Below are 57228 nucleotides of genomic sequence, written 5' to 3' on the forward strand. Positions count from 1 at the left end.
ATGCCAGATAAAAAAGACCGATTTTGGACCAGATTTTTAGAGCTGGCTCAAAAAGAAATTGCCCCAACAACCTACGAGTACTTTATTTTGGATGCAAAATTAGTAAAGGTTGAACAAAAAGTGGCCTACATCAGCCTGCTCAAAATGAAGATGAACTATTGGAAAGAACACCTCCACTTGGTCATCTTGCCTCTGATTTTGGCAGCTGGCTTTGAAGTTTATCAGGACGAACTTAGCATCGAATACCTGGTGGAAAGCAGTGTCTCTTACGAGGAATTTCAGGACAATAGCGTTGAACCCTTGATTGCCGAGCCCTATTTCCAAAACTCACTGACGTCAAATATCAGTCCCAAATATCAATTTGATAACTTTATCCGAGGAGAAGGGAATCGTTTTGCTTACGCTGCTTCATTAATCGTCTCGGAAACCCCCGGAACACCTTACAACCCGCTGTTTATCTGGGGAGGACCAGGGCTTGGAAAAACCCATCTGCTCAACGCTATCGGTAATGCTGCCATGGCAAGAGACCCAAAAGCAAGGGTCAAATACGTCACAACAGAAGAGTTTGTCAATGAGTTTATCGCCAATATTCGAACAGGTAAAATGGAGGAACTCAAGGAAAAATACCGCACACTAGACTATCTCCTCATTGATGATGTGCAATCCTTGGCTGGTAAGGAAGGAACCCAAGAAGAGTTCTTTAACACCTTTGATGCCCTCCTCAAACACGATAAACAAATTGTTTTGACCAGTGACCGTGCACCAGCTCAACTGGATGGTTTGGAGCAACGATTGGTTACCAGATTCGGTTGGGGAACACCGACTCATATTACACCTCCGGATTATGAGACCCGCTTTGCCATTATCCAAAAGAAAATCGAAAACTACCACCTCTACTTCTCAAAAGAAGCCATAGAGTATTTAGCCAACCAATTTAACTCCAATGTTAGGGAGATTGAAGGGGCCTTAAACAGTATCAACCTCATCGCAACCTCAAAAGGAACTGACCAAGTCACGATTGATTTAATTGCTGAGGCACTTCGGGCCATCAAACCTAATGACATTAAAATGACCGTTATTCCCATCGAAACCATCAAAGAAGAAACTGGTAAATTTTATGGGGTTACTGTCAAGGACATTAACAGCACCAAACGCCAACAGGCAATTGCACTAGCTAGACAGATTGCCATGTACCTAACCCGAGAATTGACCGATTACAGCCTACCAAAAATTGGCAAAGAATTTGGCGGTCGCGACCATTCCACGGTCTTGCATTCCTACCGAAAAATTGAAGAAATGATCAAAGCTGATCCCAACCTCAAATCAGAAATCAATACCATTATTTCTAAACTAACTTAACATTGTGGAAAACATTCTAAAAAAGTCGAAGTTATCCACAAGTTATCCACAAGGAACAAAACCAAGAAAACTCAGCGTTTAAGCTATTTTTCCACAATATACACAAGACCTACTACTACTACTAAACTTAATACTTATAAAATAAAGGAGTTATCATGATCCATTTTTCCATCAATAAAGCCTTCTTTCTTCATGCTTTGAATGCTACCAAACGGGCCATCTCTAGTAAAAATGCTATCCCTGTATTATCAACAATTAAAATCGACGTTACCAAAGAAAGCATTGCCTTAACGGGTTCAAATGGACAGATTTCCATCGAACACACCATTTCACAAACCAATGATAATGCAGGCCTCTTGATTAGTCAGACAGGATCTATTCTGTTAGAAGCTGGTTTCTTTATCAATATTGTCTCAAGTTTGCCAGATGTAACCCTTGATTTTGAAGAGATTGAACAAAAACAAGTGGTTCTCAAGAGCGGTAAATCTGAGATTACCCTCAAGGGTAAGGACGTGGAACTCTACCCTCGCTTGCAAGAAATTGCGACCAACAACCCATTGGTTCTGGAAACTAAACTCCTCAAGACCTTAATTGCTGAAACAGCCTTTGCAGCCAGTACCCAGGAAAGTCGTCCAATCTTGACAGGGGTTCACCTGGTCTTGACCGATAACAAGGACTTCAAGGCGGTAGCAACTGACTCCCACCGCATGAGCCAACGCAAGCTGATTCTTGAAAAAGCTGGTGACAATTTTGATGTGGTGCTTCCAAGCCGATCTCTCCGTGAATTTTCAGGAGTATTTGGTGATGATGTGGAAACTGTTGAGGTCTTTTTCTCCAGTAGCCAGGTTCTTTTCCGAAGCGAAACAACTTCTTTCTATACCCGTCTCTTGGAAGGGAATTACCCTGATACTGACCGCCTGCTCAGCAAGACCTTTGAGACCGAGACAAGGTTTAGCACGGCTAAACTCCGTCAGGCCATGGAACGAGCTCACCTGGTTTCTAATGCCAGCCAAAACGGTACAGTCAAACTGGAGATTACAGGTTCTCAAGTGACGGCCTTGGTTAACTCGCCAGAGGTTGGTAAGGTTAACGAGGAAATCGACACTGTGGCGGTTTCTGGCAGCGATTTGACCATCAGTTTCAACCCGACCTACCTGATTGAGGCCCTAAAGGCCATCAAGAGCGAAGAAGTGACCATCCGCTTTATCTCGCCAGTTCGTCCCTTCACCCTGACGCCTGCTGAGGACAGCGACAACTTTATCCAGCTGATTACCCCAGTTCGGACCAACTAAGCTTTAAGCCCCTCGTGGGCTTTTTTCTTTGGGAAATGGCTGAGCTGCTCTGCTATTTTCCAAAAAAACAAGCGTGCTCACCTTAGTTTTTGTGGTAAAATAGAGCAAGACTTAAAAAAGAAAGAGGACGACCATGTATCAACTAAACTCTCTGGTCGAGATGAAGAAGCCCCATGCCTGCACCATCAAGGCAACTGGTAAGAAAGCTAATTGCTGGCAGGTGGTGCGTGTCGGAGCTGACATCAAAATCAAGTGCACCAACTGCGACCACCTGGTCATGATGAGCCGACACGATTTTGAACGTAAGCTCAAGAAAGTTTTGGAGGGCTAAGATGATTGGAACCTTTTTGAATGCGGGCGGTGTGCTCCTAGGCGGCCTTATGGGCCTTGTCATCGGCTCACGCCTGTCTGAGAGCCTCCAGGACGCCCTCATGAAGGTGACAGGGGTCTCTGTGATTGTTCTGGGCCTATCTGGCAGCTTAGAAGGGCTCAATCAGGCCAGTCAAGCAGCAAGCCCCCCTACCAGCTCCTATGCTGATGATTGTGAGTCTGTCCTTGGGAACCCTGATTGGTGAGCTGGTGGGCATTGAAACTGGCTTCGAGAACCTGGGTCACTGGCTGAAAACCATTAGCAAGAGTGAGGGCGATAGCGGTTTTGTGGACGCCTTTTTGACCACCTCTCTGACCATTTGTATCGGGGCTATGGCCATTTTAGGGGCTATCACGGAAGGGCTGACGGGTGATTACAGTATTTTGGCGGCAAAAGCTGTGCTGGATTTGATTGTCGTCCTGATTGTGACAGCTTCCAAGGGCAAGGGAGCTATTTTTTCTGCCCTACCTGTATTTCTTTTGCAGGGCTCCATCACCCTTTTGGCACAGTTCCTAGCTCCCCTGGTGACTGACCAGGTTCTGGCAAACATTTCCCTGGTGGGTAATGTCTTGATTCTCTGTGTTGGTCTCAATCTGGTCTTTGGCAAGCTGATCAAGGTCGCTAATCTACTGCCAGCAGTTGTTGTAGCAGCGGTCTTTGCTTTGTTTTAAGAACAGTAGAAAATTTCTGGGTGGCTCACCCAGGGATTTTTTCTTTATCAGAACCGAAACTTAAAAAGTCAGTAACATTAAGGGTTTAGAGGGTCTTGTCAACTGCTGGTTGACAACTATAAGTGCTTGAAAGCAACCGATTTCTGGGCTATACTAGACCTATCAAACGATAAGGAGGGTCTACCATGACCATATTTGCAGAACAATTAAAACAAGCTCGCCAGGCCAAGAACCTGTCTCAAGAGGATCTGGCGACTAAGCTCTACCTCTCCCGCCAATCCATCTCCAAATGGGAAACTGGCGAATCTAGCCCCGACCTTGACAACCTTGTCAAGTTGGTTGACATCCTTGACATCAGCCTCGATGAGTTGGTTTTAGGCAAGAAACAGGAACCTGAGGTCATCATTGAGCGGGTGGTTGAGAAGGCTCAGACAGAATGGACCACACAAAAAATCATCAAAACCTACTGGATGGTTTTTGGTAACCTGTTGCTAAGCTTTGCTATCATTTTTATCATTTGGGCCTTATTACACACTGCTGGTGCAGTGCCTTGGCCGTTTTCATTTGAAAGGAGCTTTTGATGACAACCTTAATTGACGCTAGCTTGACACCCTTGTCAAGCTAGCGTCAATTTTTGAGGTGACGACCGATGAATTACTGACAGGTATCAAACCAGAACCAGTCATCATAGAAAAAGTGGTTGAGAATGTCGAAAAGCCCATGAACATGTGGCAATATTTCCATGAAGAATCCAAATGACCACTCGCTGTTGGAGATGTCGTGGCACTCATTTTTGCGACCATTATTCTTTTGGGTGTCTATTTTATTGTGTCCTACTTCAATTAATTTCAAATAAGGGGACCATTTTAGCACTTGCCACCTTTTGTTGCGGGATTCCCTGAGTGGTTTCTAGTCTGCTCAGTGAATTTTTGATAGAATAAGGGTAAAGAAAGCGAGGTAACTCTTATGAGCAAATTTGCAGAGCAGCTGAAACACTTCCGCAGTCAAAAAGGCCTGTCCCAGGAAGGCTTGGCAGAGCAACTCCATCTTTCCCGTCAAGCCATCTCCCGATGGGAGAATGGGGAAACCGCACCAGACCTTGACACCCTTGTCAAGCTAGCGTCAATCTTTGAGGTGACTCTTGATGAGTTGGTGACAGGAGTTAAACCAGTCAACCCTTATGAGGCCTCAGAGGAAGATGATGAGAATCTCCAACTCTTAAAAGGCAGGGAATTTGTTCTCAATCCAGAGACTGGCCAGTATGAAAAAAGGGATGGACTAGCCATTTTACTGGATTTACTCTCAGAATATTGGTGGGTTCTGTTAGTGATTATACCATTATTATTTAACTTTTTTTAACCATGGTAATAAAAGCTTGTCCATCGCAAGCTTTTTTGCTGATTTTCTGCTATAATAGTCATGATTGAAAAATTACAAATGGAGAAACACACATGGCTTTAACAGCAGGTATTGTCGGCCTTCCTAACGTCGGCAAATCAACCCTTTTCAACGCAATTACCAAGGCAGGTGCCGAGGCTGCTAACTACCCTTTCGCGACCATTGACCCTAACGTGGGCATGGTTGAGGTACCAGATGAGCGTCTGGACAAACTGACTGAGCTCATCACTCCGAAAAAGACTGTTCCAACGACCTTTGAGTTCACCGACATTGCCGGTATTGTTAAAGGGGCTTCAAAAGGTGAAGGCTTGGGTAACAAATTCCTGGCCAACATCCGTGAAGTGGATGCCATCGTGCACGTGGTTCGGGCCTTTGATGATGAAAATGTCATGCGCGAGCAAGGCCGTGAGGATGCCTTCGTGGATCCCCTTGCGGACATCGACACCATCAACCTGGAGCTGATCTTGGCTGACCTGGAATCGGTCAACAAGCGTTACGCCCGTGTGGAGAAGATGGCTCGTACTCAAAAGGACAAGGACTCGGTTGCGGAGTTTAACATTCTCCAAAAAATCAAGCCAGTCCTCGAGGACGGCAAGTCGGCTCGGACCGTGGACTTCACCGATGACGAGCTCAAAATCGTCAAGCAGCTCTTCCTCTTGACCACCAAGCCTGTGCTTTACGTGGCTAACGTGGACGAGGATAAGGTGGCTAACCCCGATGACATCAGCTACGTTCAGCAAATCCGCGAGTTTGCAGCGACTGAAAACGCTGAAGTGGTGGTTATCTCTGCCCGTGCCGAGGAGGAAATCTCTGAGTTGGATGACGAGGACAAGGCGGAGTTTCTGGAAGCTATCGGTTTGACCGAGTCTGGCGTTGACAAGCTGACCCGTGCCGCCTACCACCTTTTGGGCCTGGGCACCTACTTTACCGCCGGTGAAAAAGAGGTGCGTGCCTGGACCTTCAAGCGGGGCATCAAGGCCCCTCAAGCGGCGGGTATCATCCACTCGGACTTTGAGCGTGGCTTTATCCGTGCCGTGACCATGAGCTACGACGACCTCATGCACTACGGCAGCGAGAAGGCCGTCAAGGAGGCTGGCCGCCTGCGTGAGGAAGGCAAAGAGTATGTTGTCCAAGATGGGGACATTATGGAGTTTAGATTTAACGTCTAGGGCTCCCCACAAGCCTTTAGTTCGCTCGCTCTCTAGAGTTTCTTGTTTTTTGGGACATAGCAGAGCCAGAACTTAGTGACACACACAACAACCAAACCAAGGCTGGAACCTTTTTCCAGCCCTTTTGGTCTTTACAAAGGAGAAAACTATGGTAAAACTCATCGTTGGCTTGGGTAATGTTGGTAGTAAGTATGACCAGACCCGCCACAATGTCGGCTTTATGGCCGTTGACAGACTTGTCAAGGACCTTGACACCAGCTTTACAGAAGACAAAACATTTAAGGCCTACATCGCCTCTAGCTTTATCAACGGCGAGAAGGTTTACTTTGTCAAGCCGACCACCTACATGAACAACAGCGGTCTGGCTGTTCGAGCCATCTTGGCCTTTTATAACATTGAGCTCAAGGACTTGATTGTCATCTATGATGACCTTGATTTAGAGGTTGGTAAAATCCGCTTCCGGGCCAAGGGTTCAGCTGGTGGCCACAACGGCATCAAGTCCATCATCGCTCATACTGGCAGTCAGGAATTTGACCGCATCAAGATTGGTATCGGCCGTCCCAAGCCAAATGTGGCGGTGGTCAATCATGTTCTGACCCGTTTTGACGAGGATGAGCACATCACCATCCTTAACACCCTGGAAAAGGTTGACAGTGCTGTCAACTTCTATTTACAGAGCCGAGATTTTGAAAGGACCATGCAACAGTACAATGGTTAAACAGGACCTTATTTCCCTTTTTGGGTCAGGAAAATCCTTGGCCAAATGGTTTCCTGCTGTCAGAACCCAGACCCGTCAGCTGGTCATGGGTTTGTCAGGATCCAGCCGTAGCCTGGCCATTGCCAGCAGTTTCAAGCAGGCTGGTGGCAAGTTGCTGGTGGTCACAGCCACCCAGAACGAAGCTGAAAAACTGGCAGATGAACTGGCTGGTTTACTTGACCAAGACCAGGTTTTTCTCTTTTTCACAGATGATGCCCCAGCAGCGGAGTTTCTCTTTTCCTCCCTTGACCGAACCCAGGCCAGGTTGGCGAGTCTGGATTTTCTCCTAGATGAGAGCCGTGAGGGGATTTTGGTGACCAGCCTCATGGGCACTAAAATCCAGCTCCCCAGCCCAGAGACCTACCAAGCCAGTCAAGTGGATTTGGAAGTGGGTCAGGAAATTGACCTTGACAAGCTTGTCAATCACTTGTCAACCTTGGGCTATGAACGGGTGTCTCAGGTGACGGGGCCAGGCCAGTTTGCCCGTCGAGGGGATATTCTGGACACCTATCCCTTGACCGCTGACCAACCTTACCGTTTAGAATTTTTCGGTGATGAGTTAGACGGCATTCGTAACTTTGACATTGATAGTCAGAAATCCCTTGATGGTCTGGACCAGGTGACAATTGGGCCAGCAGACAGTATCCTCTTGACTACTGAGGACATGGAACGAGGGGCAGTCAAGCTAGAAAAAGCCCTTGAGACCGCTCCTGAAGAGGCCAAGGCCTACCTCTTTGATATCCTGTCAACGACCAAGGCAGGATATAAGCACCCGCAACTTGGGAAATTCTTATCCCTCTTCTATGCCAAGGCTCACAGCCTCTTAGACTATTTGCCTGATGGGACACCGATTTTCTTTGATGATTTCCAGAAGTTGGTGGACCGTCATGCTCGCTTTGAGCTGGACACGGCCAATCTCTTGACTGATGATTTGCAGGCAGGTAAGAGCCTGCCTAGCTTGTCCTACTTTGTGGACAGCTATGCCAACCTACGTCAACACAAGCCAGCCACCTTCTTTTCAACCTTCCATAAAGGTCTGGGGAACATCAGATTTGACCAGCTCCATAACCTGACCCAGTACCCCATGCAGGAATTTTTCAACCAGTTCCCTCTCTTGGTTGATGAAATCCATCGCTACCAGAAACAGGGGGCAACGGTTGTCCTGCAGGCTTCTAGTCAATCAGGTTTGGATAAGTTGACAAGTGCTTTACAAGACTATCAAGTCACTTGTCAAACCTGTCAACCTGACCAGCTCCTCAAGGGCCAGGTCCAGATGACCCTAGGCAGCCTGTCCAAAGGCTTCTATTTTGCTGATGAGAAGCTGGTTGTCATCACCGAGGCTGAGATTTTCCATAAGAAAATCAAGAGACGGGTGTCACGAAAAAATATCTCCAACGCTGAACGGCTAAAGGATTACAGCGAGTTGTCAACGGGTGACTACGTGGTTCACCATGTTCATGGTATCGGCCGTTTTCTGGGTATTGAAACCATTGAGGTTTCAGGTATTCATCGGGATTACCTGACCATTCAGTACCAAAATTCTGACCGGATTTCCATTCCCATTGACCAGATTGACAGCCTGTCCAAGTACGTTGCCAGCGACGGCAAGGAACCCAAAATCAGCAAGCTCAACGATGGCCGTTTCCAAAAGGCCAAGCAAAAGGTGGCCAAGCAGGTTGAGGACATCGCTGATGACCTTCTGAAACTTTATGCTGAACGGAGTCAGCTCAAGGGCTTTGCCTTTGCCCCAGATGATGACAACCAAAGGGAGTTTGACGCCGACTTCGCCCATGCGGAAACCGGCGACCAGCTCCGTTCCATTCAGGAAATCAAGGCGGACATGGAGCTTGATAAGCCCATGGACCGACTTTTGGTGGGGGATGTGGGCTTTGGTAAGACTGAAGTGGCCATGCGGGCAGCCTTCAAGGCAGTCAATAGTGGCAAGCAGGTGGCTGTCTTGGTGCCGACCACGGTTTTGGCCCAGCAGCACTATGCCAACTTCAAGGAACGCTTTGACAACTTCCCTGTCAACGTGGATGTTCTTAGTCGCTTTCGCAGTAAAAAAGAGCAGGCTGAGAGCTTAGAAAAACTCAAAAAGGGTCAGGTGGATATCCTGATTGGAACCCACCGTCTCCTGTCTCAAGATGTTGAGTTTCAAGACTTGGGACTTCTGATTATCGATGAAGAGCAACGGTTTGGGGTCAAGCACAAGGAGAAACTCAAGGAACTCAAGACCAAGGTGGATGTCCTGACTCTGACGGCGACTCCGATTCCTCGTACCCTCCACATGTCCATGTTGGGCATTCGGGACCTGTCGGTTATCGAGACCCCACCGACCAACCGTTACCCTGTCCAAACCTATGTCATGGAGACCAATCCTGGCATGGTTCGGGAGGCTATTTTGCGGGAGATGGACCGTGGTGGTCAGGTCTTCTACGTTTACAATCGTGTTGACACCATTGACAAGAAGGTGTCTGAACTCTCTGAACTGGTGCCTGAGGCCTCTATCGGTTTTGTCCATGGCCAGATGACAGAAATCCAGCTGGAAAACACTCTACTGGACTTCATCGCTGGCGTTTACGACGTCCTGGTCGCGACGACCATCATCGAGACTGGCGTTGACATTTCCAACGTCAACACCCTCTTTATCGAGAACGCCGACCACATGGGCCTGTCAACCCTCTATCAACTTCGGGGCCGTGTTGGCCGCAGCAATCGCATTGCCTACGCCTACCTCATGTACCGACCGGACAAGGTCCTGACCGAGGTTTCCGAGAAACGCCTGGAGGCCATCAAGGGCTTCACCGAGCTGGGCTCTGGCTTCAAGATTGCCATGCGGGACCTCTCCATCCGCGGGGCTGGTAACCTCCTCGGAGCCTCCCAGTCTGGCTTTATTGACTCGGTGGGCTTTGAGCTCTATTCCCAGCTTTTGGAGGAGGCTATCGCCAATAAGCAGGGCAGATCAACAGCCCGTCGTAAGGGTAACGCTGAACTCAACTTGCAGATTGATGCCTACCTGCCGACCGACTACATTTCCGATGAACGCCAGAAGATTGAGGTTTACAAACGGATTCGGGAGCTTGATAGCGAAGCTGACTACCAAGACCTCCAAGACGAACTCATGGACCGGTTTGGCGAATATCCAGACCAGGTGGCCTATCTGATTGAGATTGGGCTGATTAAATCCTACATGGACAAGGCCTTTGTCGAAGTCGTTGAGAAGAAAGGTAGAGACCTGATTGTTCGCTTTGAAAAGCTGACCCAGACCCTCTTTTTAACCCAGGACTACTTTGAGGCCCTGTCCAAGACCAGCCTCAAGGCCCGTATCGGTGAAAACCAAGGCAAGATTGAAGTTGTCTTTAATATCCACGGCCAAAAAGACCATCAAATCCTCCAAGAACTCAAACACTTCGGCCAAGCTTTTGAAACCATTAAGGCTAGGAAAAACAAGAACTAGTTAGAGCAGATAACTTAATTTTAGGGAGCTATTTTAGCTCTCTTTTTTGTTTGACGTTAACTCAATAAATATTTTTTTGTAAAAACTGAAAAAAATTCAATAAAAACTGTTGACGGAAAGGATTCAGTTTTATATAATTTACTCATAACTTAAAAAAATTTAGTTTTAACTCATTTCTAAATGAAAGAAATTTTTAAGTGATAACAATTTATGAAAGGAGAACAATTATGGCTAACCCACAAGGTTGGAAAATCAACATTATCATTGAGAAAGATTAATTTATCGGCTATTTAATTCAGATGTAAGAGAAGACATGTTAGTGAGCTGACTAAACATAAGATGTTTTAACTTTTTCCCTCTAATGATAGTTTATTATCGTTAGAGGGAGAGAGCTTGATAAGAAAAAGGAAGGTGTAGAAATGAAATTACTGGCCTATAGAAGTGTGAAACTAGCAGTAGTTGTTACTGTGTTTACAGCTATTTTGGAGGTTATGGTTGCCTATTCATTGGCGTTCTTGGTTGCTGATACGGCTCATGAACTTCTGAGAAATAGTTTATTGGTCGCAGGTATTTATGTGGTTTATGGCGTGTTCATGTACCTTAATGCCAAATTAAGGGCTTTATCACTCTACCATGTGTCACAGGACATGAAGCAAAAAACAGATAAATGGTTAGCGGCTCTAAGTTATCAAGACTTTCATCAGAAAGATCATGGTGAACGATTGTCTGTTTATGTGAATGATGTCAATAAGGTCCTTGATTTAACCTTAACGAAATACTTTTCAATGGTTGAAAAGGCAACTGTAACCCTATTTATTTTTGGGTCACTCTTTACCATTCATTATAGTATGGCCCTTATTTCCCTAGCTTCTTTTGCTATCATGGCCTATGTTCCTAGCCTCTTTCAAAAAGCCCTATCATCACATATATTAGGGGTTCAGGAGGCTAAGGAAACTTATTTGGGCAAGATGCGTGAACTCTTGCAAGGTTTTGATACTTTTATGGAAAATACAGCTTTTTCAGTTTTTCTCAGAAAATCACGACAAGCCGCCCATCAATATGCCACCACTAATTTGAATGCAGATGCCTTTACAGCCCTGATGAGTGCTTGTTTAACTCTGTTGAACTCCCTGTTGACGGTCATTGCTTTAGGAATCCTCTCCTATAATGTGATGAAAGGGCGTGTTCCAGCGGGTGCCTTTCTTTCTGTAACAGCACTACTTCCTAACTTTGGCTCTGCTGTCATGGAATTTTTATCAGAAAAAGAATTTTATCAGTCCGGTCAAACCCTTTATCAAAATAAATTTGGTATGATTGCTAATCCTGCCTTTTCAGAACCTATTTTTTATCAAGCTGTTAAGCCGACAAGTCGTATTTTAACGGTCAAGGAAGACCTACCTAATGATGTGCTTCAAACGGATGTAGAGAGCTTAGTGTTGAACGATGTTGCCGTTACCTTTGATAATAATCAGCTCGCCTTTCCGACAGAGCTGACCTTTGATAAAGGTCAAAAATATGCTATAATTGGGGCAAGTGGTTGCGGAAAATCAACCCTCTTGAAAATTTTAACTGGTCAGTTACGAGATTTTTCAGGACAGTATGAGATTAATGGAGAGCAACCATCAACAAATCTATTCCAGCAACTGTCCTATGTTAATCAAACTACCTTCCTGTTCAATGACAGCATTCGTCATAACATTGACTTAACCAATCAACATTGTCAAGAAGACTTAGCTGCTATGTTGACGATGTTGGGGCTGGAGCAGTTTCATTTGGAGGATGAGATTGTTGATAACGGTAAAAACTTGTCAGGTGGTCAACGCCAACGGCTAGCAATCGCAAGAGCTTTATTGAGAGATAAGTCAGTACTTATCTTAGATGAGGCGACAGCTAATCTTGATGAAGCCACCAGTCGCCAGATTGAAGATTATATCCTGTCAACAGGGAAAATGGTTATTATGGTTACTCACCGTTTAACAGAACAGCTGAAAAACAACCTAAATCAAATCATAACATTGGGGTAAACATTGTGAATAAGAAGAGTTATTTAGTCGATTTTCTGAAATCTTTTGAGCTTGTGACGGTTATCGACGACTTCCTTGATGACAAGGAACAGACGCTCTTGGACAGAATCATGCCTGCGGCTTATAAGCAGGCTGTTTTGTCTTATAGTGAATCCTTAAAGGCTCAAGAATCTATTTTTGGACGTTTTGTGACAAGGGATTATAATTTATTGTTGGCCCTATTATTTCAAATGGATAGCCTTGAGGACTTTGGAACTTATCGACAATTTTTGGTTCAGCAAACCTTGTCCAGCTTTGTGGAGTTACTTGAACAGACTTTTTCCTTGTCACATTTAGAGAAGGGCTACCATCAATTAGAGGAGTTGGATTTACTTCCCACCAATAAGTGGTATTTGTTTACCATCTTATCTGATTTTGAAGCCAAGAAAGAGGAACTTTTAGAAGCCCTGGATCGTCAATATGTGCTTTATTGCCAACAGGCTGACTACCTTTATCGGACTTATGAAGACAAAATCAATCGTTTACAAGAGAGCCTGAGTCAATCTGAGAACCTATATCCCCTTATTTTCAAAGAAGTACTCAGTGAGGATGAATACCACAGTCGGAAAGACTGTTTCATCTTGTTGTTATCAGGTCATTATTTACTCGTTCATTATAAAAAAAATCATCGCTTAATTGCATTAGGTTTGTATGTTTATGACTACTATCTTGAAGTGGAGCGCCAAAAAACAATTAATCAGGAGACCGCCCAGACAGTTCTCAAGGTTCTCGCTGATCCAACTCGGTATGGGATTATGAAATGTATTGAAAAAGGGATGACCTCTAATAAGGAAATTGCTCAACTCTTTTCAATCTCCCCATCTGGTGTGACCTATCAGACCAAGTTTCTTTTGGAAAATCAGATGATTAAGACGAATCCTGAGACCAAGAATTATCAATTGAACCGCGAATTGATTGCTCAGGCCTTGACCAATGTCTTGCTTGACTTGGGAATTGTTGCTGAAAGTGGTCAAGAGTAATTGGCTAACAGAACAAAAAAAGTTTACAAGGCTGTCAACCTTGTAAACTTTTTCTGTCTAAAGCGCCCCTGTCAAACCCTTTTGACAGCAAAAAGTATGATTTCCAAAGACCTTGTATGGTAAACTAGGAGGAGAAAGATTAAACTGAACATGACCAAGGAGGTATCAGATGGAGCTACAAAAGCGGTTGGTTGAACTGAGAACAGAAAGGGGGTTATCGCAGGAAGACCTGGCCGAGAAACTCTATGTCTCTCGCCAGACTATCTCAAACTGGGAACGGGGAAAGACCTACCCAGACATCAATAGCCTGCTCTTGATGGCGACCTATTTTGACGTGTCTTTGGATCATTTAATCAAAGGAGATGTTGATGAGATGAAACATCATGTAGAACAGAAACAATTTAAGAAACAGCTGATTTACTTGGGCTTGTCCTGGTTTGCTTTTGCCTTTATCTATCCGACCAGGTTCTTGTTGACAGCAAATCAATTCACGCTTTTAATTTCCTTGGCGGTTATTGCGTATATTCGTGCTCATGCTCGGGTTTATCATATTTGGAAGAGCCAAGATTTTAAAACCTATGCCGACATTCTAAACTTTTTGGATAACAAGAAAAAACATGAACCTAGTGTGCGTCAGGATATTTGGCTTGTTATTAAGATTATTTTGTTTATCTGCGGTATTTTCATTGCAGGGAGCCTTATTTCTGCCCTCATTTTCTGGTCTTAGTTGACACTAAATTGACAGCACCTTTACAGTGTTGACAACTCTGTAAAGGTGTTTTTCTTTCTTTTGGGGCAATGGCAGAGCAGGAGAAGGTGTTTTTTCTCCTAAAAACCTGATGTCAGCCCTGCCATTTCCCTAAAAACGTGCTATAATGGTAGGGTTAGGGAGGTGAACCCATGAGATTAGATAAATACTTAAAAGTGTCGCGGATCATCAAGCGACGGACGGTGGCCAAGGAAGTGGCCGACAAGGGCCGCATCAAGGTCAACGGTGTTTTGGCCAAGTCATCGACGTACTTGAAAACGGGCGACCAGATTGAAATCCGCTTTGGTAACAAGCTCTTGACGGTGGAAGTTTTGGCCATGCTGGACAGCACCAAGAAAGAAGATGCCAGCAAGATGTATAGCATCATCAGCGAGGTGAGGGTGGCAGACCATGAAGAAGCCTAAAATTGTCCAGATAAACAACCCCTTTATCCGAGGGGAAAACCTGAAAAAACGCTATGAGCAGGAAGCTGATCGTCGGAAAAACCGCTTTTTAGGAGTGACTATGGTTCTTATCGTTCTGCTTTTCATTCTGCCTACCTACAACATGGTGGCTACCTTTGTGCAAATCGAGGGTAAGAAGGCTGAGATTGAGCAGTTGAAGAAGGATTATCAGGCGGTTGAGGACGAGACCAAACGTCAGCAGGAATTGGCCAGACGGCTGCAAAATGATGAATACGTTGAGAAGTATGCCCGTGCCAAATACTACTACTCGCTAGAAGGGGAGGTTGTTTACCTCCTACCTGACTTATTACCAAAATAATGGAAGATTTAATTAAGATTGTTGAGACTTTCTTGACCTATTCTGATGACAAGCTGGCAGAGTTGGCTGAGAAGAACCAAAAATTAAAAGAACAGACTGATGAAAACTAGGAAGGAGGAGCCATGAAACGTTTGTTAGCAAGTTTACTCTTGCCCGTTTTTTTGACCCCTCTGACCATCATCAGCACCGAGCAAGAGCTGGTTCTGTCCAAGTCTGAACAGTTCGAGCTTTTGGCCAATACCAGCTATTTCACAGCCCTGCCTAAAAATCCTCGCCTTTACAGGGACACCCCAGTCTATCTGGATAAAACCCTGACTCGGGTCGGTCAGGTCTTGTCAGCAGATAAACCGCTGCAGATTGAGGGCTTGGTTATCACTGACCAGCTGATTCCTGTTTTTGAGCTCAAATCAGGCGGTTTTCTGCCAGCCAGTCAACTCCTGATTTTTGATGACCAGGAATTGAGCCGTGAGGCTTATGAAGCCAGGGTTTGGTTGCCAAAAGACCTGCTTATTTATGATCGTCCCTTGGTTTTCGGGGCGAAAGTCCTTAAACCAGCTGTGACGGCTTTTGAGGAAGCCAAGGTCAAGCAGGTGGCTAGAACTTACTCGGGCACTTATTATTATCTTGAGGGTAAGGGCTGGGTTGACCGTCAGGCAGTCTATGAAGACCCGATGGCAGCTGTTCAAGCTCTGCTATTGTCCAAATATAAAAAAGATAATATCGGTGTCTATGTCCAGCGTTTGAACGATGACCAGGTGGCGGGGGTCAATCAAGACACCATCATGTATGGGGCCAGCGTGTCCAAGTTGGCCACTATCTACAAGGTTCAGGACCAACTGGACCAGGGCAAGGTCAAGCTGACGGATAAGTTCAAATACACCAAGGACGTGATGGACTACAAGGGCTTCTATGACCCTGAGGGGGCTGGGATTATTAGTAAGGAGCCTGATGATAAGGACTACACCCTCGAAGACCTGCTCAAGGCCCTGACCAAGCATTCAGACAATGTGGCCAGCAACATGTTGGGTTACTATGTGGCAGACAAATTCCATCGGGATTTCCAGCTGGAATTGGCATATTTGCTGGGTCGGGATTGGGATTTGATTGAACGGGACCTGTCTGCGGAGACGGCTGGGCTGATGATGGCCGAGCTTTACCGTCAGGATGGTCTGGTTCTGGACTACCTGTCCGAGACAGCCTACGATGACCAACGGATTGCCAAGGATATTCCTGTTCGGGTGGCCCATAAGATTGGGGATGCTGACGAGTTTCGCCACGATGTGGCCATCGTTTATGCGGACCAGCCTTTCGTCCTATCCATCTTTACCGCAAACGCCAGTTACGAGGACATCACGGCCATCGCTAACGATGTCTATAAGATTCTAAAATGACCTACACGACCATTTGCAAAGAGATTCAGCAGGCTGGCTATTTTGACCAGCATCAGCGGGTTCTGGTGGCGGTGTCGGGCGGTTTTGATTCCATGAACCTGCTCCATTGCCTCTATGTTTCACGTGAAACCCTGGGGATTGAGCTGGCCATCGCCCACGTCAACCACCAGCAACGCCCCGAGGCCGACCAGGAGGAGGCCTACCTGCGGGACTGGGCGGACACTCATGACTTGCCTATTTATGTGGCCCATTTTGAAGGGACTTTCACAGAGGGGGCGGCCCGTGACTTTCGCTATGACTTTTTTTCTAGGGTCATGGCAGAGCAGGGCTACACGGCTTTGGTCACCGCACATCATCGGGAGGACCAGGTAGAAACTATCCTTTTCCGCATCCTGCGGGGCAGCCGACTTCGTCACCTGGCTGGCATCAAGCCTGTTCAGGCATTCGGTTCTGGTCAGCTGATTCGACCCTTCTTGCACCTGTCAAAAAAAGACCTGCCTGAGGTGGTGCATTTTGAGGACAACAGCAACCAGTCTTTAGCCTATGCCAGAAATCGTCTGAGGTTGACCCACCTGCCAGCCTTGAGAAACGAAAATCCCCAAGTTGATCAGCACCTGCTGGACTTGGGGGCGGAGGCAGACTTGCTAGTTCAGGCCTTGGCCGATTTGACTAAGGGCTTGTCGGTGACTGATGTGACTAGTTTTCTGAAACAGAGTCAGGCGGTTCAGGCAGTTCTCTTGCAGAATTACTTGGCGGAGTTTCCTGACTTGCACTTGTCCAAGGCCCAGTTTGAGGAGGTGCTGGCCATCATCCGCACTCGGGCTAACTACCGTGGTCACCTGAAAAACGGCTACTGGTTGGTCAAGTCCTATGATGACTTGCGGATTGAGAAAATCAATCCTCAGACCGATGGTGAATTGGGCCAGTCTGTGCTAAACTATGGCGATGATTTGGTTTTCGGCGGTTACAGCTGGCGATTTGATGACCAAGCTGAGCCAGATGGCTATGGTCTTTCTAGCTCAGCTGCTCTGCTATTGCGTCAGCCAAAACCTGGCGACCGAATCAGGCTAGGGAGCTTTCATAAGAAGGTCTCACGGCTCTTTATCGATGATAAGCTGCCGACCCAGGTGCGTGAGCAGGCCATCGTGGTCGAGCAGGACGGGGTCATCCAGCTGGTGGTGACGGCAGATAAAACTTATTTGAGAAAAGACGGCAAACGTGCTATAATGAAGTTTAGTCTATCAATAAAATGAGGAGAATAAGACATGTTGGAACAAGATATCAAGAAAATCCTTTACACTAATGAAGAGATTGTGGAGCAAGCCAAGCGTCTAGGGCAGCAGTTGACGACGGACTACGCTGATAAAAATCCGCTCTTGGTAGGGGTGCTTAAAGGGGCGGTGCCTTTCATGGCTGAGCTAATCAAGCACATCGATACCCATGTTGAGTTGGATTTCATGGTGGTGTCTAGCTACCACGGTGGTGTGACCAGTAGCGGTGAGGTGAAAATCATCAAGGATGTGGACACTAATGTTGAAGGCCGTCATGTGATTTTCGTTGAGGACATCATTGACACCGGCCGTACCCTCAAGTACCTGCGGGACTTGTTTGAATACCGTAAGGCTGAGTCTATCAAGATTGTGACTTTGGTGGACAAGCCAGAGGCCCGTGTGATTGATATTCAGGCAGATTATGTGGGTTGTGAAACGCCAAATGAATTCCTGGTTGGCTTTGGTTTGGACTATGATGAAAAATACCGTAACCTGCCTTACATCGGTGTTTTGAAAGAAGAAGTTTACACAAAATAGAAAGTTTGGACGTTTAATGAAACCTAACAAACCTAACGGCTTTGTGAAAAATCCCTTCCTATACATTCTGATTATTGTGACGGTGATTTTTGGCCTCCAGTACTTGTTTGCTGGTAGCAGTAGCCAGAGCCAAAAAATTGATTATTCCACCCTGGTCAAGGAGTTGAAAGAGGATAAGATTGCCTCTTTGACCTATCAGCCTGATGGCAGTGTTATCCGAGTGACTGGTAGCTACAAGGAGCCTAAGACGGTTGAGATTGACCAGGAACTGGCTTTCTTCGGTGGCTCGTCCACAACGGTTAACAAGTTTTCAGCCAATCTGTTGACCAGTGAAACTTCCCTGCAAACCTTGGAAGCTGCTGCGGCCGAAAAAGACTTGACTCTCAAAGTCATTCCAGAGAGCTCAACAGGGACTTGGATTTCAGTCTTGATGAGTTTTCTGCCCCTGGTCATCATGATGTTCTTCTTGACCTCAATGATGGGCGGTGGTCCGGGTAGCGGTGGTCGCAACCCGATGAGCTTTGGCCGCAACAAGGCCAAGGCTACCAACAAGGAAGATGTCAAGGTTCGCTTCTCTGATGTAGCTGGTGCCGAGGAAGAGAAACAAGAACTGGTTGAAGTCGTTGACTTCCTTAAAAATCCTAAGAAATACAAGGCTCTGGGTGCTCGCATTCCAGCTGGTGTCCTCCTTGAGGGCCCTCCAGGAACAGGTAAAACCCTCCTGGCCAAGGCCGTTGCTGGTGAGGCTGGTGTGCCTTTCTTCTCCATCTCAGGTTCTGATTTTGTGGAGATGTTTGTCGGTGTCGGTGCTAGTCGTGTGCGTTCTCTTTTTGAGGATGCTAAAAAAGCTGAGCGGGCCATCATTTTCATTGATGAGATCGATGCTGTCGGTCGCAGACGGGGTGCCGGTATGGGCGGTGGTAACGATGAGCGGGAACAAACCCTTAACCAGCTCCTGATTGAGATGGATGGTTTCGAGGGCAATGAAAGCATCATTGTCATCGCAGCCACTAACCGTTCAGATGTCCTTGACCCAGCCCTGCTTCGTCCAGGTCGTTTTGACCGTAAGGTCTTGGTTGGCCGTCCAGACGTCAAGGGCCGTGAGGCTATCCTGCGTGTTCACGCTAAAAATAAACCTCTGGCAGACGATGTGGACCTCAAAGTTGTTGCCCAACAGACCCCAGGTTTTGTGGGTGCGGATCTTGAAAATGTCCTCAACGAAGCTGCCCTGGTGGCTGCCCGTCGCAACAAGACCAAGATTGATGCCAGTGACATCGATGAAGCCGAAGACCGTGTCATTGCAGGCCCATCTAAGAAAGACAAGCAACGTTCTAAACGCCAGAACGAAGTGGTGGCCTACCACGAAGCTGGTCACGCTGTGGTTGGCATGGCCTTGTCCAACGCCCGCGATGTTCATAAGGTGACCATTGTTCCTCGTGGCCGCGCCGGTGGCTACATGTTGGCCCTGCCTAAGGAAGATGAAATGCTCCATTCTAAGGATGAAATGAAGGAGCAGTTGGCAGGTCTTATGGGTGGCCGTGTGGCAGAACAACTTATGTTCAACATCCAAACCGCAGGTGCTTCCAATGACCTGGAGCAGGCAACTGGTTTGGCCCGTGCCATGGTGACTGAATACGGCATGAGCGACAAACTTGGCCCAGTTCAGTATGAAGGCAGTCATGCCATCATGCCAGGCCAAGGCATTCCAGACAAGTCTTACTCAGAAGAAACAGCCCTCCTGATTGATGCCGAAATCCGTCAACTCCTGACCGAGGCTCAAGACCAGGCAACAGCTGTCATCACTGAACACAAGGATAAACTGGATGTCATCGCCCAAGCCTTGCTCAAACATGAAACCCTTGATGCAGCTCAAATCAAGTCTCTCTACACCACTGGTCAACTGCCAGAAGGTAGTGAGACCGATGAGGAAGTTCATGCCCTCTCCTACGAGGAAATCAAGGAAAAAATGGCTGAACAATAAGCTAGTAACCACAGCCCAATGGGCTGTGGTTTTTGCTAGTCTAGCTTAGGTCTTTGAAAATGACTTTACAAATCAAATGAGCTATGCTACAATACTGTCTTGCGTTATTTTATATTAAGGAGTTTTTCATGTCTATTTTCAGAAAACTACAACCTGAAACCAACAAGACAGAGATGGCCAGACACCTGACCACAACGGATTTGGTTCTTTTGGGGCTGGGATCCATGGTGGGAACGGGCATTTTCACCGTTACCGGTATCGGAGCAGCCAAATTTGCAGGGCCATCATTGGTCATTTCGATTGTTCTTGCAGCCATTACTGTTGGGATTTCAGCCCTTTTCTTTGCTGAATTTGCTTCTCGTATTCCAGCCAACGGTGGTGTTTACAGTTACCTCTACGCCACCCTGGGAGAATTTCCTGCTTGGATGGCCGGTTGGTACATCATCATGGAATTTTTAACAGCCGTTTCAGGTGTTGCCAGCGGTTGGGGCAGTTACCTCAAGGGTCTCTTGGCCAATTATGGTATTGTCTTGCCAACTGCTCTTAACGGAACCTTTGATCCTAGCAAGGGCAGTTACATTGACCTCATGCCTGTTTTGGTCTTGCTGGCCGTGACTGGCCTGGTCCTGCTTAATTCGAAGCTGGCTCTCCGTTTTAATGGTGTTTTGGTTCTTCTCAAGTTTTCAGCCCTAGCCCTTTTTATCGGCCTTGGCCTATTTCACCTAAATCCTAGCAACTGGGCGGATTTTGCTCCCTTTGGTTTCGGCCAACTCTACGGTGGTCAGAGCGGGATTATGGCAGGTGCCTCCCTTATGTTCTTTGCCTTCCTTGGCTTTGAGTCCATCTCCATGGCGGTTGATGAGGTCAAAGAGCCCCAGAAGAACGTCCCTCGTGGGATTGTCCTTTCGCTGACCATTGTGACCATCCTTTATGTTTTGGTGACCCTGGTTTTGACGGGGCTGGTGCACTACACTAAGCTGGATGTTTCCGATGCTGTGGCTTTCGCCCTTCGTAGTGTTGGCCTAAGTTGGGCCGCTAACTATGTGTCGGTGGTTGCTATCACGACCCTGATTACAGTCTGCATTTCCATGACTTACGCCCTGGCTCGCACCATTTATAGCATTAGCCGTGATGGCTTGCTGCCGCAATCGCTGAGCAGCCTAACAGCTACTAGCAAGGTACCAAAAAATGCCACCGTATTGGTGGGGCTGGCCTCTATGATTTGTGCGGGTGTCTTCCCTCTGGCTAGTTTGGCTGAGTTTGTTAACATTTCGACCCTAGCCTACCTTATGCTCCTGCCAATCGGCTTGATTAAATTGAGAATGGACCACGGTCAACCAAAACCAGGTCAATTCAAAACCCCTTTGGTGCCTTTCTTGCCCCTCCTGTCGATTGTCATCTGCATTTCCTTTGTCAGCCAGTACCAGCAGATTACTTGGATTGCCTTTGCCATCTCAAGCCTGATTGGGGTAGCCATTTACTTTGCTTATGGTAAAAACCATTCCAACTTGAACAAGTAATATTCAGAACAGCTAGGAATAATTCCTGGCTTTTTTTTGAGTTTAGGACAAAAACGTCCTGTTCCAATAAGTAACATCATTGTATAGTAAAGGTATCAAAACACCTAGGAGACCCCTCGTGATTGATTTTGAAACCACTTATACACACGTTCGCCCGACTGTCCGCTCCTCAGGCCCCTCTACCCTATCCAGCTATGGGACAAATCCGACTGGGACCAAGAAGGTATGTTGGTGCTCTATCAATTATTAGTGGAAGACCCAAGCCTTCGCTACCAGATTCCCCGCCTAGGTGTCTACTTCAAAACCAAGTTCACCAATCACGTCAAAGATGCCCTGAGAAAACAAGAGAGCCAAAAACGCCGCTTTAACAAACCTTGCAAGGTTGACATCAGTGAGCTGGCTCACCAGATACCTGCCCGAGGCCTGCTCCTAGATGACTACCTGGCCAAGCTAAATCCAGCTCAGCCCTCAAGAACAGGCCCGATTTGACCAGCTCATGACAGGTCGGAGTTTCCAGGGGCCTTGCTAGCTCTATCGAAAACGTCGTTCCTTTCTCAGTAATGATAAAAAAAATAAAACTTCCCCCTTGCCAAGCACACTCAGATGTGTTAAGATATAACAGTTGTCTCGCAAGAGACGTCTAGTGCAAAAAAAGATTTCAAAAAAAACTAAAAAAGTTGTTGACAAAGAAATCTGCTTGTGCTAGAATAAGATAGTTGTCTCGCAAGAGACTGATGACCCTTGAGAACTGAACAAGACGAACCAAGTTGGGATTGAATTTGATGTTTAATCCCGTCAATAAAAACAATAAACGGATAAGCCAGTCGGCTTAGCCGGACAAACAATTATATTTATATGAGAGTTTGATCCTGGCTCAGGACGAACGCTGGCGGCGTGCCTAATACATGCAAGTAGAACGCTGAAGAGGAGCTTGCTCCTTGGATGAGTTGCGAACGGGTGAGTAACGCGTAGGTAACCTACCTGATAGCGGGGGATAACTATTGGAAACGATAGCTAATACCGCATAATAGTTTTGGTCGCATGACTGAAACTTGAAAGGAACAATTGTTTCACTATTAGATGGACCTGCGTTGTATTAGCTAGTTGGTGAGGTAACGGCTCACCAAGGCTTCGATACATAGCCGACCTGAGAGGGTGATCGGCCACACTGGGACTGAGACACGGCCCAGACTCCTACGGGAGGCAGCAGTAGGGAATCTTCGGCAATGGACGAAAGTCTGACCGAGCAACGCCGCGTGAGTGAAGAAGGTTTTCGGATCGTAAAGCTCTGTTGTAAGAGAAGAACGTTGAGTAGAGTGGAAAGTTACTCAAGTGACGGTATCTTACCAGAAAGGGACGGCTAACTACGTGCCAGCAGCCGCGGTAATACGTAGGTCCCGAGCGTTGTCCGGATTTATTGGGCGTAAAGCGAGCGCAGGCGGTTTAATAAGTCTGAAGTAAAAGGCAGTGGCTCAACCATTGTATGCTTTGGAAACTGTTGAACTTGAGTGCAGAAGGGGAGAGTGGAATTCCATGTGTAGCGGTGAAATGCGTAGATATATGGAGGAACACCGGTGGCGAAAGCGGCTCTCTGGTCTGTAACTGACGCTGAGGCTCGAAAGCGTGGGTAGCGAACAGGATTAGATACCCTGGTAGTCCACGCCGTAAACGATGAGTGCTAGGTGTTAGGCCCTATCCGGGGCTTAGTGCCGGAGCTAACGCATTAAGCACTCCGCCTGGGGAGTACGGCCGCAAGGCTGAAACTCAAAGGAATTGACGGGGGCCCGCACAAGCGGTGGAGCATGTGGTTTAATTCGAAGCAACGCGAAGAACCTTACCAGGTCTTGACATCCCGGTGCCCGCCCTAGAGATAGGGTTTTGCTTCGGCACACCGGTGACAGGTGGTGCATGGTTGTCGTCAGCTCGTGTCGTGAGATGTTGGGTTAAGTCCCGCAACGAGCGCAACCCCTATTGTTAGTTGCCATCATTTAGTTGGGCACTCTAGCGAGACTGCCGGTAATAAACCGGAGGAAGGTGGGGATGACGTCAAATCATCATGCCCCTTATGACCTGGGCTACACACGTGCTACAATGGCTGGTACAACGAGTCGCAAGTCGGTGACGGCAAGCTAATCTCTTAAAGCCAGTCTCAGTTCGGATTGTAGGCTGCAACTCGCCTACATGAAGTCGGAATCGCTAGTAATCGCGGATCAGCACGCCGCGGTGAATACGTTCCCGGGCCTTGTACACACCGCCCGTCACACCACGAGAGTTTGTAACACCCGAAGTCGGTGAGGTAACCTTTATGGAGCCAGCCGCCTAAGGTGGGATAGATGATTGGGGTGAAGTCGTAACAAGGTAGCCGTATCGGAAGGTGCGGCTGGATCACCTCCTTTCTAAGGAACCCCTTATGGGGAAACGGATACTTGAGTTTGTCTTGTTTAGTTCTGAGGGGTCAGATTAAGTAACGGAGAGCGTTAAGAAATCCGTATAAAAATAGGAAACTGACGCTGTGTGCTTGCACACAAGGAAGTTTATCATTTTCACTAGGATTTTAGCTCGAGTACAATTTTATAACTCAGACTTAAACACGACAGTACCTCAAAGCTACTGTACGGGGCCTTAGCTCAGCTGGGAGAGCGCCTGCTTTGCACGCAGGAGGTCAGCGGTTCGATCCCGCTAGGCTCCATAGGATATAAGTTCCTACTAAACTGAATAAAGTGAAGTTGAACACGTGACTAATTTCTTAGTAAATTTCTCGACCTTCCCTAGACTGCGAGCAGTCGTCGTCAGGTTTCGAAATTTATACAGAAATTTCCGCAAGCGGACCGTCACTTTGTATCCTAACTTTGTCCATTGACAATTGAATATCTATATCAAATTCCATTTATTTAAGATAAATGAAATAGTAACAAGAAAATAAACCGAAACGCTGCGCATGAACATGCGATAAAATGATTAATTTAAAGGTTAAGTTAATAAGGGCGCACGGTGGATGCCTTGGCACTAGGAGCCGATGAAGGACGTGACGAACAACGAAATGCTTTGGGGAGCTGTAAGTAAGCATTGATCCAGAGATGTCCGAATGGGGGAACCCGGCAGGTTGATGCCTGTCATCCGCATCTGTTAAGGATGTCGGAGGGAAGACGCAGTGAACTGAAACATCTAAGTAGCTGCAGGAAGAGAAAGCAAAAGCGATTGCCTTAGTAGCGGCGAGCGAAACGGCAGAAGGGCAAACCGAAGAGTTTACTCTTCGGGGTTGTAGGACTGCAACGTGGACTTAATTTTGATAGACGAATGACATGGGAAGGTCAGCCAGAGAGAGTGAGAGCCTCGTAGTCGAAATCGAAGTTATACCTAGCAGTATCCTGAGTACGGCGAGACACGCGAAATCTCGTCGGAATCCGGGAGGACCATCTCCCAACCCTAAATACTCCCTAGTGACCGATAGTGAACCAGTACCGTGAGGGAAAGGTGAAAAGCACCCCGGGAGGGGAGTGAAATAGAACCTGAAACCGTGTGCCTACAACAAGTTCGAGCCCGTTAATGGGTGAGAGCGTGCCTTTTGTAGAATGAACCGGCGAGTTACGATATGTTGCGAGGTTAAGTTGAAGAGACGGAGCCGTAGGGAAACCGAGTCTTAATAGGGCGTCATAGTAACATGTCGTAGACCCGAAACCATGTGACCTACCCATGAGCAGGTTGAAGGTGCGGTAAAACGCACTGGAGGACCGAACCAGGGCACGTTGAAAAGTGCTTGGATGACTTGTGGGTAGCGGAGAAATTCCAAACGAACTTGGAGATAGCTGGTTCTCTCCGAAATAGCTTTAGGGCTAGCGTCGACATTGAGATTCTTGGAGGTAGAGCACTGTTTGGATGAGGGGGCCATCTCGGTTTACTGATTTCAGATAAACTCCGAATGCCAAAGAATTATGGTCGGCAGTCAGACTGCGAGTGCTAAGATCCGTAGTCGAAAGGGAAACAGCCCAGACCACCAGCTAAGGTCCCAAAATATATGTTAAGTGGAAAAGGATGTGGGGTTGCACAGACAACTAGGATGTTAGCTTAGAAGCAGCTATTCATTCAAAGAGTGCGTAATAGCTCACTAGTCGAGTGACCCTGCGCCGAAAATGTACCGGGGCTAAAACATATTACCGAAGCTGTGGATGACACTTATGTGTCATGGTAGGAGAGCGTTCTATATGCGGCGAAGGCATACCGTGAGGAGTGCTGGAGCGTATAGAAGTGAGAATGCCGGTATGAGTAGCGAAAGATGGGTGAGAATCCCATCCACCGTAAGACTAAGGTTTCCAGGGGAAGGCTCGTCCGCCCTGGGTTAGTCGGGACCTAAGGAGAGACCGAACGGTGTATCCGATGGCCAACAGGTTGATATTCCTGTACTAGAGTATGAAGTGATGGAGGGACGCAGTAGGCTAACTAGAGCCGGCGATTGGAAGTGCCGGTCTAAGCAGTGAGGCTTGGTATGAGTTAAATGCTTGTACCTATAAGGTTGAGCTGTGATGGGGAGCGAAGTTTAGTAGCGAAGCTAGTGACGTCACACTGCCAAGAAAAGCTTCTAGCGTTGTATTATACTCTACCCGTACCGCAAACCGACACAGGTAGTCGAGGCGAGTAGCCTCAGGTGAGCGAGAGAACTCTCGTTAAGGAACTCGGCAAAATGACCCCGTAACTTCGGGAGAAGGGGTGCTGGCTTTAAGTCAGCCGCAGTGAATAGGCCCAAGCAACTGTTTATCAAAAACACAGCTCTCTGCTAAATCGTAAGATGATGTATAGGGGGTGACGCCTGCCCGGTGCTGGAAGGTTAAGAGGAGGGTTTAGCGCAAGCGAAGATCTGAATTGAAGCCCCAGTAAACGGCGGCCGTAACTATAACGGTCCTAAGGTAGCGAAATTCCTTGTCGGGTAAGTTCCGACCCGCACGAAAGGCGTAATGATTTGGGCACTGTCTCAACGAGAGACTCGGTGAAATTTTAGTACCTGTGAAGATGCAGGTTACCCGCGACAGGACGGAAAGACCCCATGGAGCTTTACTGCAGTTTGATATTGAGTATCTGTACCACATGTACAGGATAGGTAGGAGCCTATGAGATCGGGACGCCAGTTTCGATGGAGGCGATGTTGGGATACTACCCTTGTGTTATGGCTACTCTAACCCAGATAGGTTATCCCTATCGGAGACAGTGTCTGACGGGCAGTTTGACTGGGGCGGTCGCCTCCTAAAAGGTAACGGAGGCGCCCAAAGGTTCCCTCAGATTGGTTGGAAATCAATCGTAGAGTGTAAAGGTATAAGGGAGCTTGACTGCGAGAGCTACAACTCGAGCAGGGACGAAAGTCGGGCTTAGTGATCCGGTGGTTCCGCATGGAAGGGCCATCGCTCAACGGATAAAAGCTACCCTGGGGATAACAGGCTTATCTCCCCCAAGAGTTCACATCGACGGGGAGGTTTGGCACCTCGATGTCGGCTCGTCGCATCCTGGGGCTGTAGTCGGTCCCAAGGGTTGGGCTGTTCGCCCATTAAAGCGGCACGCGAGCTGGGTTCAGAACGTCGTGAGACAGTTCGGTCCCTATCCGTCGCGGGCGTAGGAAATTTGAGAGGATCTGCTCCTAGTACGAGAGGACCAGAGTGGACTTACCGCTGGTGTACCAGTTGTCTTGCCAAAGGCATCGCTGGGTAGCTATGTAGGGACGGGATAAACGCTGAAAGCATCTAAGTGTGAAACCCACCTCAAGATGAGATTTCCCATGATTTTATATCAGTAAGGACCCTTAGAGAAGATGAGGTTGATAGGTTGGGAGTGGAAGTGTTGCGAGACATGGAGCGGACCAATACTAATCGTCCGAGGACTTATCCGAAGTCAAAATTAAGTCAGTAGAAGTATTGACAAGCGTAACGGTTTTGAGTTACAATATAGGTATTCAATTGTGATTGGACAAGAGACCAATCAGCCATTAGTTAAGTGATGATAGCCTAGGAGATACACCTGTTCCCATGCCGAACACAGCAGTTAAGCCCTAGCACGCCTGAAGTAGTTGGGGCTTGCCCCCTGTGAGATAAGGGAGTTGCTTAGCTAATATATAGGGAGTTTAGCTCACTGGGAGAGCTGAAACAGTCTAGTAGACTGTTTCAGGTTGTGGATGAAGAAAGCGTAGCTTTCCTCACTACAGATGCTTGACCGCTGAGTTGAACGACCGATTAGGGAGTTTAGCTCAGCTGGGAGAGCATCTGCCTTACAAGCAGAGGGTCAGCGGTTCGATCCCGTTAACTCCCATTACTAGAAATAGTATAGGTCCCGTAGTGTAGCGGTTATCACGTCGCCCTGTCACGGCGAAGATCGCGGGTTCGATTCCCGTCGGGACCGTTGAAACATCACAATGTGATGTTTCAAGTGACCAGATAAAGAAAGACGGAAGTCTTTCCACAAATGGTTAAGTGTTAATTGAATAGAAGACTCGTTAGCTCAGTTGGTAGAGCAATTGACTTTTAATCAATGGGTCGCTGGTTCGAGCCCAGCACGAGTCATATGCGGGTTTGGCGGAATTGGCAGACGCACCAGATTTAGGATCTGGCGCTTTCGGGCGTGGGGGTTCAAGTCCCTTAACCCGCATGAAGAGATAGGCCGGCTTAGCTCAGTTGGTAGAGCATCTGATTTGTAATCAGAGGGTCGCGTGTTCAAGTCATGTAGCCGGCATATGCGAACGTAGTTCAGTGGTAGAACACCACCTTGCCAAGGTGGGGGTCGCGGGTTCGAATCCCGTCGTTCGCTTTTGATGAGGAGCTGGGGTGGCGGAACTGGCAGACGCACAGGACTTAAAATCCTGCGAGGGTAACCTCGTACCGGTTCGATTCCGGTCCTCAGCATAAAAATTAAATAGAGCACCCTTAGCTCAATTGGATAGAGTACCTGACTACGAATCAGGCGGTTAGAGGTTCGACTCCTCTAGGGTGCATACGGGAAGTAGCTCAGCTTGGTAGAGTACTTGGTTTGGGACCAAGGTGTCGCAGGTTCGAATCCTGTCTTCCCGATATGTGGCGGTGTAGCTCAGCTGGCTAGAGCGTTCGGTTCATACCCGAAAGGTCGGGGGTTCGATCCCCTTCGCCGCTATTTTTATTATTATGGATGACTTGGGACCTTTAGCTCAACTGGTTAGAGCTCTCGGCTCATAACCGAGCGGTCGTAGGTTCGAGTCCTACAAGGTCCATAAGATTGACTTTGGAGGATTACCCAAGTCCGGCTGAAGGGAACGGTCTTGAAAACCGTCAGGCGTGTAAAAGCGTGCGTGGGTTCGAATCCCACATCCTCCTTAGGTGATAGCTCTGCTATTTACCAAATCATACTAACGCGGGATGGAGCAGCTCGGTAGCTCGTCGGGCTCATAACCCGAAGGTCGTAGGTTCAAATCCTGCTCCCGCAATATACGGCTCGGTAGCTCAGTTGGTAGAGCAATGGATTGAAGCTCCATGTGTCGGCGGTTCGATTCCGTCTCGCGCCATCGCTTAGATTAGTGATAGTTTAAGTTTCCCAAGGCAACTTGGGCGCGTAGCTCAGGTGGTTAGAGCGCACGCCTGATAAGCGTGAGGTCGGTGGTTCGAGTCCACTCGTGCCCATCTAAAATAGTGGAGAATTACTCAAGAGGCTGAAGAGGACGGTTTGCTAAATCGTTAGGTCGGGTAACTGGCGCAAGGGTTCGAATCCCTTATTCTCCGTGAGTGTGACAAGATACGTTTTGTATCTTGTTTTTTCTTTGTCAACTGTAGTGGGTTGACCAATTATCCTTTTGGCAGTTCGTCAAATATCAACGGAACTGTAACATTGGTGTAACATATTATCGCTTTTTTTTTGATAAAATGTTAGTTGTCTAATCTAGAAGGAGTGTATCATTCTATGAAAAATAAAATTATCTCAGTTGCCCTACTTAGTGGTCTTGTCTTGAATAATATTGCCCCAGTAGTTGCTAATGCAGATGATTTCGATACGAAAATTGAACAGGCAAATGCGACAATTGCGAATCTGTCTAATGAGCAAGCTCAAGCTCAAGCTCAAGTTACTAGTTTAGTTGATCGTGTTGCAGCTCTTGAAAGTGAACAAGCTGATTTGTCTAAGACAAATGATGCTTTACAGGCTGAATCAAGAGAATTGATTGCTGAAATTGATAACTTGTCACAAAAAATTGTTGCTCGTAGTAACCAATTGAAAAAACAAGCACGTAGTGCTCAGAAAAATCAACAGTCATCGACTTATATCAATGCAGTATTGGAAGCTGATAGTTTGACGGAAGCTGTTAGTCGTATCATGGCCATCCGTAAGGTCGTTTCTGCTAATGAGAAGCTGTTGAAGCAGCAAAAATCTGATAAAGAAGCGATTGAAGTTAAACAACAAGCTAACCAGGAAGCGATTAATACTGTTGAAGCTAACCGTGAAACTTTGGCTGAGAATGCCTTTGTATTGAATACTCAGAAAGCTGAGTTGGAAGTGGCTCAGTTGAATTTGGCGGCTTCTTTGGCGACTGCTGAGGAAGAGCGTTCGAATCTCTTAACGGCAAAAGCTGAAGCTGAGGAACGTGCTCGTGCAGCTGCTGAAGCTCAAGCTCGTGCTGAAGCAGAAGCTCGTGCCCAAGCAGAAGCACAGTTGGCGTCTATCGTTGCTGCTCGTGCAGCTGTTGCAGCAGCCCCAGCTCAAGAAGTTGTTGCTCCAGCAGAAACGCCTGCAGAAGCATCTGTAGAAGCACCTGCTGAGGTTGCTCCTGCCGCAGCTCCAGTTGTTACCATACCTGCCCCTGCGGCACCTGCTCCAGCAGTAGCTCCTGCGCAGACTTATACAACAGCTGCAACAACTAATGTTTCTTATGATTACAGCACCTATCCAGTTGGTGAATGTACTTGGGGTGTTAAGCAATTGGCACCGTGGGTCGGTAACTACTGGGGGAACGGCGGTGACTGGGCTGCTAGTGCCCGTGCAGCAGGTTTCCGTACAGGAACAACTCCTGTTGTTGGTGCGGTAGCGGTTTGGACTGGTGGTTACTTTGGTTACGGTCACGTTGCCCTGGTAACAGCAGTTGAAAGTGACACTCGTATCCAGGTTATGGAATCAAACGTGATGGGCCGCCGTTACATCGATAACCACCGTGGTTGGTTCAATCCAACAACGACTAATGAAGGTGTCGTGTCTTATATCTACCCATGATAATGAATGAACAGGCGAGCTATGCTCGCCTGTTTTTGTCTTAGCGGTTGAAAAAAAGTCTAAAAAGGGTTACAATAGGAAAGAAGAAAAATTTTGGAGGGTCTATGTCGTATTCAAATCTCAAGCTCTTTGCCTTGTCGTCTAATCAAGAGTTGGCTGAAAAAGTAGCTGATATTATCGGAATTCCTCTTGGGAAATCATCGGTCCGTAAGTTTTCGGACGGTGAAACTCAGGTAAATGTTGAAGAATCCATTCGGGGCCATCATGTTTTTATCCTGCAATCGACCAGCTCTCCAGTCAATGATAATTTGATGGAAATCTTGATTATGGTAGATGCTTTGAAACGTGCCAGTGCAGAAACGGTGAACGTGGTGATGCCTTACTATGGTTACGCTCGTCAGGACCGCAAGGCTCGTTCTCGTGAGCCGATTACTTCGAAATTGGTGGCCAACATGCTTGAGATTGCAGGTGTTGACCGCATCTTAACCGTGGATTTGCACGCTTCTCAGATTCAGGGGTTCTTTGATATTCCTGTTGACCACCTGATGGGAGCACCGCTGATTGCGGAGCACTTCATCCGTCGTGGCATGACAGGAGATGATTATGTGGTGGTAAGCCCTGACCACGGTGGTGTGCCTCGTGCCCGTAAATTGGCTCAATTCTTGCAAACGCCTCTGGCCATCATTGACAAACGCCGTAGTGTTGACAAGATGAACACCAGCGAGGTCATGAATATCATTGGTAATGTAGCTGGTAAGACCTGTATCTTGATTGATGACATGATTGATACGGCTGGAACCATCTGCCACGCAGCGGATGCTTTGAAAGAGGCTGGTGCAGTTTCTGTCTTTGCCAGCTGTACCCACCCTGTTCTGTCCGGTCCAGCTCTGGACAACATTGAGCGGTCGGCCATCGAAAAACTGGTGGTTCTGGACACTATCTTCCTGCCAGAAGGTCGTTTGATTGACAAGATTGAGCAGATTTCCATCGCGGATTTGATTGCGGAAGCCATCATCCGTATCCATGAGAAACGGCCATTGTCACCACTCTTTGCCCTCTCAACTCCTAAATAAGCAAAACTAGCTCGTGAAAACGGGCTAGTTTTTTGGTAGTTGGCGGTTGAAGGTCTCTGATTGGCAGGAGACGGTAATGGTCTCCCCAGTCAGGGGATGGGTCAGAGCCAGCTGCTCGGCATGGAGCATGAGGCGGCCCTTGGGTTTAGGGTGATAGAGGGGATCGCCAATCAGCGGGGCACCCTGATGGGCCAGGTGAACCCTGATTTGGTGGGTGCGGCCGGTTTCCAGCTGGCAGGAGACCAGGGTTTGCTTGCCATACTGGGCTTGGGGCGTGACCTTGGTGAGGGCGGTTTGGCCGTTTTTAGGGTCAACGACCCGCTTTCTGCGGTCGTGGCGGTGGCGGCCAATCTTGTCTCGGATGGTCATGGACTGGTTTATAGGTCTGTCAACCAGAGCCAGGTAGCGACGGTTAATCAGTTTCTCCTCTAGGAGCCGATTAACGATAGGAAGAATAAAAGGGTTCTTGGCAAAGAGGACTGCTCCGCTGGTTTCCATGTCCAGGCGGTGGACAACGTGGCAGGTCTGGCCAACATGGGCTGAGACATGATTGAGCAGGGCGATTTCGGTGGGGGCGTTGCCGTGGGTTTTCATGCCTTCTGGTTTGTTGACGATGATCAGGTGGTCGTCCTCGTAGAGGACCTCAACCAAGGTCTTGTCCCCCATAGGAATGGTTTTTTCTGGGTAGTCCTCCTGGTCGAAGGTCAGTTCCAGGACGTCGCCAAGTTCAACGATGGTTTGCCAGTTGACTGCTCTGCCATTGACCAAAAGATGCTTTTTGGTCCGCAAGAAATGCCGAATCTTGCGGGGAATCAGGAGGTGGTTTTCCAGCAGGTCTTTGACGGTTGTGGTGGCCAGGTGGTTGGTAATGGTGTAGGTTTTCATGGTTTTAAGTATAACATGGGTGACAGGCAGATGACAAGGGGATGAGCTTTTGGTGACAGGGGCAGTTGAAACAAGACATTTGTGGGATTTTTTTTTATAATCAATCTATGACAATTTTGGAATTATTGAAGAAAAAATTTTTGTTGCACAAGCGGCAGGAGGCAAAAGAGCCTGAGCTAGGGGACCTGGAGCCGACTGAGGGTGAGGAAAATCTTGCTGAGACCAGAGTGTTTAGGCCTGACCAGGATGGTGAAGTGCCTGTAGTTGATCAGCTGGCTGACGGTCAGTCGGACCGTCAGGTCAAGACATCAGCCCACCGCCGTCGGTCTGGCACACTTGAATCGGAGAAATCAGGTTTTCTGAGTCGCTTTGCCCTGCCGACCAGCCACCCTATTCGCCGTTACTGGCGGCGGTATCGTCTGGGGAAAATCTTACTTTTACTAGTTCTGACGGCTGGCTTGGTGGTGGGGACCTATTTCTTCTACTTGGCCAAGACGGCCAAGGTGTCTGACCTTCAGACGGCTCTCAAGGCCACAACGGTCATCTATGACCGCAATGGTGAGGAAGCAGGTAGCCTGTCAGGTCAAAAGGGGACCTATGTGGAGCTGGATGCCATTAGCGACCAACTGGAGCAGGCGGTGATTGCGACTGAGGATCGGACTTTTTATGAGAATAGTGGCATCAACTTTCAACGGACGGCTCTGGCTGCCCTGACCCTGGGTCGATCTGGGGGTGGCTCGACCATCACCCAGCAGCTGGCCAAGAATGCCTACCTGACCCAGGACCAGACCATCAAGCGTAAGGCTCGGGAATTTTTCCTGGCCCTGGAATTGACCAAGAAATACAGCAAGGATGAGATTTTGACCATGTACCTCAACCATGCCTATTTTGGCAACGGTATTTGGGGTGTAGAGGACGCCAGCCAGAAATACTTTGGGGTGTCGGCAGCAGAACTCAGCTTGGACGAGGCAGCCACTCTGGCTGGCATGCTCAAGGGTCCTGAACTCTATAACCCCTACCAGTCTCTGGAGGCGGCGACTAGCCGCCGCAACACGGTTTTGGAGAGCATGGTGGCTGCGGGTTATCTGGACCAGGCCACGGCTGACCAACACATGGCTGTTGATATGGCCAGTCGCCTTTATGATACCTACGCTGGCAAGGTCGATAACTACGCCTACCCGTCTTATTTTGATGCGGTGGTTAACGAAGCCATCGAGGTCTATGGTCTCAAGGAGAAGGACATTGTCAACAATGGTTATCGGATTTTTACGGAGCTGGACCAGAACTACCAGAGGGGTATGCAGGCCACCTTTGACGATGACAGTTTGATTCCGGTCTCTGAGGCCAATGGTGCCCAGGCTCAGGCGGCCAGTGTGGCTCTGGACCCTGCCACGGGCGGGGTGAGGGGTTTGGTTGGTCGGGTCAACAGCAGCGAGCAGCCAACCTTCCGGAGTTTCAACTATGCCACCCAGGCCCAGCGGAGCCCAGCTTCCAGCATCAAGCCCTTGCTGGTTTATGCCCCAGCCCTGGCCAGCGGTTGGTCAACGGATAGCCTCTTGCCCAATGCCAGTCTAGACTTCAATGGCTACATGCCCCATAACTTTGGTGGCTACGAGTCGGAGGAGGTACCGATGTATGAGGCCTTGGCCCAGTCTTACAATATCCCAGCGGTCTATCTGGTGGACCAGATTGGCTTGGACAGGGCTTTGGCCTTGGGCAGTAAATTTGGCCTCAACCTCAACTCAGCCCAGCAGGAACTGGGGATGGCCCTGGGCGGTAACGTGACGGTCAGTCCCTTGCAGATGGCTCAAGCCTATGCAGCCTTTGCCAATGGGGGCGTCATGCCCCAGGCCCACCTGATTACCCGTATCGAGACGGCTGATGGTCGGGTGCTGAAAACCTACAAACCCAAGGAAGAGCGGGTCATCAGCTCTGCTATTGCCCACCAAATGACCAGCATGATGTTGGGGACCTTCACCAACGGGACAGGGGTCAATGCCAATGTTTACGGCTACACCCTGGCGGGTAAGACCGGAACTAATGAGGCGGCCTTTAACCCTGAGCTGATTAGTGACCAATGGGTCATTGGCTACACGCCAGACGTGGTCATCAGCCAGTGGTTGGGCTTTGACCAAACCGACGAGAACCACTACCTGAGCGACGCCAACGCCTATATGGCACCCCAGCTCTTTAGCGCCCAGGCCAGCTATATCCTGCCCTACACGGCGGGCACAGCTTTTTCTGAGGACAATAGCTACGCGATCAACGGGATTTCCCCAGTTTACGGCGATGATCAAGATCAGGCCAAAACCCAGGAAATCATCGATAGCCTGCGGCAGTCGGCCCAAGAGGCGGCAGATAAACTCAATCAAGCGGTTGAGGAGTCAGGTCTGGCTGAGCGGGCTCAAAACCTTTGGGAACAGGTGGTTAACTACTTCAGATAACTTGCCAGACCGCCTGAGATGTGGTAGAATGAAATGAAGGGAGGCCTCTATGGCACAGAAAAAAGCAAGCCTAGCCTGTGCGGATTGCGGGAGCAGAAACTACTCGATTAACGTCAGTAGCAACCCCAAACCGACACGGCTAGAAGTAAAAAAATTCTGCAAGCATTGCAAACAATACGCATTACATAAAGAAACACGATAGGAGAGCATCATGGGCATTTTTAAGGTCTTGAAAGACACGACTTGGCCAACCCCAAAACAGGCTTGGAAGGATTACATTTCAATTCTTCAATACACCGCCTTTTTTACCCTTATCATCTATCTGTTTGATAAGGCCTTGTCGCTGGGGATTTTGGAGCTGATTACACGCTTCTAAGGCCCTGTGACAAATACAAGGAAAACCAGCAAAACTTGTCTATGATGACTATCGTTTTTGCTGGTTTTGTGGTAGAATAAGGTGATAAGGCCGTTAGGGCTGAACTCAGAAAGGAAAATACATGTCAATCTTAGATAGTTTTGATAAGGGTTGGTTTGTCTTGCAAACCTACTCTGGTTATGAAAATAAAGTAAAGGAAAACCTGCTCCAACGAGCTCACACCTACAACATGCTGGATAATATCCTGCGGGTAGAAATTCCAACTCAAACCGTTAACGTTGAAAAGAACGGCCAGGTTAAAGAGGTTGAAGAAAACCGTTTCCCAGGCTATGTTTTGGTTGAGATGGTCATGACCGATGAAGCCTGGTTTGTGGTGCGTAACACGCCAAATGTTACAGGTTTCGTTGGCTCTCACGGTAACCGTTCTAAGCCGACCCCACTTTTGGAAGAAGAAATTCGTGCTATCCTCTTGTCTATGGGGCAAACGGTCGATGTCATTGACACCAATATCAAAGAAGGCGATGTGGTGCAGATTATCGATGGTGCCTTTATTGGCCAAGAAGGTCGTGTGGTCGAAATTGAAAACAACAAGGTGAAAATCATGATCAACATGTTTGGCACCGAAACCGCTGCGGAACTGGATTTGTATCAAGTAGCGGAATTATAATCGAAAACTAACTAAAATAGTCTGTTCAGACTAGAGGAGGCGATTATGTCTAAAAAATTGTTGGCGACGTCCTTAGCGGCTTTGAGCCTGTCACTCTTTGCAACTGGCCCTGTGCTAGCTGAGGGAATTGGCTCTGTGACTGAACCTGTTCCTGCAGAAGGGGGCAGTGGTCAAGCTCAAGGTTTGGAACAGTTGTTGGCGACGGCACAATCTCTACTTGCTAAATTGGACAGCCTACAAGCCCATCCAGAAACCTTGCCTGTTACTCCTGAAAATCGTCAATTTTTGCAAGATACGATTACTGAGATTAACGGGCTTTTGGACGCTATGGCTGCTCAAGGAGCAACACGAGAGGATGCAGGACCCTTGCTGGAGTTGAGGGCAAATCTGTTCAAGCTCTATTTGCTCCAATATGAGACGCCAGACCTTTACACTGCCATCCTGTCTCAAGTGCCTACTCTTGAGACCAAGCGTTTTGATGATGCGGTTGATTTTCATGATTTCGACGCGGAATTGGATGATTTACTGGGCAAGGTGTCTTACTTGTCTCAGATTTTAGCCTTTGTGCAGGCTGATTTGCCTCCTGAGGAGTTTGCCAAGGACAAGGCATATCTGACCGATGTGGCTATCTACTTGTTGAAGTTGCAGGAAGAGCTGTACGCAGCAGAAGGTGAAACTGTTTTGGTTCCAGAAGCACCTGTTTATTGGAATGCTGCCGCGGTGCCAGTTACAAGTAACTCAGGCACTCAGTCTGGTTCAGAGGGGACAGGTAATCCTGTTAAATTACCAGAGTCAGGAGAGTTAGCCCCCGAGGATTCTTCTTCAGGCACTCGGTCTGGTTCAGAGGGAACAGGTAGTTCTGCCCAATTACCTGATCCAGGAGAGTTAGCCCCCGAGAATCCTTCTTCAGGCACTCGGTCTGGTTCAGAGGACTCAGGTAATCCTGTTAAATTACCTAATCCAGGAGAGTTAGCCCCCGAGAATCCTTCTTCAGGCACTCAGTCTGGTTCAGAGGGAACAGGTAGTTCTGCCCAATCGCTTGAACCAGGTGAGTTAGTCCTAGGCAATACCTCCCCAGGTCATCAGTCTGGTCTAGAGAAAATCGGTAGTTCTGCTAATTCGGTAGTTACAGGCTATGTTCAATCAGGTCCTAGTCGGGTGTTATCATCTAGTGAGCAGCCCCTGTCAGGTCAAGAAACTGGCAAAGTGCCTCAAACGACCCCAATCAGCGGTTCAGGCCAGCAACCAGTAACTTCAACTGGAGCGGTTGTTTCCAATCAGACGAGGTCTGTTTTGCCAGCAACGGGTGACTCTCTCGATGGACTTTACATGACAGCTGGTTTGCTGTTGGCCTCTCTTGGTTTGGCAAATCTGAAACGCCGTCAGGCTTAATTAAGAAAACTCCGAGATTTTTCGGAGTTTTTTGCCTTTTTAGTTTGCAATTTTATTTTCCTGTGTTATACTTGTATTAGCATATAGGAACAGGAGGTTGTTAACCCATGTTATCACAGAAAAAAGCCCTTATTACCCTAACAGCAGGTGCCCTGTTGTTTGGTCAAGTTTTGGTGGGAGCAGAGGAGGCGGGATCATCGTCGTCAAGCTCTGTTCCAGTCCTTGAGTCAACTGCCAGCTCAGCTATTCTCCCAACGTCAAGTGAGGCGAGCGGTTCGTCAATGGTTGAGGCGAGCTCAACTTCGTCATCTAGCCAAGAGTTGCCAGTAGTCTCGTCTTCGACAGAAGCTTTGACGGTTTCCAGCAGTCAAGAAGTCCAAGGTGGTACGGAGACAGAATTAACGGCTTCAAGTAGTAGCCAAGCCACCAGCAAGTCGTCATCTACCACTTCATCTTCAAAGCCAACTAAATCTGACTTGAAACTCAATTTATCTCAATTAGCTGCTAAGAACTATGCTAGTTTGGCTGGAATTTGGAAGAGTGCAGATGGCACGACCCTGTTAATCACCAAAGAAGGGTTCATCTATACCAAAGGAGCCAATGGTGGTTACATGAGTTTGGATGGTTTAGTGAAAGACAAGTCACAGGCTTTAGTCATGCCGCTTAAAAGTCATCCAAACCAGAGTTCGGCAGGTTTTCTGTATCTGGCACCTGCAGGTCAAGGCTTTGTGAAACCTGGACAGGCTGATTTTAAGGATAAGACTGACCAAACCAAAGATCGGTTTAGTTTTGGGGAGCCCTATGATACTGGTAGAGAAACTGCGGTCTTTTATCGGATCAGTACTAAGTTGGATGATTGGAACAAGGTGACGGAAGCTGTGACCGGTGAGACAGCACCATCGTCAAGTGTTTCTGATGAGTCCAGTCAGACAGAAACAGAGCTAAGTCTTCCACCAGCTTCTATGGAGAATTCTAGCCGTCAAGAGGAGGTATCTAAGCCTACAAGCTCCTCGTCAACGCACTCGAGTTCATCATCACCAAGCTCGGCTGTCGGAGAAACGCCAGGTTCGACAGGCACTAGCTCATCAATTGCTACTGCTTCATCAAGTTCTAGTGAGTTGAGTGGTAGTGATAAGGCTATTCTGCCAACACCAACCCCACAGGTTGACCCTCTGGCAGAGGCTGAGGCAGCGATGCCACGGACGCGGACGCTTGTGCGACGGATTTTACCAAGCACAGGAGAACGGCTGGGTCTGTTCTTACCAGCTTTAGGGTTGTTTAGCTTGTTGCTGGTTGGTCTCCTTAAAAAAAGACAAGATTAGTCAGAAGAGCGGCCCTGTGTCGCTTTTTTGTCTTTGCTTGGGAGTTTGCCAAAGTCCTATCTTATGTTATAATAAAGAGATAGGAGGACGTCATGACAAAAACTCATCTGTATGTGGTGCGTCACGGCAAGACCATGTTTAACACGCTTGGGCGGGCTCAAGGTTGGTGTGATAGCCCCTTGACAGCCAAGGGGCGAGAGGGCATTCGTGATTTGGCTTGGGGCCTTAAGGCCAAGGGCCTGACTTTTGACCAGGCTTTAACCAGTGACAGTGGTCGGACCATTGAAACCCTCCGCCTCATTGAGGAGGCGTTTGATGCCCCTGCTTGGGCTCATCGCTCCAACCCGCAGATTCGGGAGTGGTGTTTTGGTAGCTTGGAGGGCCTTTATGACGCCGAGTTGTTCTTGGGTGTTTTGCCGACGGCTTTGGGAAATGGGCAGAGCTTGGACCAATTAAGCTACCCAGAAATTGCTGCCCTTTTGCAGACAGTTGATACCGCTGGTTGGGCAGAATCCTGGGAAACCATTTCGGAGAGGATTTGGACAGGTTTTGAAGGTTTCGCCAAGGATCTGGAAAAATCGGGTGGCGGCAATGGGCTAGTGGTCTGTCATGGCATGGCCATCTCAACCCTGCTGTGGTTGATTAATCCCAATCAGGAACGGCTGATGATTGACAACGGGAGCGTGACAGTCCTGTCTTATGAGCAGGGACAATTTCACATCGAGGCGGTGGCAGATTTATCCTACCGTCAGTTAGGAAAGGAAGGAAGAACTCATGAAACTGAGTAAACTGCTGTTTGGCTTAGTGCGATTGATGGCTGTTGTGTTAGCTGTCGTTGGGCTCTATCTCTTTGCAACAGTTAAGGATATTAAGGTGTCCAAAACGGAGACGAAGGCTGTTAAGACCGTTGAACATGGGGCGACCGAAACGTCTGTCAGCTCAGAAAAAGCAGCCCTGCCGGCGGTCAGTCCTGAGGATTGGCAACTGCTGCTGGTCAATCGAGACCATCTGATTGGAGACTTTGTACCTGAGTTGGGTTATGTGTCTGGTGTGCCTGTGGATAGTCGGATTGTGGAGGCGACTGAGGCCTTTGTAGCGGAAGTTTTACGTTTGGATGCTAATGAACCCTTGCAAGGCCTCTACTCTGGCTATCGGAGCGTGGCTGAGCAAGAGACCCTTTTCCAAACACGGGTAGCTGAGCAGATGTCAGCTGGTCTGACAGAAGATGAGGCTATTGCTAAGGTCAGTGAGACGGTTCTGCCAGCTGGTGCTAGTGAGCACCACACAGGCTTGGCTATCGATATGATGCGGGCCTCTGATGTGGCTCCTGAGATTGCTAAGGCTGCTCCTGAATTTGGCTTCATTTTGCGTTATCCTGTTGGTAAAGAAGCCATTACAGGTGTTTCTCAGGAAGATTGGCATTTTCGTTATGTTGGGGTTGAGTCTGCCAAGTACATGACCGAGCACAACCTGACCTTGGAAGAATACTTGGAGGAACTGAGGGGTCATCAGCCATGAGAAAACGATTAGCCAAACCTTACCTTAGGGCAGTCTTTGCCTTGTTGGCTGCTTTGCTATTTCTACCAATGGTCATAAAAGGCAACCAACCTCGTGTCCAGTCGCTTAGCCAGTTGGGCAAGGCAGATGTGGCCTTTATCCGTCAGTTGGCCCCAGAAGCTCAGCGGTTGGGCAAGGCCTATGGGGTGCGGCCATCGGTGCTTTTGGCCCAGGCGGCGTTGGAAACCGATTATGGGCGGAGTTTGCTGGGAGCCAAGTACAAGAACCTCTATGGCCTGCCACTTGCTAAAGGTCAGGGAGTGACAGTTTTGGTGACAGGTACTGATAAGGCAAAGGTCAAGTCGGAAACCTACCAAGTTTACACGTCTTGGGAAGATTGCTTGGCAGATTATCTGATTAGGCTCAAGGCGGGAGACTTGGGGAACAAGTCGCTCTATACTGACCTGGTCCATGCGAAAACCTTGGATCAGGCTACCAAGGCCTTAGTGACTGGTGGTTTCCGTGAGGACCAAGCCTATGCCAGTCAAATCTTGTCCTTAATCAAGGAGCAAAAGTTAGAGCAATACGACAAATAGACCACTGGTGTTACGGCCGCTGAGAAAATTCTCGGCGGTTTTTGCTTGACAAGACTATCGAGGTGCGATATAATCTATATAACGAACCACGATATATCGCATCAAATAAACGGAGGGGCCATGCAGGAAAAAATCAAACGGGTCTATATTCCCATGACCGAGACGGCCTTTTACATCCTCTTTGCATTGCAAGAGGAGAGGCACGGTTATGAGATTACCCAGCGTACCAAAGAACTGACAGCTGGCCAGGTCATCATCAGCCCAGGAACCATGTACGGGACCCTGTCCAAGATGGAAAAGGATGGCCTGATTGCCTTCAAACGAGAAGAAGAAAAACGCAAGCTCTATCAGATGACGGAACTGGGTCAGGAGGTTCTTGACCTAGAGTTGGCACGGATTGAGCGACTCTATAAAACCAGTAGAGGAGAAAGCCTATGACAACCAAGACAGAAGTGAAAGTCTTTTTTATCACGGATTTTGAGCAGGAAGCCAACTACTTGATGGCCATGCACCGCAAGGGCTGGCAGTTGACCAAGATTAGCTTTGATTGCCTCTTTCAGTTTGAGGAGACCCAACCTGCGGAGGCGGTCTATCGCTTGGATTTTAAGGATAATGGCCGAGCAGACCAGGAGGCTTACTACCAACTCTATCGAGATTACGGTTGGGAGCCAGTTGCCACCTGCAACAGCTTTGAGATTTTTAGAAAACCAGCCAGTCAGGTTGGGGAAGATGACATTTTCAGCGATGAGGCCAGTCGTTGGGAGATGATTGGTCAGATTTTTGTGAGACGGTTCTTGATTTTGTTGAGCATGGTTGTCTTGGCTATCGGTGGTGGTATCCTGTTTAAGAAACCAGATTTTGCAGTGGGCGTTGCCTTGTTCGATATTCCTTTAATTGTTTACTTGTCTTATCGTTTCTATCAATTTAAAAAGAAATATAGAGGAGGTTGACATGTGTAGGAAAGACAAACAGAAACAGGCCATTGCGGCATTGCCTTTGAATGTTGTGACTTTTGTCAGCTTTGTTTTGCCACGCACAAACCTGTCAGCTACAACTCTGTCTGGCTGGGGATTTAATCTTCTAGCCCTGGTCCAGCTGGTTATGATTGTCATCTTACTGTTCAGGCTGGTAAACCATCTGAGAACTAGGTCTTAGGACTGATTTTAGCACTCTAGGCAAAAGAGTGCTAATTTTTTTGGTTTTTTGGCTTGACTTTGTGCTTAAAGATGATAGAATAGAAGCATGAGTTAGCACTCAACTGTTCAGAGTGCTAAAAGCTGGTGACAGCTTGCTCAACCTGTCCTGCTCTGCCATTGCCCCAAAGAAAGGAGGTCGCTCATGATAACCCCACGTCAAACAGACATCTTATCCTTGATTGTTGACCTCTTTACCCAGTCTCAGGAACCAGTGGGGTCCAAGGCCCTCCAAGAGGCCATCGCCTCCAGTTCGGCCACCATCCGAAACGATATGGCTCGATTGGAGAAACTGGGGCTCTTGGAAAAGGCCCACACTTCTAGTGGCCGCTTGCCCAGTCGGGCGGGTTTCCAGTACTTTGTGGCCAACTGTTTGGCCTATGAGGAGCTGGACCAGGCGGACCTCTATCAGGTGGTCAAGGCCTTCGATTTTGAAGCTTTTGGCCTTGAAGACATCTTTGAGCGGGCTAGCCAGCTTCTAGCGGAGATGACGGGCTACACGGGAGTAGTCTTGGACGTCGAGCCCCAGCGGCAAGGCTTGACAGGCTTTGAGATTGTTCCCCTGAGCAACCACGACGCCTTGGCGGTCTTGACCTTGGATGGGTCCAAGCCGGTTACCGTCCAGTTCGCTATTCCCAAGACCTTTGGCCGGCGGGAGTTGGCCAGCCTCAAAACCCTGGTGGTGGATCGCTTCCTCAACCAGTCGGTGTTGGACATCCACTACAAGCTGCGGACGGAGGTTCCCCAGGTGGTGCAACGTTACTTCACGGTCACGGACAATGTTCTGGACCTTCTGGACTACCTCTTTGCCCCGATTTTTGAGGAAACGGTGGTAGTGGCAGGCAAGCTGGCGGCCCTGACCTATGGGGATTTACCGACCTATCAGTTTTTGGACAATAGCAGAGCTCTTGCCCTAGCGATTCGCCAATCGCTGACGGAGGAGGAGACCAGCAAGATTAGCGTTGGTGACCACCCTGAGAACCAGCTGAAGAACCTGACGGTCGTCAGCCAGAAATTTCTGGTTCCCTACCGTGGCTTTGCCACCCTGACCTTGATTGGCCCCATCAACATGCCCTACAAACGGGTGGTGACCCTGGTTGAGGTCATTAGCAAGGCCCTGGTCATGAAACTGAGTGACTATTACCGCTACCTGAGCAGCAACCATTACGAAGTGAACTAAGGAGGACACATGTCAGAAGATGTAAAACAAGACGAGCTTCTTGAAGAAGAAATCGCAGAAGAAACGGGTGAGGTGACCGAGGAAGTCACCGAAGTCCCTGAAAAAACCGAATTGGAATTGGCCCAGGAAGCAGCCCAGGACTTTGAAAACAAGTACCTGAGAGCCCATGCGGAAATGCAAAACATCCAACGCCGAGCCAGCGAAGAACGTCAGACCTTGCAACGCTACCGTTCGCAAGATTTGGCCAAGAAAATCCTGCCAAGTCTGGATAACCTGGAGCGTGCTCTGGCGGTTGACGGCTTGACCGAAGACGTCAAAAAAGGTCTGGAAATGGTCCAAGCCAGCCTCCTTCAAGCCCTGCAAGAAGAAGGGGTAGAAGAGGTGGAAACGACCAGCTTTGACCCAAATCTCCATATGGCGGTTCAAACCCTGCCAGCGGATGACGACAACCCAGCTGACACCATCGCTCAAGTCTTCCAAAAAGGCTACAAGCTCCATGAGCGGTTGTTAAGACCAGCCATGGTGGTGGTGTATAACTAGCCACTGGTGATGGGGGCTAAAGCACCTCATCTCCAGACGGCAACCGCTATGGCGGCTTGCCTAGGCTCCTTACTAGCTCCCTTGTTCGGCTGGTATCGAGCCGAACAAGTTCCCGTCGTCTCTAGGCCTATTTTTCACTCGCAACTCGTCGTTAAAGCCTTTCGCTGTACCGTCAGTACAAGCCACAAGGCTTTGCCTAGATTTGTATCGGAAAAATATCCCTAGTTCAGTTTGTGGAGCTTGGCTCTAAAAACCTAATCATTAGACGGCAACCATTATGACGGTAAACGATGAAAAGGTGGTGCATAACTCATGCTATCTTTGCGAGAAATCACGGAAGATAACTTCTTTGATTGCTTGGACTTGGATCCGGGTCCATCTGGACAAGGCCATGTGGATTCGGTTCAGTATTCATTAGCAGAAGCCTGGTCTAACCGGCCCTACTCTTATCCCAAAGCCATTTATCGAGGTGAGGATTTGGTTGGCTATGTGTCGCTATATATTGAGAAGCAACATGGTCAGATTATCAATTTCTTGATTGATAAAGCTTATCAAGGAAAAGGACTGGGGAAAGAGGCTGCTCGGCTGTGTCTGGATTATTTCAAGACGGAGCATGGAGCAACTGTGGCCAGCCTACCCGTTCATCCTGAGAATGTTCAGGCAAAAGCATTTTGGGAATCCATCGGTTTTCAAGAAACAGGTAGAAAGGATGGCAGTTACAGCATCCTAGAATGCCAATTAACCTAACTTGACCGAAATGTCACTAAACTAGAATATAAAGATTAACCAGCGAGCGAATGCGAGCTAATTCAATGCTCTTAGGAGGCTGCGACGGGAGGCATAGAAAATCGATAATATTTTCTATGCCGAGCTAGTGCAAATCATAGGCAATTTCTATGAAAAATTGCCGTTATGATTTGCCTTGCGTCCCTGCCACCTAAGAGAACCATAAAAATAAAAGAAATAAAAAAATAAGAGGTAATACACATGTCTAAAATTATCGGTATTGACTTAGGTACAACTAACTCAGCTGTTGCAGTTCTTGAAGGAACTGAGAGCAAAATCATCGCTAACCCAGAAGGCAACCGCACAACCCCGTCTGTGGTGTCTTTCAAAAACGGTGAAATCATCGTGGGTGACGCGGCGAAACGTCAAGCGGTAACTAACCCAGACACCATCATCTCCATCAAGTCTAAGATGGGGACATCTGAAAAAGTAGCTGCTAACGGCAAAGAATACACGCCACAAGAAATCTCAGCCATGATTTTGCAATACCTCAAAGGTTACGCAGAAGATTATCTTGGTGAGAAAGTAACCAAGGCGGTTATCACCGTTCCTGCCTACTTCAACGATGCCCAACGTCAAGCGACTAAAGACGCTGGTAAAATTGCTGGTCTTGAAGTCGAGCGTATCGTCAACGAGCCAACCGCTGCTGCTTTGGCTTACGGTTTGGACAAGACCGACAAAGAAGAGAAAATCCTGGTCTTCGACCTTGGTGGCGGTACCTTCGACGTGTCTATCTTGGAATTGGGCGACGGTGTCTTTGACGTCTTGGCCACTGCTGGTGACAACAAACTTGGTGGTGACGACTTCGACCAGAAAATCATCGACCACTTGGTGGCTGAATTCAAGAAAGAAAACGGCATCGACTTGTCAGCTGACAAGATGGCCCTCCAACGTTTGAAAGATGCGGCTGAAAAAGCTAAGAAAGACTTGTCAGGTGTGACATCGACTCAAATCAGCTTGCCGTTCATCACTGCTGGTGCTGCTGGCCCACTCCACTTGGAATTGACCCTGACTCGTGCTAAGTTTGATGAATTGACCTTTGACTTGGTAGAACGGACTAAAGTTCCTGTTCGCCAAGCCCTGTCAGATGCAGGTTTGTCAGCGTCTGAAATTGACGAGGTTATCCTGGTCGGTGGTTCAACCCGTATCCCTGCCGTTGTTGAAGCGGTTCGCAAGGAAACTGGTAAAGAGCCAAACAAATCTGTTAACCCAGACGAAGTGGTTGCCATGGGTGCTGCTATCCAGGGTGGTGTGATTTCTGGTGACGTTAAGGACGTTGTTCTCCTGGACGTTACCCCATTGTCACTGGGTATCGAGACTATGGGTGGTGTCTTCACTAAACTCATTGACCGCAACACCACTATCCCAACTTCTAAGTCACAAGTCTTCTCAACAGCGGCTGACAACCAACCTGCGGTGGACATCCACGTTCTCCAAGGTGAGCGTCCAATGGCTAACGATAACAAGACCCTTGGTCGCTTCCAACTGACTGACATCCCTGCGGCTCCTCGCGGTATTCCTCAAATCGAAGTAACTTTCGACATTGACAAGAACGGTATCGTGTCTGTTAAGGCTAAAGACCTTGGTACACAGAAAGAGCAAACCATTGTCATCAAGTCTAACGACGGTTTGAGCGAAGCTGAAATTGAGCGCATGATGAAGGATGCTGAGGCTAACGCCGAAGCTGACGCTAAGCGTAAGGAAGAAGTTGACCTTCGTAACGAAGTTGACCAGATGATTTTTGCAACTGAAAAGACCATCAAGGAAACCGAAGGCAAGGGCTTTGACACTGAGCGTGATGCTGCCCAAGCTGCTTTGGACGAGCTTAAAGCTGCCCAAGAAGCTGGTAACCTTGACGACATGAAGGCGAAATTGGAAGTCCTCAACGAGAAAGCTCAAGCTCTTGCTGTGAAAATGTACGAGCAAGCTGCCGCTGCCCAACAGGCTGCTGCAGGTGCAGAAGGTGCTGCCCAAGCTAATCCAGCTGGTGACGACGTTGTGGATGGTGAGTTTACTGAAAAGTAACGCACCAATAGTGATTGTTGCTTAAGTAACTAATCAATGAACGCCAATCGTTATTGGGCGACTTGCTAGGTGCCTTACTAGACCTTTCGAACGCTTATTATCGAACCGTTCAAAAGGTCGTCGTATCTGTGCAGCTGATTTCTGTTGTTGAACCTAAGAACACTCAAACCAGAGGTTGAACCCCAGCCTCTGGTTTTCGGGTAAAAGAAAAATGTTCCAACCAAATGTGGTTATAGTTCTGCGATGGCGAGCGGAGCGAGCCCCAAAAGATACTTTTCGCTGTGGTCAGAGTGAGATAAGCGTTCGGCTTATCTCACGAGGGGACTGTTGAGACTTTAGGCTCAACAGTAAGGAATGGAACGCCTTTGGCGGTCGCTTCCGTCCCCACCACCTAAGAAAAGTATCAATAAAAAAACCGAAAGGTAAAAAAATGAACAATCAAGAATACTACGACCGTTTAGGCGTTTCCAAATCGGCGTCGCAGGACGAGATTAAGAAGGCCTATCGGAAATTATCCAAAAAATACCACCCAGACATCAACAAAGAGGCTGGGGCGGAGCAGAAATACAAGGACATCCAGGAAGCCTATGAGACCCTGGGTGATGAGCAAAAGCGTGCCAGCTATGACCAATTCGGGCCAGCAGGAGCTGGTGGTGGTTTTGGCGGCGGTGGTTTCGGTGGCTTTGATGGCTTTTCTGGCGGTGGGTTCGGCGGCTTTGAGGACATCTTCTCCAGTTTCTTTGGCGGCGGTGGCGGCTCACGCAACCCCAATGCCCCGCGTCAAGGCGATGACCTCCAGTACCGGGTTAACTTGAGCTTCGAAGAGGCCGTCTTCGGTACGGAAAAAGAGGTCAGCTATCAACGTGAGGCCTCCTGCGGCACTTGTAGTGGCTCGGGCTGTCGCCCTGGGACTAGCCCTGTTACTTGCGGTCGCTGTCATGGTTCTGGGCAAATTGCGGTGGATATGCAGACCCCGTTGGGCATGATGCGTCGTCAGATGACCTGTGATGTCTGTCATGGCCGTGGCCAAGAAATCAAAGACCCTTGCCAGACCTGTCGAGGAACTGGGCATGAAGCTAAGTCTCATAAGGTTTCGGTCAAAATCCCTGCCGGTGTGGAAACTGGTCAGCAAATTCGTTTGCAAGGTCAAGGTGAGGCAGGTTTCAACGGTGGCCCTTATGGTGACCTTTATGTTGTCGTAACCGTTCAAGCCAGCGATAAATTTGAACGTCAGGGGACAACCATCACCTACAAGCTGGACATCAACTTTGTTCAGGCAGCTCTAGGTGATACGGTGGATATTCCGACCGTTCATGGCCCTGTGGAGATGGCTATCCCAGCTGGAACCCAGACAGGCAAGACCTTCCGCCTGCGTGGTAAGGGAGCTCCTCATATCCGTAGCGGTGTGGTGGGTGACCAGTATGTGACCATTAACATTGTGACTCCGACCAAACTCAACGACGCTCAGGTGGCCGCCCTCAAACAATTTGCGGCAGCCAGCGGTATCTCAGATGTTCACCCTAAGAAAAAAGGTTTTTTTGACAAGGTCAAGGACGCCTTTGAGGAACTCTAAGACCCAGCTCTGCTATTTTCCCAAAGCCCTAAGGGGCTTTTTCTGGTCTAAGGTAGGGCATGACTTTTTTCTGAAAATGTGGTAGACTAAAAGGGCAGTGTGTAGCCAATCGAGGCTTGACCACTCGAATGAGGTAACTAAAAATGAAAATGAAACAAATCAGCGATAGCACGCTGAAAATCACCATTAGTTTGAATGATTTAGAAGAGAGAGGCATGGAACTGGCTGATTTTCTCATGCCCCAAGAAAAGACAGAGGACTTTTTCCATTCGGTCTTGGAGGAGTTGGACTTGCCAGACCACTTCAGAATGAGTGGCATGTTGAGCTTTCGGGTGACGCCCAAGCAGGACCGAGTGGACATCTTTGTCACCAAGTCTGAGATGGCCACAGACTTTAGCATGACGGACATGTTTGATATGGACGAGATGCGGCAGTTACCTGCGGAGGAACTGATTGAGCAGATGGGGCGTTTGTTTGAAGAAAAAGGCGATAAACCTGCTCTCAAGCGTCTAGAAGAAGCTGAGCAGGCTGAGGAAGCACAAGAACTTGAAGAAGAACAAGAGACCATGGACTATGTGCACTATGTGTTGACTTTTGAACAGTTGACGGATGTGGTGGCTTTTTCAAAAACGGTGAATTACCCTGTTGAAGCGTCTGAGCTCTACAAGTATCAGGATGGCTACCAGTTGACTGTCTTGCTCCATGTGGCAGGCAAGGACAGGGTCTATCCTAGTCAGGTCTATGCTCGGATTTTAGAGCATGCCAAAGAATCACGTTACACTAGAGCTCATTTGAGAGAGCATGCCATCCTCTTGCGGGAGGGGGATATCCTGTCGGAGCTGGCGGGATTGCGGGGTTAAGGCATGGCAGTTTTAACTCTTGAATTTATCCTGCTCTTGGTTGGGACCAGTTTTTTGACTGTTGTGCTGACCCCCTTGGTGCGGTCTTTGGCGTTTAGGGTCGGGGCAGTTGATTATCCCAATGCTAGACGGATTAACCAGAAGCCCATGCCAAGTAGCGGCGGCCTGGCGATTATCTTTTCCTTTTTGGTCAGTGCCTTGTTTTTCATGCCAGGCTTTATGCCTCCTCATCCAGGGGGAGTGACCTACTTTGATTACATCTTGCCAGTTGCTCTCGGCGGCGTCTTGGTTGGCTTGACGGGCTTGCTTGATGACGTGTATGAGTTAAGACCTGTTTACAAATTAGTCGGAATGCTTCTGGCGGCTGTACTCGTTTATGCCTTGACGGATTTCCGATTTAGTAGTTTCAAGTTGCCCTTTGGTGGTCCCTTGTTGGTCTTTGATCCTTGGCTAACAGCCATTCTCACCATCGTTTGGATTATCGGGATCACCAATGCCATCAATTTCCTGGATGGTTTGGATGGTCTGGTGTCAGGTGTGGCCATGATTACCCTTTTTTCCTTGGGTTTGGTGTCAAATTTCTTTTTATACGATACAGATATTTTTCTGACCTTGACCATCTTTGTGTTGATGGCAGCGATTCTAGGTTTTTTCCCTTACAACGCTCATCCTGCCATTATCTATTTGGGTGACACGGGTTCGCTCTTTATTGGCTTTATGATAGCAGTTCTCTCGCTTCAGGGCTTGAAAAATGCCACGGCTGTGGCCGTGGTCTCACCAGTCTTGATTTTGGGGGTTCCTATTGCGGATACGGGCCTGGCTATTATTCGACGCCAGCTATCTGGTCAAAAATTTTATGAGCCCGATCGCATGCACTTGCACCATCGCTTGTTAGCCATGGGCTTCACTCATCGTGGTGCGGTGTTTGTGGTTTATGCCATCAGCTTTGTGTTTGCCCTAACAGCCGTTTTGCTCAATCTATCCAGTCGTTTGGGTGGCATCTTGCTGTTGTTGGGTGTTCTGTTCGGTATCCAAATCTTGGCAGAAACCCTAGGAATTCTCGGTAAGGACAGAAAACCCTTGATGTCTGCTCTGCGATTTATCGGAAACAGTGACTACCGTCAGGCCCAGCTGGCTCGTCGCAAGGCCAAGCGGCACAAGAATAACTAAGTAAGAAGTCCTCTGTCGAGGGCTTTTTCACTTTTGTTGTAACTTTTTTGAGTTTGACGGGTCTAATATAGGGAAGGCGCTAGAAAGGAGGTGGCTTGGTGTTTGATGAGCTTTACGAGCGTTACAAGGCTGATGTTTACCGTTTTTTGCTCAAACTCTGTCGCTATGACCATACCCTGGCGGATGAGCTGACCCAGGAGGTCTTTTTGAAGGTTTACCTCAATTTGGACAAGTTTCGCGGGGACAGTCAGTTCAAGACCTGGCTCTTCACCATCGCCAAGAATACTTTCTTGTCTGCGGTCAGTAAACCTCAGCTAGACCAGGTGGATTTGGAGGTTTTAGACCTCTTGGCTGATGGTCGGGACACGGTTCAGCAACTGGAGCAGGCAGAGCTCATGGAGCGGGTTTTGGAGCAGGTGTTTGACTTGCCCGAAACCATGCGGTTGGTCTTTATCGCTCGGGTTTACACAGATGACAGCTACGAGCAGATTGCTGGTGACCTGGGGATTTCCCTATCCTCGTCTAAGGTTCTCATGTACCGAGCCAGGCAGCAGCTCAAAAAACGATTGAAAGAGAGGTACGGTTATGACCTATGATTGCCAACTGATTGAAGATTTGTTGCCGGCCTATCTGGACGGCACCCTAAGCCCGACGAGCCGAGAGCTGGTTGAGGCCCACTTGGGCAGCTGCGAGGGCTGTCAGGCCATGTTGGCGTTTTTGGAAAAAGAGCAGAGCAGGTCTCTGGAGGCTCGTCAGGGCTACGAGCGGTCAGTGACCAGCTGGTCTCAACGCCTGAAAAAGCACCGACGGATTATCAAGCTCTTGGTGGGGACAGGTTTGGTTCTGACGACCCTTTTGGGGTCTGCCCTAACCCTCTTGGTCATGACGTCTCCGTTTGGCTATGTGGCGGCGGATTTGGGGGACTATGGCCGTAGCAGCAAGCAGATTGAGGCCTACCTGGACCAGGGCAAGCTGCCTAGTTTTTTGCCCCGCCAGGCTGAGGACATCGCCCTCATCTTTGAAGACAAGGGTGCCCTCATCAATGGCAAATTTCACCTGTCTGCCCAGGCGGCTGAGGCGGTCAAGAGCCAGCTGCAGGTGGCCAGCGTTGTTGATTTGGTAGCGACAGCCGAGGTTATCCCAGGCTATTTCAACGGGGTCAAGGAGACCTTGGAAGGATCGCCTGCGGGCGCCAGCTATTTTCAAGACACCGCCTTCGTCTATGTTTTTATGACAGATGGCACCATTTATTATTACAGCAAATAAGGAGGCTTTATGCTTAAAAAAGGATTGACTGGCCAGCAGTTGAAGCTGATTGGCTTGGTCTTGATGGTCTGTGACCATGTTCACCAGATGTTTTACTATGCGGGCGACTTGACCTGGCTCAGTATGCTGGGGCGGCCAGTTCTGCCCCTCTTTCTCTACCTCTGTGCGGAGGGTTACGCTCATACTAGGTCCAAGCGGGCCTATGCCCTACGGCTCCTGCTCTGGTCAATGGGCATGCGGGCAGTGACCCTCTTTGTCCAGCAGGCCTTTCCCATCACAGCCCACTCGGTGGAACTCATGAACAACGTCTTTGCGACCATGTTTGTGTCGGTCTTGCTCATGATGGCGGTGGATGCCTTTCGGGCCAAGGCTGTTCTCAAGGGTCTGGGTTTGCTTGCCCTGCCCTTGTTGCCTCTCCTCATTATGTTTCCCCTGCTACAGGCGGATCAGGTGGATTTGGCCCGTGTTTTTGTTCTGTTTCCGAGCTACCTGGCTGTAGAGGGTGGACCTGTTGCGGTTATTCTAGCCCTGCTCTTTTACCTTTTCCGTGGCAAGCGGCTTTACCAGTACCTGGCTTTGGTGCTTGTTGCCATTTTGAACCTTGCTTTGGCTCTGCCGAGTGGTTTTTCTGCCCTCTTTACCACTAAAATCCAGTGGCTGATGATTGGTGTCCTGCCCTTACTCATGCTTTATAATGGGCAACGGGGCCAAGGCAACAAGTACTTTTTCTACGTGTTTTACCCCGTCCATATCTGGTTGCTCTACCTGCTGGCCTATTACCTGCTGGCTAGTGGCGTCATTAAATAAAATAGAGGTTGGCTTGGCCAACCTCTATTTTGGATTGAGACACAAAAAAAACAGACCCTTAGGTCTGTTAGGATGCGGAGGAAGGGATTTGAACCCTCACACCCGATGGGCACATGCGCCTGAAGCATGCGTGTCTGCCGTTCCACCACCTCCGCAGGTGATTACTTTACTATATTACACGATTTTGAGTAAAAAAGCAAGACCCTGGGGCAATTTTTTTTCAGAAAGGGGGTTGGGGTTTGGTGGAGGGAAAAACAACTGATCGCTCTGCCATTTCCCCTAAGGAAAAGCCATGGGCTGAGTGGTAAAACCAAGGGGCTTGTGGTATAATGAAAGGGAAGCTCTTGAGTAAATGGAGAATTTTATGGCAACTTGGGAAGAACTTTACAAGCAATCAAAGGATTTATATAACCCTCATGAGGTCAGTCCCTTCATCTACTCCCACCATGTGGTGGCGGCTCTTGAGGCTGAGAATGGTCAGGTCTTCACAGGGGTCTGTTTTGAGGCGACGGCTGGTGTCCTTCACCTCTGTGCAGAGCGAATGGCTGCGGTCAACATGTACATGGCTTCTGGCCAGACCAAGATTAAAAAGATTTTGGCCTACCGCAACCAACCACCCTATGGTGGCGGAACGGGCATGCCCTGTGGCGCCTGTCGGGAGTTTTTAATGCAGTTGTCTGCAGAAAATGCTGCGACAGAAATCATGCAGGACTATGACCGAGGGGAGACCATTACCCTGGGTGAACTCATGCCCTATTGGTGGGGTGAGGACCGTTTGAAAATGGATTTATAGAAGGAGAAACTTATGGCAACTTACAATCACAAAGAGATCGAACCTAAGTGGCAGGGCTACTGGGCGACCAACCACACCTTTAAAACAGGCACAGACAGCAGTAAGCCTAACTTTTACGCTCTAGACATGTTCCCTTACCCATCTGGGGCTGGTCTCCACGTGGGGCACCCAGAGGGCTACACGGCGACTGACATCCTCAGCCGTTACAAGCGGGCAAAGGGCTTTAACGTCCTCCACCCAATGGGTTGGGATGCCTTTGGTCTGCCTGCCGAGCAGTACGCTATGGACACAGGCAATGACCCTGCTGACTTTACAGCGGAAAATATTGCTAACTTCAAACGCCAAATCAACGCCTTGGGCTTCTCTTACGACTGGGACCGTGAAATCAACACGACGGACCCAGACTACTACAAGTGGACCCAGTGGATTTTCACCAAGCTCTACGAAAAAGGCCTGGCCTACGAGGCTGAAGTGCCTGTAAACTGGGTGGAGGAGCTGGGAACCGCCATCGCCAACGAGGAAGTCCTGCCAGACGGGACCTCTGAGCGGGGCGGCTACCCAGTTGTCCGCAAGCCTATGCGGCAATGGATGCTGAAAATCACCGCCTATGCTGAGCGTTTGCTCAATGATTTGGAAGACCTGGACTGGCCAGAGTCCATCAAGGACATGCAACGTAACTGGATTGGCAAGTCGACAGGTGCCAACGTGACCTTCAAAATCAAGGACACCGACAAGGATTTCACCGTCTTCACCACCCGTCCTGATACCCTCTTTGGGGCGACTTACGCCGTTTTGGCGCCTGAGCATACCTTGGTTGACGAGATTACGACAGCTGACCAAGCTGAGGCTGTGGCCGAGTATAAACGCCAAGCCAGCCTCAAGTCTGACCTGGCTCGTACTGACCTCAACAAGGACAAGACCGGTGTTTGGACAGGTGCCTACGCCATCAACCCAGTCAATGGCAAGGAAATTCCGATTTGGATTGCCGACTATGTGCTGGCCAGCTACGGAACTGGAGCCATCATGGCCGTTCCTGCCCACGATGAGCGGGACTGGGAGTTCGCCAAGGCCTTCGACTTGGAGATTATTCCTGTTCTTGAGGGTGGCAATGTGGCTGACGCCCCTTACACCGAGGACGGTGTCCACATCAACTCTGACTTCCTAGACGGCCTCAACAAGGCTGACGCCATTGAAAAAATCGTGGCCTGGCTGGAAGAAAAAGGTGTTGGTTCTGAGAAAATCAGCTACCGCCTCCGTGACTGGCTCTTCAGCCGCCAGCGTTACTGGGGTGAGCCAATTCCGATTGTCCATTGGGAAGACGGTACCAGCACGGCTCTGCCTGAGAGCGAGTTGCCCTTAATCTTGCCAAAAACCAGCGACATCAAGCCGTCTGGAACAGGCGAGAGCCCATTGGCCAACCTGACCGACTGGCTGACCGTGACCCGTGAAGACGGGGTTAAGGGCCGCCGTGAAACCAACACCATGCCCCAATGGGCGGGTTCCAGCTGGTACTACCTCCGTTACATTGACCCGAAAAACAATGACAAGTTGGCGGATGAGGACCTGCTCAAAGCTTGGTTGCCAGTTGACATCTACATCGGTGGTGCCGAGCACGCCGTGCTTCATCTGCTCTATGCCCGCTTCTGGCACAAGTTCCTCTACGACATCGGTGTGGTGCCGACCAAGGAACCCTTCCAAAAACTCTTCAACCAGGGCATGATTCTGGGCACCAGCTACAAGGATGGCCGCGGAGCCCTTGTTGCGACCGACAAGGTTGAGAAGCGTGACGGTAGCTTTTTCCACACGGAAACGGGTGAGGAGCTCGTGCAATTGCCTGCAAAAATGTCTAAATCCCTCAAGAACGTGGTCAACCCTGATGACGTGGTGGACCAGTTCGGGGCCGACACCCTGCGGGTTTACGAGATGTTCATGGGGCCGCTGGACGCCTCCATCGCCTGGAGCGAGGAAGGTCTGGAGGGCAGCCGCAAGTTCCTGGATCGGGTTTACCGTCTGGTGACCACCAAGCCGCTAGTTTCGGCAAATAGCGGAGCTTTGGACAAGGTCTACCATGAGACCGTGAAAGTGGTGACTGAGCACATCGAGGAGCTCAAGTTCAACACGGCTATTGCCCAGATGATGATTTTTGTCAATGCCGCCAACAAAACGGACGACCTCTTCATCGACTACGCCAAGGGCTTTGTTCAGTTGCTTGCCCCATTTGCACCGCACTTGGGTGAGGAACTCTGGGCACAGGTAACAGGTTCAAGCGAAGGCATCTCTTACGTTGCTTGGCCGACCTACGACGAGACCAAACTTGTTGAAGACGAAATCGAAATCGTTGTCCAAATCAAGGGCAAGGTCAAGGCCAAACTCAAGGTCGCCAAGGACCTGAGCAAGGAAGACCTGGAAGCCGCAGCCCTGGCCGACGCCAAGGTCCAAGCCGAAATCGCTGGCCAAACGGTTGTCAAAGTCATTGTAGTGCCGAATAAACTGGTAAATATTGTGACCAAGTAATCGAAAAAATCCGCCTTAAGTGGCGGATTTTTTTGCTAGTCTTCTTTTACGACTTCCACGCAATAGTTGGTTTGGTGACAGTGTGGACAGCTCAGTTTTCGAGTGCGTGGTGTGTGTCTACCGAACAGAAAATTCTTAAAGCTAGATTTGAAAGTCTGGTGACAGAGTGGGCAGAGTAAGCTGATTTTCTGGTAATAGTTCCAGATCCAATAAAAGATTGCTCCAAAATAGAAGGTTATAGCTGGGAAAATGAGCCAAGTCTGTTGACTGATTTCTATAAAATAGGCCAGCCCAACAAATAGAAGGATAACAGGCAGCAATTTTAGGAACTGTTTACCTGCAAACCGACGCCAATTAGAGTTTTGTTTCATGGTTAGAGAAATGCCAGGAAGTTGATTTAGGGGAATCGGCTGGCCTTTCTGAAGTCCTTTTCGCAAGACGTGAAGTTCTTGGAGCTTGTCCGCCTGCTCCTGGGTAGCTTTTTCCAAGGAAGCGATGTGGCTGTCCAAAAGGGTTGTCAGGACAGCAGTCGCTTCTTGTTCACCAAACAACTCCTTGATTTGTGTCAGTGAAAAGTCCAGTTCACGAAGGTAGCAAATCAAGCGGAGTTGTTCCAAGTCTTCCTCTGTGTAGAGCCTGCGACCGCCCTCAGTCCAGTCAGACGGACTGAGCAGGCCCTTCTTATCATAGAACTGCACGGTGCGAACAGTGACCCCAGCAGCCTTGGCCAGTTCACCTGTGGTATAGTGTGACATTTCTTTCACCTCCTTTCTAAGTATAGCTTATCATGTGACCTTGGGTCATGAGCAAGCCCTGACCTTAGGGGATTTTTTACTTTTTTTCATTTTAACAAAATACTTGGTCCAATGGCAAGTTGACGGCAAGTTGACAAGGGTGTCAACTTGCTTGTTGGGAGTTAGTGATGACATCAGGATGGCCTCATGACATCTTGTTATGGAAGATAACATCATTTTGAGCTGATTTTCCTTGTCTCTGACCCTATAAAGGGATAGAATAGGAGCATAAGGAGGTGTTGAGATGAGGATTTCAGAAACCTTGAAGCAGCTTCGCTTAAAGAATGGCCTGACCCAGGCTGAATTAGCCAAGGAGCTTCGGGTGTCACGCTCTGCTATTGCCCGCTGGGAATCTGACGCTGGTGTGCCTGATATTGGCAATTTGATTGCTATTAAGGAGAGATTTGGTCTGAGCTTGGATGAGTTGGTTTTCGGGCATCAGGAAACGACAGAGACTTTTCTTCGCTTACAAGAAGAAAAGCAATGGTTTGAGCGGTTGCGTTGGACCAGTGTTCGTTTGGTGGCTC

51 protein-coding genes, 18 tRNA genes and 3 rRNA genes (1 of these 72 only partly in view) are annotated in these 57228 nt (G+C 48.5%); 69 read left to right on the forward strand and 3 right to left on the reverse strand.

Annotation, left to right across the window (positions count from 1 at the left end; translation table 11 throughout):
• The 44 genes from dnaA to AC3ARB_RS00220 all read left to right on the forward strand — a co-directional run bounded on the left by dnaA (position 1) and on the right by AC3ARB_RS00220 (position 32021).
• Complete coding sequence (gene dnaA, locus AC3ARB_RS00005; RefSeq protein WP_488320567.1) at positions 1-1359, forward strand: chromosomal replication initiator protein DnaA; 1359 nt, start codon at positions 1-3, stop codon at positions 1357-1359.
• 155 nt (positions 1360-1514) lie between these two features.
• Positions 1515-2651 (forward strand): DNA polymerase III subunit beta, encoded by a 1137-nt coding sequence (dnaN, locus tag AC3ARB_RS00010; RefSeq protein WP_488320568.1) that lies wholly within the window; start codon positions 1515-1517, stop codon positions 2649-2651.
• A gap of 133 nt (positions 2652-2784) precedes the next feature.
• Entirely contained in the window at positions 2785-2982 is a 198-nt protein-coding gene (locus AC3ARB_RS00015) for a DUF951 domain-containing protein (RefSeq protein ID WP_488320569.1), read from the forward strand.
• A gap of 1 nt (position 2983) precedes the next feature.
• Complete coding sequence (locus AC3ARB_RS00020) at positions 2984-3226, forward strand: DUF554 family protein (protein ID WP_488320570.1); 243 nt, start codon at positions 2984-2986, stop codon at positions 3224-3226.
• Positions 3183-3692 carry a DUF554 domain-containing protein gene (locus AC3ARB_RS00025; protein WP_488320571.1) on the forward strand — a complete coding sequence of 170 codons (510 nt, stop codon included), beginning with the start codon at positions 3183-3185 and terminating at the stop codon, positions 3690-3692. Before AC3ARB_RS00020 ends, AC3ARB_RS00025 begins: the two co-directional genes overlap by 44 nt.
• A 185-nt stretch (positions 3693-3877) precedes the next feature.
• Positions 3878-4273, forward strand: a complete 396-nt coding sequence (locus AC3ARB_RS00030) for a helix-turn-helix domain-containing protein (RefSeq protein WP_488320572.1) — start codon at positions 3878-3880, stop codon at positions 4271-4273.
• Positions 4274-4658: 385 nt separating this feature from the next.
• The gene (locus AC3ARB_RS00035) at positions 4659-5051 is read left to right on the forward strand and encodes a helix-turn-helix domain-containing protein (protein ID WP_488320573.1); all 393 of its coding nucleotides are present in this window, start codon (positions 4659-4661) and stop codon (positions 5049-5051) included.
• A 92-nt stretch (positions 5052-5143) separates the two neighbouring features.
• Entirely contained in the window at positions 5144-6259 is a 1116-nt protein-coding gene (gene ychF, locus AC3ARB_RS00040; RefSeq protein WP_488320574.1) for a redox-regulated ATPase YchF, read from the forward strand.
• 148 nt (positions 6260-6407) lie between these two features.
• The gene (gene pth / locus AC3ARB_RS00045; RefSeq protein ID WP_488320575.1) at positions 6408-6977 is read left to right on the forward strand and encodes an aminoacyl-tRNA hydrolase; all 570 of its coding nucleotides are present in this window, start codon (positions 6408-6410) and stop codon (positions 6975-6977) included.
• Entirely contained in the window at positions 6970-10473 is a 3504-nt protein-coding gene (gene mfd / locus AC3ARB_RS00050; protein WP_488320576.1) for a transcription-repair coupling factor, read from the forward strand. The genes pth and mfd overlap by 8 nt, the downstream gene beginning before the upstream one ends.
• Before the next feature lie 419 nt (positions 10474-10892).
• Positions 10893-12497, forward strand: a complete 1605-nt coding sequence (locus tag AC3ARB_RS00055) for an ATP-binding cassette domain-containing protein (protein WP_488320577.1) — start codon at positions 10893-10895, stop codon at positions 12495-12497.
• Positions 12498-12502: 5 nt separating this feature from the next.
• Entirely contained in the window at positions 12503-13516 is a 1014-nt protein-coding gene (locus AC3ARB_RS00060) for an ArsR/SmtB family transcription factor (protein WP_488320578.1), read from the forward strand.
• A 169-nt stretch (positions 13517-13685) separates the two neighbouring features.
• The gene (locus AC3ARB_RS00065) at positions 13686-14243 is read left to right on the forward strand and encodes a helix-turn-helix domain-containing protein (protein ID WP_488320579.1); all 558 of its coding nucleotides are present in this window, start codon (positions 13686-13688) and stop codon (positions 14241-14243) included.
• A 173-nt stretch (positions 14244-14416) separates the two neighbouring features.
• Positions 14417-14689: an RNA-binding S4 domain-containing protein gene (locus AC3ARB_RS00070; protein WP_488320580.1), complete on the forward strand. Its 273-nt coding sequence runs from the start codon at positions 14417-14419 to the stop codon at positions 14687-14689.
• Complete coding sequence (locus tag AC3ARB_RS00075; RefSeq protein ID WP_488320581.1) at positions 14676-15047, forward strand: FtsB family cell division protein; 372 nt, start codon at positions 14676-14678, stop codon at positions 15045-15047. Before AC3ARB_RS00070 ends, AC3ARB_RS00075 begins: the two co-directional genes overlap by 14 nt.
• Positions 15047-15157, forward strand: coding sequence for an SP_0009 family protein (locus tag AC3ARB_RS00080; RefSeq protein ID WP_488320582.1), 111 nt, complete (start codon positions 15047-15049; stop codon positions 15155-15157). The genes AC3ARB_RS00075 and AC3ARB_RS00080 overlap by 1 nt, the downstream gene beginning before the upstream one ends.
• A 12-nt stretch (positions 15158-15169) precedes the next feature.
• On the forward strand, positions 15170-16438 hold the full coding sequence (locus AC3ARB_RS00085) for a serine hydrolase (RefSeq protein WP_488320583.1): 1269 nt from the start codon (positions 15170-15172) through the stop codon (positions 16436-16438).
• Positions 16435-17691 (forward strand): tRNA lysidine(34) synthetase TilS, encoded by a 1257-nt coding sequence (gene tilS, locus AC3ARB_RS00090; protein WP_488320584.1) that lies wholly within the window; start codon positions 16435-16437, stop codon positions 17689-17691. The genes AC3ARB_RS00085 and tilS overlap by 4 nt, the downstream gene beginning before the upstream one ends.
• Before the next feature lie 12 nt (positions 17692-17703).
• Positions 17704-18246 carry a hypoxanthine phosphoribosyltransferase gene (hpt, locus tag AC3ARB_RS00095; RefSeq protein WP_488320585.1) on the forward strand — a complete coding sequence of 181 codons (543 nt, stop codon included), beginning with the start codon at positions 17704-17706 and terminating at the stop codon, positions 18244-18246.
• A 16-nt stretch (positions 18247-18262) separates the two neighbouring features.
• A complete protein-coding gene (ftsH, locus tag AC3ARB_RS00100; protein ID WP_488320586.1) occupies positions 18263-20227 on the forward strand; it encodes an ATP-dependent zinc metalloprotease FtsH in 1965 nt (654 codons plus the stop codon).
• 128 nt (positions 20228-20355) lie between these two features.
• Positions 20356-21747: an amino acid permease gene (locus AC3ARB_RS00105; protein WP_488320587.1), complete on the forward strand. Its 1392-nt coding sequence runs from the start codon at positions 20356-20358 to the stop codon at positions 21745-21747.
• A 231-nt stretch (positions 21748-21978) separates the two neighbouring features.
• Positions 21979-22236 carry a hypothetical protein gene (locus tag AC3ARB_RS00110; RefSeq protein ID WP_488320588.1) on the forward strand — a complete coding sequence of 86 codons (258 nt, stop codon included), beginning with the start codon at positions 21979-21981 and terminating at the stop codon, positions 22234-22236.
• Positions 22237-22598: 362 nt separating this feature from the next.
• Positions 22599-24143, forward strand: a 16S ribosomal RNA gene (locus AC3ARB_RS00115).
• Positions 24144-24363: 220 nt separating this feature from the next.
• Positions 24364-24436 (forward strand) — tRNA-Ala (locus tag AC3ARB_RS00120).
• 279 nt (positions 24437-24715) lie between these two features.
• Positions 24716-27619, forward strand: a 23S ribosomal RNA gene (locus tag AC3ARB_RS00125).
• A 100-nt stretch (positions 27620-27719) separates the two neighbouring features.
• A 5S ribosomal RNA gene (rrf, locus tag AC3ARB_RS00130) occupies positions 27720-27835 on the forward strand.
• The 16S, 23S and 5S rRNA genes sit together here with 17 tRNA genes alongside, the layout of an rRNA operon.
• A gap of 127 nt (positions 27836-27962) precedes the next feature.
• Positions 27963-28035, forward strand: a tRNA-Val gene (locus AC3ARB_RS00135).
• Between the two features lie 17 nt (positions 28036-28052).
• Positions 28053-28125, forward strand: a tRNA-Asp gene (locus tag AC3ARB_RS00140).
• A gap of 88 nt (positions 28126-28213) precedes the next feature.
• Positions 28214-28286, forward strand: a tRNA-Lys gene (locus tag AC3ARB_RS00145).
• A 3-nt stretch (positions 28287-28289) separates the two neighbouring features.
• Positions 28290-28371: transfer RNA gene (locus AC3ARB_RS00150), tRNA-Leu, on the forward strand.
• Positions 28372-28382: 11 nt separating this feature from the next.
• Positions 28383-28455: transfer RNA gene (locus AC3ARB_RS00155), tRNA-Thr, on the forward strand.
• 3 nt (positions 28456-28458) lie between these two features.
• Positions 28459-28530 (forward strand) — tRNA-Gly (locus AC3ARB_RS00160).
• Between the two features lie 11 nt (positions 28531-28541).
• Positions 28542-28625 (forward strand) — tRNA-Leu (locus AC3ARB_RS00165).
• Positions 28626-28640: 15 nt separating this feature from the next.
• Positions 28641-28714, forward strand: a tRNA-Arg gene (locus AC3ARB_RS00170).
• 2 nt (positions 28715-28716) lie between these two features.
• Positions 28717-28790 (forward strand) — tRNA-Pro (locus AC3ARB_RS00175).
• 5 nt (positions 28791-28795) lie between these two features.
• Positions 28796-28869: transfer RNA gene (locus AC3ARB_RS00180), tRNA-Met, on the forward strand.
• A gap of 23 nt (positions 28870-28892) precedes the next feature.
• Positions 28893-28966 (forward strand) — tRNA-Ile (locus tag AC3ARB_RS00185).
• 13 nt (positions 28967-28979) lie between these two features.
• Positions 28980-29069 (forward strand) — tRNA-Ser (locus tag AC3ARB_RS00190).
• Between the two features lie 36 nt (positions 29070-29105).
• Positions 29106-29179 (forward strand) — tRNA-Met (locus AC3ARB_RS00195).
• A gap of 5 nt (positions 29180-29184) precedes the next feature.
• A tRNA-Phe gene (locus AC3ARB_RS00200) sits at positions 29185-29257 on the forward strand.
• Between the two features lie 41 nt (positions 29258-29298).
• Positions 29299-29372: transfer RNA gene (locus AC3ARB_RS00205), tRNA-Ile, on the forward strand.
• A gap of 11 nt (positions 29373-29383) precedes the next feature.
• A tRNA-Ser gene (locus AC3ARB_RS00210) sits at positions 29384-29471 on the forward strand.
• A 178-nt stretch (positions 29472-29649) separates the two neighbouring features.
• Positions 29650-30948 carry a peptidoglycan hydrolase PcsB gene (gene pcsB, locus AC3ARB_RS00215; RefSeq protein WP_488320589.1) on the forward strand — a complete coding sequence of 433 codons (1299 nt, stop codon included), beginning with the start codon at positions 29650-29652 and terminating at the stop codon, positions 30946-30948.
• 104 nt (positions 30949-31052) lie between these two features.
• The gene (locus AC3ARB_RS00220; RefSeq protein WP_488320590.1) at positions 31053-32021 is read left to right on the forward strand and encodes a ribose-phosphate diphosphokinase; all 969 of its coding nucleotides are present in this window, start codon (positions 31053-31055) and stop codon (positions 32019-32021) included.
• Between the two features lie 24 nt (positions 32022-32045).
• On the opposite strand, the gene AC3ARB_RS00225 is transcribed toward AC3ARB_RS00220, so the two are convergent.
• Entirely contained in the window at positions 32046-32906 is an 861-nt protein-coding gene (locus AC3ARB_RS00225) for an RluA family pseudouridine synthase (protein ID WP_488320591.1), read from the reverse strand.
• A 107-nt stretch (positions 32907-33013) separates the two neighbouring features.
• On the opposite strand from AC3ARB_RS00225, the gene pbp2a reads away from it, so the two are divergent.
• The 22 genes from pbp2a to AC3ARB_RS00335 all read left to right on the forward strand — a co-directional run bounded on the left by pbp2a (position 33014) and on the right by AC3ARB_RS00335 (position 52600).
• Positions 33014-35350 carry a penicillin-binding protein PBP2A gene (pbp2a, locus tag AC3ARB_RS00230; protein WP_488320592.1) on the forward strand — a complete coding sequence of 779 codons (2337 nt, stop codon included), beginning with the start codon at positions 33014-33016 and terminating at the stop codon, positions 35348-35350.
• A 49-nt stretch (positions 35351-35399) separates the two neighbouring features.
• Positions 35400-35552 (forward strand): 50S ribosomal protein L33, encoded by a 153-nt coding sequence (gene rpmG, locus AC3ARB_RS00235; protein ID WP_488320593.1) that lies wholly within the window; start codon positions 35400-35402, stop codon positions 35550-35552.
• 9 nt (positions 35553-35561) lie between these two features.
• Positions 35562-35726 (forward strand): preprotein translocase subunit SecE, encoded by a 165-nt coding sequence (secE, locus tag AC3ARB_RS00240; protein ID WP_488320594.1) that lies wholly within the window; start codon positions 35562-35564, stop codon positions 35724-35726.
• A 127-nt stretch (positions 35727-35853) separates the two neighbouring features.
• Positions 35854-36393 (forward strand): transcription termination/antitermination protein NusG, encoded by a 540-nt coding sequence (gene nusG, locus AC3ARB_RS00245; RefSeq protein ID WP_488321509.1) that lies wholly within the window; start codon positions 35854-35856, stop codon positions 36391-36393.
• A gap of 45 nt (positions 36394-36438) precedes the next feature.
• The gene (locus AC3ARB_RS00250; protein WP_488320595.1) at positions 36439-37785 is read left to right on the forward strand and encodes an LPXTG cell wall anchor domain-containing protein; all 1347 of its coding nucleotides are present in this window, start codon (positions 36439-36441) and stop codon (positions 37783-37785) included.
• 107 nt (positions 37786-37892) lie between these two features.
• On the forward strand, positions 37893-39107 hold the full coding sequence (locus AC3ARB_RS00255) for a DUF6287 domain-containing protein (RefSeq protein ID WP_488320596.1): 1215 nt from the start codon (positions 37893-37895) through the stop codon (positions 39105-39107).
• 92 nt (positions 39108-39199) lie between these two features.
• The gene (locus AC3ARB_RS00260) at positions 39200-39895 is read left to right on the forward strand and encodes a histidine phosphatase family protein (protein WP_488320597.1); all 696 of its coding nucleotides are present in this window, start codon (positions 39200-39202) and stop codon (positions 39893-39895) included.
• A complete protein-coding gene (locus tag AC3ARB_RS00265; RefSeq protein ID WP_488320598.1) occupies positions 39882-40625 on the forward strand; it encodes a M15 family metallopeptidase in 744 nt (247 codons plus the stop codon). Before AC3ARB_RS00260 ends, AC3ARB_RS00265 begins: the two co-directional genes overlap by 14 nt.
• Positions 40622-41200, forward strand: coding sequence for a glycoside hydrolase family 73 protein (locus tag AC3ARB_RS00270; RefSeq protein WP_488320599.1), 579 nt, complete (start codon positions 40622-40624; stop codon positions 41198-41200). The genes AC3ARB_RS00265 and AC3ARB_RS00270 overlap by 4 nt, the downstream gene beginning before the upstream one ends.
• Before the next feature lie 120 nt (positions 41201-41320).
• On the forward strand, positions 41321-41638 hold the full coding sequence (locus tag AC3ARB_RS00275; RefSeq protein WP_488320600.1) for a PadR family transcriptional regulator: 318 nt from the start codon (positions 41321-41323) through the stop codon (positions 41636-41638).
• Positions 41635-42150, forward strand: coding sequence for a DUF2812 domain-containing protein (locus tag AC3ARB_RS00280; RefSeq protein WP_488320601.1), 516 nt, complete (start codon positions 41635-41637; stop codon positions 42148-42150). Before AC3ARB_RS00275 ends, AC3ARB_RS00280 begins: the two co-directional genes overlap by 4 nt.
• 1 nt (position 42151) lies before the next feature.
• Positions 42152-42355, forward strand: a complete 204-nt coding sequence (locus AC3ARB_RS00285) for a hypothetical protein (RefSeq protein WP_488320602.1) — start codon at positions 42152-42154, stop codon at positions 42353-42355.
• Positions 42356-42538: 183 nt separating this feature from the next.
• A complete protein-coding gene (hrcA, locus tag AC3ARB_RS00290) occupies positions 42539-43573 on the forward strand; it encodes a heat-inducible transcriptional repressor HrcA (RefSeq protein WP_488320603.1) in 1035 nt (344 codons plus the stop codon).
• A 9-nt stretch (positions 43574-43582) separates the two neighbouring features.
• A complete protein-coding gene (gene grpE / locus AC3ARB_RS00295) occupies positions 43583-44113 on the forward strand; it encodes a nucleotide exchange factor GrpE (RefSeq protein ID WP_488320604.1) in 531 nt (176 codons plus the stop codon).
• A gap of 312 nt (positions 44114-44425) precedes the next feature.
• Entirely contained in the window at positions 44426-44860 is a 435-nt protein-coding gene (locus tag AC3ARB_RS00300) for a GNAT family N-acetyltransferase (RefSeq protein ID WP_488320605.1), read from the forward strand.
• A gap of 240 nt (positions 44861-45100) precedes the next feature.
• On the forward strand, positions 45101-46924 hold the full coding sequence (gene dnaK / locus AC3ARB_RS00305; RefSeq protein WP_488320606.1) for a molecular chaperone DnaK: 1824 nt from the start codon (positions 45101-45103) through the stop codon (positions 46922-46924).
• A gap of 430 nt (positions 46925-47354) precedes the next feature.
• Positions 47355-48497 carry a molecular chaperone DnaJ gene (gene dnaJ, locus AC3ARB_RS00310; RefSeq protein ID WP_488320607.1) on the forward strand — a complete coding sequence of 381 codons (1143 nt, stop codon included), beginning with the start codon at positions 47355-47357 and terminating at the stop codon, positions 48495-48497.
• 143 nt (positions 48498-48640) lie between these two features.
• Positions 48641-49357, forward strand: a complete 717-nt coding sequence (locus AC3ARB_RS00315; protein ID WP_488320608.1) for an adaptor protein MecA — start codon at positions 48641-48643, stop codon at positions 49355-49357.
• Positions 49358-49360: 3 nt separating this feature from the next.
• Positions 49361-50527 carry a glycosyltransferase family 4 protein gene (locus tag AC3ARB_RS00320; protein ID WP_488320609.1) on the forward strand — a complete coding sequence of 389 codons (1167 nt, stop codon included), beginning with the start codon at positions 49361-49363 and terminating at the stop codon, positions 50525-50527.
• Between the two features lie 98 nt (positions 50528-50625).
• Positions 50626-51123 carry an RNA polymerase sigma factor gene (locus tag AC3ARB_RS00325; protein WP_488320610.1) on the forward strand — a complete coding sequence of 166 codons (498 nt, stop codon included), beginning with the start codon at positions 50626-50628 and terminating at the stop codon, positions 51121-51123.
• Positions 51113-51793, forward strand: coding sequence for a zf-HC2 domain-containing protein (locus AC3ARB_RS00330; protein WP_488320611.1), 681 nt, complete (start codon positions 51113-51115; stop codon positions 51791-51793). Before AC3ARB_RS00325 ends, AC3ARB_RS00330 begins: the two co-directional genes overlap by 11 nt.
• 9 nt (positions 51794-51802) lie before the next feature.
• Positions 51803-52600, forward strand: a complete 798-nt coding sequence (locus AC3ARB_RS00335) for a TraX family protein (RefSeq protein ID WP_488320612.1) — start codon at positions 51803-51805, stop codon at positions 52598-52600.
• A 73-nt stretch (positions 52601-52673) separates the two neighbouring features.
• Here AC3ARB_RS00335 and AC3ARB_RS00340 read toward each other — a convergent pair.
• Positions 52674-52755, reverse strand: a tRNA-Leu gene (locus AC3ARB_RS00340).
• Positions 52756-52964: 209 nt separating this feature from the next.
• Here AC3ARB_RS00340 and AC3ARB_RS00345 point away from each other — a divergent pair.
• Positions 52965-53393, forward strand: a complete 429-nt coding sequence (locus tag AC3ARB_RS00345; RefSeq protein ID WP_488320613.1) for a cytidine deaminase family protein — start codon at positions 52965-52967, stop codon at positions 53391-53393.
• A gap of 12 nt (positions 53394-53405) precedes the next feature.
• A complete protein-coding gene (leuS, locus tag AC3ARB_RS00350) occupies positions 53406-55907 on the forward strand; it encodes a leucine--tRNA ligase (protein ID WP_488320614.1) in 2502 nt (833 codons plus the stop codon).
• Between the two features lie 35 nt (positions 55908-55942).
• Here the strand turns inward: leuS and AC3ARB_RS00355 are convergent, their stop codons facing one another.
• Positions 55943-56662 (reverse strand): MerR family transcriptional regulator, encoded by a 720-nt coding sequence (locus AC3ARB_RS00355; RefSeq protein ID WP_488320615.1) that lies wholly within the window; start codon positions 56660-56662, stop codon positions 55943-55945.
• Between the two features lie 283 nt (positions 56663-56945).
• Between AC3ARB_RS00355 and AC3ARB_RS00360 the strand changes: the two genes are divergently transcribed.
• A protein-coding gene (locus tag AC3ARB_RS00360; RefSeq protein ID WP_488320616.1) for a helix-turn-helix domain-containing protein crosses the window boundary here: on the forward strand, positions 56946-57228 show its 5' end (the start). Its footprint extends 332 nt past the window's final position; 283 of the gene's 615 nt are visible here — the first part of the coding sequence; it begins with the start codon at positions 56946-56948; its stop codon lies off the right edge, out of view.

The organism is Streptococcus sp. ZY171113 (assembly GCF_057748235.1).

Excerpts from the sequence above, each read along its gene's own strand:
- dnaA (WP_488320567.1), top strand. The coding sequence starts at position 1 with ATGCCAGATAAAAAAGACCGATTTTGGACCAGATTTTTAGAGCTGGCT.
- AC3ARB_RS00225 (WP_488320591.1), bottom strand. The coding sequence starts at position 32,906 with ATGAAAACCTACACCATTACCAACCACCTGGCCACCACAACCGTCAAA.
- AC3ARB_RS00065 (WP_488320579.1), top strand. The coding sequence starts at position 13,686 with ATGGAGCTACAAAAGCGGTTGGTTGAACTGAGAACAGAAAGGGGGTTA.
- AC3ARB_RS00270 (WP_488320599.1), top strand. The coding sequence starts at position 40,622 with ATGAGAAAACGATTAGCCAAACCTTACCTTAGGGCAGTCTTTGCCTTG.
- AC3ARB_RS00020 (WP_488320570.1), top strand. The coding sequence starts at position 2,984 with ATGATTGGAACCTTTTTGAATGCGGGCGGTGTGCTCCTAGGCGGCCTT.
- hpt (WP_488320585.1), top strand. The coding sequence starts at position 17,704 with ATGTTGGAACAAGATATCAAGAAAATCCTTTACACTAATGAAGAGATT.
- AC3ARB_RS00055 (WP_488320577.1), top strand. The coding sequence starts at position 10,893 with ATGAAATTACTGGCCTATAGAAGTGTGAAACTAGCAGTAGTTGTTACT.
- AC3ARB_RS00220 (WP_488320590.1), top strand. The coding sequence starts at position 31,053 with ATGTCGTATTCAAATCTCAAGCTCTTTGCCTTGTCGTCTAATCAAGAG.
- hrcA (WP_488320603.1), top strand. The coding sequence starts at position 42,539 with ATGATAACCCCACGTCAAACAGACATCTTATCCTTGATTGTTGACCTC.
- AC3ARB_RS00355 (WP_488320615.1), bottom strand. The coding sequence starts at position 56,662 with ATGTCACACTATACCACAGGTGAACTGGCCAAGGCTGCTGGGGTCACT.
- AC3ARB_RS00025 (WP_488320571.1), top strand. The coding sequence starts at position 3,183 with ATGCTGATGATTGTGAGTCTGTCCTTGGGAACCCTGATTGGTGAGCTG.
- pth (WP_488320575.1), top strand. The coding sequence starts at position 6,408 with ATGGTAAAACTCATCGTTGGCTTGGGTAATGTTGGTAGTAAGTATGAC.
- AC3ARB_RS00330 (WP_488320611.1), top strand. The coding sequence starts at position 51,113 with ATGACCTATGATTGCCAACTGATTGAAGATTTGTTGCCGGCCTATCTG.
- AC3ARB_RS00275 (WP_488320600.1), top strand. The coding sequence starts at position 41,321 with ATGCAGGAAAAAATCAAACGGGTCTATATTCCCATGACCGAGACGGCC.
- AC3ARB_RS00085 (WP_488320583.1), top strand. The coding sequence starts at position 15,170 with ATGAAACGTTTGTTAGCAAGTTTACTCTTGCCCGTTTTTTTGACCCCT.
- AC3ARB_RS00300 (WP_488320605.1), top strand. The coding sequence starts at position 44,426 with ATGCTATCTTTGCGAGAAATCACGGAAGATAACTTCTTTGATTGCTTG.
- AC3ARB_RS00345 (WP_488320613.1), top strand. The coding sequence starts at position 52,965 with ATGGCAACTTGGGAAGAACTTTACAAGCAATCAAAGGATTTATATAAC.
- pbp2a (WP_488320592.1), top strand. The coding sequence starts at position 33,014 with ATGACAATTTTGGAATTATTGAAGAAAAAATTTTTGTTGCACAAGCGG.
- tilS (WP_488320584.1), top strand. The coding sequence starts at position 16,435 with ATGACCTACACGACCATTTGCAAAGAGATTCAGCAGGCTGGCTATTTT.
- ftsH (WP_488320586.1), top strand. The coding sequence starts at position 18,263 with ATGAAACCTAACAAACCTAACGGCTTTGTGAAAAATCCCTTCCTATAC.
- AC3ARB_RS00320 (WP_488320609.1), top strand. The coding sequence starts at position 49,361 with ATGGCAGTTTTAACTCTTGAATTTATCCTGCTCTTGGTTGGGACCAGT.
- AC3ARB_RS00280 (WP_488320601.1), top strand. The coding sequence starts at position 41,635 with ATGACAACCAAGACAGAAGTGAAAGTCTTTTTTATCACGGATTTTGAG.
- AC3ARB_RS00265 (WP_488320598.1), top strand. The coding sequence starts at position 39,882 with ATGAAACTGAGTAAACTGCTGTTTGGCTTAGTGCGATTGATGGCTGTT.
- AC3ARB_RS00315 (WP_488320608.1), top strand. The coding sequence starts at position 48,641 with ATGAAAATGAAACAAATCAGCGATAGCACGCTGAAAATCACCATTAGT.
- AC3ARB_RS00335 (WP_488320612.1), top strand. The coding sequence starts at position 51,803 with ATGCTTAAAAAAGGATTGACTGGCCAGCAGTTGAAGCTGATTGGCTTG.
- AC3ARB_RS00030 (WP_488320572.1), top strand. The coding sequence starts at position 3,878 with ATGACCATATTTGCAGAACAATTAAAACAAGCTCGCCAGGCCAAGAAC.
- grpE (WP_488320604.1), top strand. The coding sequence starts at position 43,583 with ATGTCAGAAGATGTAAAACAAGACGAGCTTCTTGAAGAAGAAATCGCA.
- dnaN (WP_488320568.1), top strand. The coding sequence starts at position 1,515 with ATGATCCATTTTTCCATCAATAAAGCCTTCTTTCTTCATGCTTTGAAT.
- AC3ARB_RS00285 (WP_488320602.1), top strand. The coding sequence starts at position 42,152 with ATGTGTAGGAAAGACAAACAGAAACAGGCCATTGCGGCATTGCCTTTG.
- AC3ARB_RS00260 (WP_488320597.1), top strand. The coding sequence starts at position 39,200 with ATGACAAAAACTCATCTGTATGTGGTGCGTCACGGCAAGACCATGTTT.
- AC3ARB_RS00105 (WP_488320587.1), top strand. The coding sequence starts at position 20,356 with ATGTCTATTTTCAGAAAACTACAACCTGAAACCAACAAGACAGAGATG.
- dnaK (WP_488320606.1), top strand. The coding sequence starts at position 45,101 with ATGTCTAAAATTATCGGTATTGACTTAGGTACAACTAACTCAGCTGTT.
- rpmG (WP_488320593.1), top strand. The coding sequence starts at position 35,400 with ATGGCACAGAAAAAAGCAAGCCTAGCCTGTGCGGATTGCGGGAGCAGA.
- AC3ARB_RS00070 (WP_488320580.1), top strand. The coding sequence starts at position 14,417 with ATGAGATTAGATAAATACTTAAAAGTGTCGCGGATCATCAAGCGACGG.
- pcsB (WP_488320589.1), top strand. The coding sequence starts at position 29,650 with ATGAAAAATAAAATTATCTCAGTTGCCCTACTTAGTGGTCTTGTCTTG.
- dnaJ (WP_488320607.1), top strand. The coding sequence starts at position 47,355 with ATGAACAATCAAGAATACTACGACCGTTTAGGCGTTTCCAAATCGGCG.
- AC3ARB_RS00015 (WP_488320569.1), top strand. The coding sequence starts at position 2,785 with ATGTATCAACTAAACTCTCTGGTCGAGATGAAGAAGCCCCATGCCTGC.
- ychF (WP_488320574.1), top strand. The coding sequence starts at position 5,144 with ATGGCTTTAACAGCAGGTATTGTCGGCCTTCCTAACGTCGGCAAATCA.
- AC3ARB_RS00255 (WP_488320596.1), top strand. The coding sequence starts at position 37,893 with ATGTTATCACAGAAAAAAGCCCTTATTACCCTAACAGCAGGTGCCCTG.
- leuS (WP_488320614.1), top strand. The coding sequence starts at position 53,406 with ATGGCAACTTACAATCACAAAGAGATCGAACCTAAGTGGCAGGGCTAC.
- AC3ARB_RS00075 (WP_488320581.1), top strand. The coding sequence starts at position 14,676 with ATGAAGAAGCCTAAAATTGTCCAGATAAACAACCCCTTTATCCGAGGG.
- mfd (WP_488320576.1), top strand. The coding sequence starts at position 6,970 with ATGGTTAAACAGGACCTTATTTCCCTTTTTGGGTCAGGAAAATCCTTG.
- AC3ARB_RS00080 (WP_488320582.1), top strand. The coding sequence starts at position 15,047 with ATGGAAGATTTAATTAAGATTGTTGAGACTTTCTTGACCTATTCTGAT.
- AC3ARB_RS00250 (WP_488320595.1), top strand. The coding sequence starts at position 36,439 with ATGTCTAAAAAATTGTTGGCGACGTCCTTAGCGGCTTTGAGCCTGTCA.
- secE (WP_488320594.1), top strand. The coding sequence starts at position 35,562 with ATGGGCATTTTTAAGGTCTTGAAAGACACGACTTGGCCAACCCCAAAA.
- AC3ARB_RS00035 (WP_488320573.1), top strand. The coding sequence starts at position 4,659 with ATGAGCAAATTTGCAGAGCAGCTGAAACACTTCCGCAGTCAAAAAGGC.